The organism is Pedobacter sp. AC163 (genome assembly GCF_979258665.1).
Genome location: NZ_OZ409872.1, coordinates 288356 through 346026, shown reverse-complemented (window position 1 = coordinate 346026; position 57671 = coordinate 288356). Strand labels below are relative to the sequence as shown.

Sequence of the window (57671 nt, the reverse complement as noted above, 5' to 3'; positions counted from 1 at the left end):
AGGGATTGGTCGAAGATAGTGTTTTCCATCTATCGGCTTCGCTTCTGCATTAAATGCTGCAGTTCGGGCAAGAAGAGTTTTGGTCCTAGCTAAGTCTTCCCATCTTTGCAACTCGCCCATCAACTCGCGGGAACGCTCATTTAAAATGAATGCTGTAAACTTATCAGCCTGCGAAGCAGCACCAATCTTATCATAAAAGTCTTTATTGGAGTTAAAGATATCACCATCACTATTGAGGTGCATTGATGCTAAGGTGTTAGCAGTTGTTACTGCCAAGTTATTCGATTCGAAATAGGTGTTTTTATCAGAGTATGAAGAAAGGGCAGTGGCATTTGTAACCGGATTTGTTTTGTAAGAAATTCCTCCGTCCACATAACTTTCTCTGTTTTCTCCATCTTTGTAAGCGGCACGATCTCTAACTCTGTTTAAGTAAGGAATGGCTTGAGCGTACTGACCTGATCTGCCATATGCCTCGGCTGCTATGAGGTAGGTTTCTGCTAAACGGGCTAAAATTCCATCTCTCTGGCCAAATTGCGAGGCCACTAAGTTGCGAGAGCCATCCATAAATTTAGATAACGCAACAAACTGGCTAACGCCATAATTTCCGTGTGCTGCAAGATAGCTTTGCGGTTGACCGGAAAAATATCTCACAAACATACTTGGTTTTCTACGACCAATATCTGTTGGAAGAGGATTTGCAGCATTCGCATCTAAAGCAGTGTAACGGGTATCTCCAGCATTATTTACAATGTACAACACCGCTTCTTCACCACCTACAAATTTCGCCTGACCAACTTGCGCTGGAGTAGGGGCATTAGCCGCAGTCCATTTAGGCGCACTTGCCGGATTATTTGAAACATACCGGGTTTTGAAACTTTTCCAGAACCTGGAGTCGTTTACACGGTCGAATACATCTAAAGCATAATCTGTCGATCTTAAACGCTGAAATTCACGACCACCTGCAAGATCACGCACCATACCGGGAAGGGTTTGATAAACCGATGGATAATATAAATGAATTTGATTGCCGTAACGACCTTGAGTTGTGGTGTTATTGGAAAATTGAGCTGCTAAAATAATTTCTTTATTTGATTCATTTGCACCATCAACTGTTGTAAAGTTCCAAAGATCGCTGAAGTTAGTGGCTAAGGTGTAGCCCCCGCTATTAATTACCAAATCAGCATATTTAACTGCGTTTTGTAAATCGGCAGTTTTAGTTTCGCCATTCCACTCATTGTTAATTTCGCTAGCACGAAACAGGTAGGCCTTTGCAAGGAAATGCGCTGCTGCCCATTTGGTAATTCTTCCAGGCTCTGCTGCTGTTGTAGGGAGTAAATCGTAAGCTTGAATAAAATCTTGAATTACTTGCGCATAAATTTCTTTTGCTGTACTTCTTGAAAACTCCTCCTGTATAGTTTCTGAAGGTTCGAGTTTTAAAGGAACGCCGCCAAACTGTTTAACTAACTTAAAGTAATCAAAAGCACGCATGAAGTAACCTTCACCTAAGCGCACATTTTTATTTGCACCATCATAATATACCGGTACATTTTTAATGATAATGTTTGCCGAATTGATGTTGCCATACATATTGTCCCAAACGGAGGCAATATCACCCGATAGAGAGTTGAAGTTTCCATCATAAGAATTAAACATTTGTTCGGTACGATCGCCGCCAACGGTAAACTCATCAACGCCGTAATTTGTGGTAGTGTAAGCCCACGTGTAATTAAAGTGGAACTTTAAACTTTGATACATACCAATTACCAAACCATCCAAACCTAAGGTGGTTTGAAAATCGGAAGTGTTATGTGAATTAATTACTTCTTCATCTAAGAAGCTTTTTTTACAGGAGGTTGGAAGGATCATCAATGTTCCCAACAACACCATTCCTGATAGTATATTTATAAACTTTTTCATTTTCATTTTTCTTTGGCTAGAAGCTAGCGTTAATTCCAAATACAAAACCTCTGTTAAAAGTAGATCCACCTAAATCGGGATCGATCCAGCTAACATTTGAATAAATCAATCCTGGATTAATCACTTGTGCATAGACTCTCAAGCGAGACAATGTTAGTTTCTTTGCGATGTCTGCAGCGAAATTGTAACCCAATGAGATGTTTCTGATTTTGATAAATGAAGCATCTTGGTAGTTCAAAGCACTTATGTATTGATCGCCACTTGCGCTAGCATAATTCGGAGCAGGATAAGCATTTGTAGGGTTAGTCGGTGTCCAATAATCAACCACACGTTGTGCAAAACGCCCTTGTAAAGGTTCTGCGCCTGTTTGGATTAAGAAATTATAGCGAGCCACCATAAAAATTGATAAATCGAAACCTTTGTAAGCAAAAGTATTTGTTAAACCACCTGTCCAGCTCGGATTGTAGTGGCCTAATACCTGGCGATCATTGTTTGCATCTATTTTATAATCGCCGTTTATATCCTTTACTTTAACGCTACCGGGAGCAAACCAACTGGTTTTTGCAGCAATATTTGCATTGAACTTGGCCATCTCTGCCATGTCTTCTGGTGTATTTTGCCAAATCCCTTCCTTCACATAATCGTAAGCCACACCATTTCTTTGACCAATGAAGAAACGGTCGTTAACCATATCACCGTTGTCCAGTTTTACAATTTCATCCTTGCTCATAGAGAAGTTTAAAGTCGATTCCCATGTGAAATCATCGCTTTTGATGTTTATACTGTTAATAGTAAGGTCAAGTCCTTTGTTTTTTGTCGAACCCACGTTATCAAATGATGTGGTATAGCCGTTTACTGAAGCAATCTTTTTCAACAAAATTAAATCCGTTGTTTTCGATTTGTATAAATCCAATGAACCAGAGATTCTGCCTTTAATTAAATCGAAATCAAGACCTAAGTTATATTGTAATGTTTTTTCCCAGCTTAATAATTTGTTAGGGAGCGGGATAGGATTTGCTAGAGAGGCATCTGAAGATACATAACCAGTTTGCGGTGAAGTTCCGAAAGTGTAAGTTAGCGGTTGAAGCAAACCAAGTGTACTACCAATATCTACTGATGAGTTACCTGTGCTACCCACACCAAGTCTCAATTTTAACTGGTTAACCCATTTAATATCTTTCATGAAATCTTCTTGCTCTAACCTCCATGCCAACGCTGCAGAAGGGAAAAAATCCCATTTGTTACCAGCAGCTAACTGTGAGGCTCCATCCCAACGGGCAGAAGCCGTTAACAAATATTTACTGTTCCAGCTATAGTTAGCCCTGGCCATATAAGAAACTAATGTCGACTTCCTTAAATTGGCATCAAACGCATCTAAATTTGTAATGTTACCTGTATTTAAACCATACCAAAGTGAGTTTGGTAATGAAATTTTGCTTCCTGTTAATGATGATGATTCTTCACGGTAAGATGATGAACTTTGCAATAAAGTTACACCAAAATTGTGTTTATTAATGGTCTTATCATAGTATAGTAAATGATCAAGCGTATAAGCAAATCGGCTATTTTGATTTAATTGCGCATAATTATTAATTGATCCTGGTACCCCAGCATCGCGATTAACCGATTTCGCATCTTGATATCTTCCATTATAATAGTTTGAGAAATCAGGACCGAAGTTGACACGGTATTTTAAATCTTTTAGAATATTTACTTCAGCAAATACAGAACCTAATGTGCGCAAGGTTTTGCGCAAGTTGATATTGTAGTCTGCTTCTAAAACCGGGTTTTGAATGTTTATATCGCCCCCAGGTAAGTTAATGCGGTTACCGTTAGCATCAAAGGGAATAGCTAAAGGAAGCATGCCACGTGCTGCAAAATAAATACTACTAGCTCCTGAAGCACTCGCCGCCTGGAAACCATAGTTTTGCAATCCATAGGTTGCCGTTAAGTTAGCACCCATTTTAAACCATTTTACCGGATTAATTTCTATGCTCAGCTTTCCGCTGTAACGTTCAAAATCCTGACCCAATTGAGTTCCTTCTTGGTTTAAATAACCGAATGAACCGTATGCCTTAATTTTATCAGTACCACCGCTCACACTCAACACATGATCTTGTGTTACGCCAGTTCTGGTTACCAAATCTCCCCAATTCGTTGTGGGTACTAAACTACCATCAAATACCCCATTAACCCAACCTTGATCGAGGTTGGCCAGCATGTTTGGATCTTGTTTAAAAATCTCGCGATCGGCAGCTTGTGTAGCCACTACAGGATAATTATAAATAGGAGCAGTGTTGGTTCCGTTTATCGAATTGATATAGGCTGTTCTGCGGTAAGCATCGCGGCGAAACTCAATATACTGACCTGAGTTCATCATTTCTGCTCTGTCGTTTAATTTTTCGATCGTTGCTGTTCCAACGTAGTCCAAAGTCAATCGTCCTGCCTTACCTTTCTTAGTAGATACCAAAACGACACCATTAGCGCCTCGTGAGCCATAAATAGCTGTAGCAGACGCATCCTTCAGAATGTCGATTGTTTCAATGTCATTTGGATTTATTGCCTCAATGCCACCAGCCTGCAATGGAATTCCATCAACTACGTATAGCGGCGCATTACTTGCCGTAAGTGATCTTACACCACGAATCAATATACTTCCCAATTGCCCTGGGCGTTCATTCGATGTAATATCAACGCCGGCTGCTTTACCCTGAATAGCCTGCAAAGCATTGGTTACCGGTCTTGATCTAATTTCTTCGGCACCCACACTCACTACAGCTCCCGTTAAATCGCTTTTCTTAACGGTATTATACCCCACAATCACTACCTCATCAAGATCATTAATTGAACTTTTCAACTGGACAGTGATAGTTGTTCTTCCATTTACCGGAACATCCTGGCTTGCATACCCAATATAACTTACCTCTAAAACAGGATTTGTAACCGTCGAAGGGATGTTGATTGAAAATGCACCGTTGGCATCTGTTGTGGTTGCCAGAGCTGTGCCCTTAATTTTAATACTAACGCCTACCAGGGTTTCGCCTTTGTCGTCAGTAATTTTTCCCTTTACAGTAACATCGAGTTTTTTACTGTTTTTTGCATGAACAATGCGCACAATTTCAGCGCCTGATGCCGCATTAACGGTGTTACTCATGAGCATAAACGACAATGCAGAAACACCTACAATCAGGATTTTTTTTCTGCTTGATACATTTAGCCGATGATTTGATTTTGATTGGAAATTCAAATTCATGGTAATGATTTTAATTAATATTTGGTTAATAAGCGATCAATGATTTGCGAAACGTCTTCCAGTAGTTTACCTTTCGGTAACACAGCGATCATAGTGGAAAAATAATAAGATTGCGGATTTACGGGCTGTAAGTTAGTCGTTGATACGGATATATATTTGGTTAAACTTATGCGATGTTAGCGGTTTTAAACAATTATTCCATCCTGTTCTATCCTGTAAGGAATGTTAATTTTTTTGGAAAATCAAGGGAATAGGAGTTGCTGAAAAACTTTCACGGATGGATTAGAAGTTTTTTCGAAGAACACTTTTAACCACTGGAGATTTATCTGCAAGATTTTGCCTGAGATGCCTATGCTCACAACCAAGCGAAAATTTTTTCGGCCTGATCAGTTTGAATGTGATTAAACAAAAAAACCTCACATTTCTGTGAGGTTTTTCGTGATCCCGATAAGACTTTAACCTAGTTTAAAAATGAAAGTTTAAATCGTTTTATGGGTGGATTTCAAATTCGACTAACCAAATAGCTAAGCATTTGATTTCAATATTTTCTAAAATCTATAATTAGTAAGCTTGAATTAGAACATTTGCCGGGATGTGGAGTACATCAGTTAATTTTCGGATCATAGACAGGCTTAGTTTTCTTTTTCCCGATAGAACCTCTGATTTCCTTGAACGCGTACCTAATAAATTGCTGAGTTCGTTTTCAGACAAGTTCATTTGTTCCATCCTAAACTTTATAGCTTCAATTGGATTAGGATAAGAAACAGGATAATGTACTAATTCATATTCCTTGATTAATAGGCTCAAAATTTCTAATTCATCAGAAATTAAAGAACCTTCGATGATATCAGTTTGCATCAACTCATACACATGAGCTAGAGCATTATCGTATTCTTCCTCAGTTTTAATTGGTTTTAACATAACTAATTGTTTTAGCATTTATTTTATCATACTGTTGATGCGAACCAAACCACACAACAAACACAATTTTTAATCTGTACTCTATATCTACTATTAAGCGATAACTATTGCCGTGAATATTAAAAACAACTCTTTTTTCATTGAGAACAGAAGCATTTTTATATTGTGCTTTTAGCTCATTCGGATTATTCCATAATGCAGAAACCGCCTCTTCATGCCAGCTCAATAATGCCTGTTCTGCCTGATGGAATTCATCAATATAGTCCTTAAGGGCTTTTACGGCTATCACTCGCATATTTAACAAATATACTAATTTGTTCCCAAAAAGGGAACATAGGGTTGATTGATTTTTTTTCAGATTTAAGTAGGTAAGCAAATAGCAATCTTAGAAATTAGATTGTAAAGATTCTAATATGATTGTGAACGTTAGATTGAGGTAATTTTTATTCTCCTAAATATCTTTTAATGCAAAATGCCCCAATTTTCATTGAGGCATTTCGTGATCCCGCTGGGATTCGAACCCAGGACCACTACATTAAAAGTGTAATGCTCTACCAGCTGAGCTACGGAATCTTCTTTATTAAAAACGTTGTCCGTTTCCTTTAAAGTGATGCAAATATAGGGTTACCATATATCTCATGCAAATAAAAATATTGAAAAAGTGCTACTGTATTGATTTATAAGGCAATTAATTATTCGTGCTCACAATTTTGAACGAAAACCTCAATTTAAAATAGTAATAAATTAACCGTGATGGTCATTTTTTATAGTTTGGTTGTCAACCATCGGAATTTATTGGTTTAATTGACATAAAGGGTTATCTAACAGTTAGAACAGAGACACCCAACGGAATTGATGCTGAAAATCACGCAAACGTTTGAGTTGAAAAGTTATAGTTAAATTGCTTAGTTTGGTCCTATTAACTAAACAAACCAACTTTAACAACTATAAAAAATGATCAACCCCTCTAAACCGCAAAAGAAAACGGCACTATTACCCATGATAATTTGTTGTGCCCTGTTTTTTATTTTTGGCTTTGTAACCTGGGCTAATGGAACTTTAATCCCTTTTTTGAAATTAGCACTCAACCTAAAAACTGATTTACAGGCATTCTTTGTCACATTTGCATCCTACATCGCTTACTTCTTCTTAGCATTACCAAGTTCATGGATTTTAAAAAAGATAGGCTTTAAAAATGGATTGGTATTGGGTATGGTAATTTTGGGAGTTGGTTCTTTAATATTTATCCCGGCTGCCGATAATAGAAGTTTTAGTCTGTTTTTAGCAGGAATATTTGTTCAGGGGTCTGCTATGGCACTCTTACAAACTGCTGTAAACCCTTATTTAAGTATTATTGGCCCCATCGATAGTGCGGCAGCTCGTATATCAATTGCAGGTTTATGTAACAAGGGCGCTGGTGTTATGGTACCCATTATTTTCGGTATTTTATTTCTAGACAATGCAAAGGAGGTTACCGCAAAATTAGAAACAACTATAGATATAAATGCCAAGAATGCAATTTTAGATGAACTTCTACATCGGGTTCATACCCCTTACATTGTATTGGCGGTGGTATTTGTGCTCTTTGCAATTCTTATTAAATTTGTGCATTTGCCTGAAATTAATGCTGAAGACGATGAGGAGGTTTTAGTAAATGATGAGTCGCTAACTCCGGTTGTTGCTAAAACAAGTATTTTCCAATATCCACATTTATTTTTAGGCGCTTTGGCCATATTCAGTTGCGTAGCAGTAGAAGTTATGGCCGGCGATATAATAAATACCTACGGTCGTGAATTACATATCGACGCCGATTTGCTGCGTTTCTCAACTTCTTTTACTTTAATATGTATGCTTGTGGGTTACGTACTAGGAATTGCTACTATTCCTCGGTTTGTATCACAGCAAATGGCATTGAGAATTTGTGCGCTTTCGGGTGTGCTATTAACTATTATTTCGGTTTTTACAACTGGATATGTTTCTTATTATTCCGTTGCTTTATTAGGATTGGCAAATTCTCTAATGTGGCCAGCTATTTTTCCGTTGGGAATTAAGGGGTTAGGTAAGTTTACCAAGACGGGATCGGCCATTATGATTATGGGAATTGCTGGTGGTGCAATTTGGCCTTTAGTTTATGGCTTTTTAAAAGACAAGTTGCATATCGACTTTCAACACGCATTTTTATTTGCTATGCTTCCGGCATATCTGTACATTATATACTTTGCGATTAAAGGTCACAAGGTGGGGTTTAAATATAAGTAAGACTTACCTGGCCAAGCATCTGTTGGCCAGGTAAGTCTTCGTAAACTTTAATGTTTTGCGTTTTTCTCAAACGATGTAAATGTTTGAAGTTTCAAGACACTTACACCATCGTTTTCTTCCATTTACCTTTCTTGAATAGGATGAAAGCCGCTACAGCGATTCCTGCTTCAGCCGTTGGAATGGCAATGAAAACGCCAGTTGGACCCATTTCTAAATACTTAGCCAGAAAGTAAGCCAAAGGGATCTGGAACAGCCAGAAAGCGAATATGTTGATTTTGGTTGGCGTCCAGGTATCGCCTGCGCCATTAAAAGCACTGCTAAATACCATCGCAGCTCCATAAATAACAAAACCAATACTTAATATTTTCAAAGCACGACTTGCAATTTCAATCACTTTTACATCGGATGTAAAGAAGGAAGCAAATAAATGGCCACAGGTTAAAAATATAACACTTACCACAGCCATGAAAATGATGATGTATTTTAACGTTTGGAAAACAGATTTTTCCGCTCTATCAATATGTCCGGCACCCAAATTCTGTCCAACCAAAGTTGCAGCAGCGTTACTTAATCCCCAGGCTGGAAGCATGAAAAACATCATTAATCGTAATGCTGTCTGATAGCCTGCTGAACCTTCATCGCCACCAGTGGTTGCTACCAATTCTGCTAGAAATACCCAGCTGCAACTCGCTATTACAAATTGAAAGATGGCTGGAGCAGCAATTTTGACAATGGCTTTGATCTGCTCTAAGTCGGGAAGAAATTGACTGATCCGGATCTTTAAAGCATTTTTTCCGTTGAATAAATTGTAAATCTGGTAACAAACGCCCAATCCACGTCCGATTGTTGTTGCAATTGCTGCTCCTGTTAACCCAAATGCAGGAACTGGTCCGAATCCATTGATAAAAATAGGGCAGAGGATGATATTTGCAATGTTTGCAATCCATAAACTTCGCATCGCAATTGCTGCGTTTCCAGCACCACGAAAAATTCCGTTGATTAAAAATAATAAAACAATGATAACACTTCCGCCCATCATAATGCGTACGAAAGTGGTTCCGTGGTTTGCAGTTTCTATTGAAGCGCCCATTAATAGAAGGATATCTCGGGCATAAATTAATCCAGCAATGCTGATTAAAATATTAATTGCTACTGCTATCACAATAGTTTGCATACCAGCTTTCGCCGCTGCTTCTGGGTTTTTCTCGCCAATTCTTCTGGCTACAACGGCGGTTGCAGCCATACTTAAACCAATGGCTAATGAATAAATAATGGTTAAAACCGACTCGGTTAAGCCTACAGTTTGTATGGCGTGACTGCTGTTTTCTAAGTGACCTACGAAATATAAATCGACTAAAGCAAAAACTGATTCCATGGCCATTTCCAGCATCATTGGAATGGCTAATAGAATTATTGCTCGTTTTATACTGATTGAAGTTAAATCAACTTCGTGGCCTTTTAATGATTGTACAAGTACATCAAAAAAAGATGATAGTTTGCCCTGTGTCTTTACTGACTGTGACATATATATAAAGTAAATTATGATGAATAAACCAAAAGATAGGCAGCTAGCTGCACAAATCTTAAATTGAAATGGGAGGGAATCCTCGGTTATTTAAAACCTAAAACGGATTGCAGATACTATCATGGTTCTGTTCTTTTTGATAGCTCAAATATAAATAAATTTTTGAATTGTCAATTTTTGATGACTGATTTTTAGGGTATTGATTAATCTATTTGCCACGGAAACACAGAAATCACGGAATTTTATTTCAACATTTATTCATATGCTGTATAAATGCAACATGACTATAGGTTTGTCATTCTGAACGCAGTGAAGAATCTCCAAGCGATGAAATACAACCGCCAATTTACCTACGAAAAATGTGAGTGCAATATTTTAAGACAGAACAACTAGGTTGCGGATTCTTCGTGCCTCAAAATGACAGCAATTTTAAAGTTGCCGTTCCCATTTCGTGATGACACGAACCGAGGTGGCTAAAATCTATGGAATTACATAAAAACTGAAAATCACTTTATATACTATAGGCCTTTATCATTTCCTCAGTAACTTTTGTTCCGCGGCTGGTGTTTAAATCAATTAACACATAATCAAAGATCCCGTCAGAAGCAACTTTGCCCGTTTTTTTGTTGATGATTTCAAACTGAACAGAACAACCTTTATCATGCATGGTTAAAATGCCTGTTCGTATTAACATCAGGTCGTTCATCAAAAGCGGACGTTTGAAATTAATATCCACATGGCTCACCACCCAACCTAAACCTTGCTTGGTGAAATGTTCCCAAGGCATATTATAGAATTTTTCCATTTGCTCATAACGGGCGGCCAATACATAATCCAGGTATTTGCTGTTGTGCACATGATTAAACATGTCTATATCATCGGGACGTACACGTAGCTCGCTTTCGAAAATGCTAAATTGATTCTTTTCCAAGGGTAATTGTTTTGTGCAAAAATAGGGTTTTTAATATTAGATGCATTTTAAGTTTTTGTGTAATTTTAAATTATGGGTCGATTGAAGATATATCATTTGGATGTTGCTAGGGAAGAAATCGAAAAAAAATCGTGAAGTTAAATTTTTATCTCTTTCGTCAGAAGACAGATTTCTTGAATTGGTTAAACTTAATAAGTTAGCTGGAGATTCAGTATTTTAATTCCAGATTCACTACTTAATGATTCTCTTACTTTTTCCAGCATTGGATTTAAAGATAAGAGTTATCTTATTAGTTCACTTAAGAATAAAACTAGTGTAGATATTATTCTTGAAGAAAAAATTATTTCACTTTCTGAAGTTAAAATAACTAATAAAAAGTTAAAGCAATATAAGCTTGGAATAACTGGCAGAACACCGATGCTTTCTATACCTACAAAGAGTTATCAAAAAACTGATATAATGGAGCAGGCGAGATTAATACATCTCAAAAAACCTGCGAGAATACTTAATGCTAATATATATGTTATCTCAGAATCTTCAAAGGAGGTAAATATTCGCTTAAATTTCTATGCTTTCGAAAATGGCTTACCTGGAAATAGGCTGATTGAAAAAAGTATTATAAGAAATGCTAAGGTTAGTAAAGGTTGGTTTAGTCTAGATTTAAAAGATGAGTCTATTTATATTGATGAAGATTTTGTAGTAGCTTTTGAGTATTTGCCTAGTGCACAAAATTTTGTTGTATTTGGTGCAAAGTTGGGTGCTTCAGATAGTTTTTTAAGAAGTAGCAGTCAGGGTATTTGGAGAAGAAACGTCCTTGGTGGTTCCAGCATTTACGTCACAACTGAAATGTAAAACTATAGTTTAAAATTAAGTTCATTGCACAGCCTTAAGTTCCCTAAACCCGACTTAGCGAAAATACTTTTTGCAACACTTGCTGAATGAGATTGCTTCGACGTTCCTCCTCACAAAGACGACAAAAGGGGTACTGTAGGCAAAAAGATTGCAGCGAGGGCGGGAGTGCAGCAACCGATTAAAACTACAATGTGCTTTCCGAATTCTAAACCCAGTAAACGAGCCGTTTAACTATCTGCTGATTACTCTTGCTAATAATCAAAAATAGCTTTATCTTTGCCACATTCCAAAGAAATGCTTTTTGGAACAATTAATTAATTTTTATTGCTTTAATATTATTCAAGAAATGTATTTAAGTCCAGAAAAGAAAGCCGAAATCTTTAAACAACACGGCGAAGTAGAAACCAACACTGGTTCTGCAGAAGGTCAAGTAGCGTTATTTACATACCGTATTGCGCACTTAACAGAACACTTAAAGAAAAATCGTAAAGATTTCTCTACTCAGTTGTCACTTCAAAAATTGGTAGGTAAACGCCGCGGTATTTTGGCTTACCTATACAAAAAAGATATTGAGCGCTACCGTGCTATCATTAAAGCTTTATCGCTTCGTGATATCATCAAACAAAAATAAGCGAATTTTATCAACGAAAGCCATTCTTTAGAGAATGGCTTTTTACGTTTCCTGTTAAATATTTAACGGGATTTATTATAGATAAGTGTTTTAATCTTATCTTCGTTTGCAAAAACAAAAACATATATAAACAACGGTGTGTAGAAAGAGGAAAACACACCATAATTCTATTTAAATGAATGTAATAAAAAAATCGTTCGATTTGGGCGATGGCAGAATTGTAGAAATCGAAACAGGGAAATTGGCTAAGCAAGCTGATGGTTCGGTGGTAGTTAAAATGGGCGATACAATGTTGTTAGCAACTGTTGTATCTACTGTTGGTGCTAAACCAGGTACTGATTTTTTACCTTTATCGGTTGATTATCAAGAGAAATATGCGGCTACTGGTCGTATTCCTGGAGGTTTTTTACGCCGCGAGGCAAGGTTATCTGACTACGAGGTTTTAATTTCTCGTTTGGTTGACAGAGCTTTGCGCCCAATGTTCCCTTCTGATTATCACTCTGATACTCAGGTGATGATCTCATTAATTTCTGCTGATAAAAATATAATGCCAGATTGTTTAGCTGGTTTAGCAGCATCTGCAGCTTTATCAGTTTCTGATATTCCTTTCAACGGTCCTATTTCTGAAGTACGTGTGGCAAAAATTGATGGCAAATTGGTAATCAATCCATATGCTAGCGATTTAGAGCGTGCAACTTTAGAATTTATGGTTGCTGGTTCGGCTAACGATATCGGAATGGTTGAAGGCGAATGTGATGAAATTCAGGAAGATGAAATGGTTGAGGCTTTAAAATTTGCACATGATGCAATTAAAGTTCAATGTGCGATTCAGGTTGAATTAACTGAGGCTACTGGTAAAACGGTAAAACGCGAATATAGCCATGAAGACCATGATGCTGATTTGAAAGCTAAAGTTTATGCTGATACTTACGATAAAGTTTACGCAGTTGCGAAATCTGGTTCGAACAAAGATGAGCGTAAAGTTGGTTTCACTGCAATCATTAATGAATTTTTCGAGGCAATGCCAGAAGATACAGCAGATTTAACTAAAGCAATGGCTAAACATTATTACCATGATGTTCAGTATGATGCAATTAGAAATCTTTTGTTAGATGAGGGTATTCGTTTAGACGGCCGTAAGACTACTGAAATTCGTCCAATTTGGAGTGAAGTTGGTTATTTACCTGCTGCTCACGGTTCAGCTGTATTTACACGTGGCGAAACTCAATCGTTAACATCAGTTACTTTAGGTAGCAAAGATGATGAGCAAATGATTGATGGTGCTTTCTTTAACGGTTACCAAAAATTCTTGTTGCACTATAATTTCCCTGGTTTCTCAACTGGAGAGGTTAGACCAAACAGAGGTGCTGGTCGCCGCGAAATTGGTCACGGTGCTTTAGCACAACGTTCTTTGAAAAAAGTTTTACCTCAAGGTGAAGCTAATCCATATACTATCCGTATTGTTTCTGATATTTTAGAATCTAACGGTTCATCATCAATGGCAACTGTCTGTGCTGGTACATTGGCACTTATGGATGCAGGTATTAAAATCAAATCGCCGGTTTCTGGTATCGCAATGGGTTTGATTACTGATGAGAAGACTGGTAAATATGCAATCCTTTCTGATATTTTAGGTGATGAAGATCACTTAGGCGATATGGATTTTAAAGTAACGGGTACTGAAAATGGTATCGTTGCTTGTCAGATGGATTTAAAAATCAATGGTTTATCATACGAAGTATTAACTAAAGCTTTATTACAAGCTAAAGAAGGTCGTTTACATATCTTAAACGAGATGAAGAAAACGATTGCTCAGCCTAATGAAGACATGAAGCCACATGCTCCACGTATCGTTTCTATCACTATCGAGAAAGAATTTATTGGTGCAATTATCGGCCCTGGAGGTAAAATTATTCAAGAAATGCAACGCGAAACCGGTGCTTCAATTTCTATCGAAGAAGTTGAAGGTAAAGGTATCGTAGAAATTTTTGCTGATAATAAAGCTGCAATTGATGCTGCTGTAACCCGTATCCGTAACATCGTAGCTAAGCCAGAAATTGGTGAAGTTTACCAAGGTAAAGTAAAATCAATTATGCCATTCGGTGCATTTGTTGAGGTTATGCCAGGTAAAGATGGTTTATTACACATCTCTGAAATTTCATGGGAACGTTTAGAAACTATGGACGGTGTATTAAAAGAAGGCGATAAAATCGAAGTTAAATTGCTAGACATCGATAAACAAGGTAAAATGAAACTTTCTCGTAAAGTTTTATTACCTAGACCAGAAAAACCAGCTGCGCCACAAGCTTAGCCATACTATCATGCTGAATTTATTCAGCATCTGTAAAAACAGGCTTTGAAATAAATTCAGAGTGACTACAACTAATTAGCCCTTTCAGCGTAAAACTGAAAGGGCTTTTTTGCGAATGAAAAGCATGATTTACTTGAAGTTATAACTTCACCTTCATGCTGTTTGTTTCAGCATTTTTTCTTGCTATTAGGATTATGAGATAAAATTAACGTAACGACCATCTTGGGGAGAAAATAATTCAAAAAATATAACGTAGGTGAGTATGTGATGAAATCTGAGCTGCGATCAACTATTTTATTTTAACTCCATTTTTGTAAATCTCTTCACTTACAACTTTTCCCTTCTCATCTTTACAAATTCTCGCCCCCTCTTTGTTTCCGTTTACATAAGTAGATTCGCACTTAGGCTTACCGCTTTCAAAAAAGCTTTTCCAGTCCCCAACTTGTTTATCTTTGCTGTAAGCACCTTGTTGCGATACACCTCCATTGCTGAAATAAGAGGTAAAGTTTCCTTCTAATTTATCATCTACGTAAGCACAGGTTTCGCTTACTTTACCATCCTTAAAAAACTTTTTAAAAGTACCTTCTTTTAATTCTGCAAAATCTCTAAAAACGTAAAATTCATCTGCTTCCAAAATTCCATTTTCATAAAAGTACTTCCACTCGCCATTCCGCTTGTCTTTAGTAAAATTTCCAGTTGATTTTACTTGACCATTTTCATAGAAATAACTAGCAGTTCCTTCTCTTTTCCCTTTTTTCCAGTTAAGTATAGAACTCACTTTTCCATTGCCGAAAAACTCTTTACAAGTTCCTTCTTGTAATCCGTCTTTCATTCCACAAGGCTTTTCTTTTTGGGCAAAGACAAGGTTAGAAGTGAAAATTAACAAGATTGTGTACAAGTATTTATTCATCATTATTGATTTTTATTTCAAAAAAGTTTAATTATGTAATAATATAAATACATTTTCAAAAAACAAATTCTATATTTCGCTTATGAAAAAACTAAAAATTTTTATTCTATCCCTAGTTTTCAGTACTACTTTCATACAATCGAATGCACAGAAGACTGCGTATTATCCGCAGGTTCCTTTTGATTCATTGCAAGCTAAAAGTATGTTGGCCTTAGGAACATCGAGTATTGAAGGAGTTGCCATTACCGGGCCAAAGACTTCGCTCGGTTATAGAGGACCACTAGCGCCGAAAATTCAAGCTGCAAATGTTCAGGTCACGTTATTTCCGGTAACACCGTATTTCGAAGAATGGTATCGGTTAAGAAAGAAAGAAGAAAATAAGAAAACGAGTGTTTATATGTCTGAAGATGCTTTTCGTTGGCGAATTACCATTCAAACAGATGAATATGGAAGATTTAAATTTGATAAAATGAAGCCTGGTAAATATTTTCTTCAATGTATCGCAGGTTACTCTAAGTCGGGCTCAACGCCAGTTTATCGTGGCAGTGGCTATAATAATTATGGTGGACGAACAGATTATTACGAATATCAGAGTTATACCAATAATTATACTGATAGAATTGAAAAGTTTTTGGAAATTACCAGGGATGGGCAATCGCTTGAAATTAAATTAAAATAGTAATTAAACCCTTTCAGTAGAAAGGGTTTTTTGTTGACATATAATTAAGTTTAAAATGATTTTGTAACTTGCATTGTTGCTAATATTTTTTAACTAATTCGTCATTGCGAGGTACGAAGCGATCCTTTTTACTCTTTATAGGTGGAATTGAGATTGCTTCGTACCTTGCAATGGCAACAAAATAAAATAAATGAAATACATCATTGCTCCATCCATACTTTCTGCCGATTTTGGTAATTTACAACGAGATATTGAAATGATTAACCAAAGTGAAGCCGATTGGTTTCATGTTGATGTAATGGATGGTGTTTTTGTGCCCAATATTTCTTTTGGCTTCCCCGTGATGGCAGCTGTTAAAAAACATGCAACAAAATCTCTGGATGTGCATTTAATGATTGTGGAGCCTGACAAATTTATTCCTGAATTTGCGAAAGCTGGTGCAGATAGAATTACCGTTCATTACGAGGCCTGCACCCATTTGCATAGAACCATTCAGCTCATAAAATCATCAGGATGTAAAGCTGGCGTTGCTTTAAATCCACATACACCAGTTACTTTATTGCAAGATGTAATTGAAGACCTGGATTTGGTTTTGATCATGTCGGTAAACCCAGGTTTTGGCGGACAGGCATTTATCCACAATACTTATAAGAAAATTCAAGATTTAAAGCGTTTAATTCAAGGCGTAAATGACGAATTGATTATAGAAGTTGATGGTGGTGTAGGATTATCCAATCTGGCATCATTAGTAGTGGCTGGTGCTAATGCTTTTGTTGCTGGAAACGCCATTTTTGCGGATGAAAACCCAGCTGAAATGATTTCTAAAATGAAAAGTTTAACAACCACTGGTATCAGTATTTAAATTTTAACCACATATAAAAAGGATGAACGCAGATAAAGATGTAAAAACAAATAATCCAGCACAGAAACACCGAAATCACTGAAAGTTTAATTCCGTGTCAATCTGTGTTTCGTGGCAACAAAATTCTGTCTGCATCTGTGGTAAAAATTAACCAAATCTCTACGCTAACCAATGCTCAAATTTCGGCTGCTCTTATTCCTTTTTATTGCTGGTTGCAGTTTAGCTATTGCTCAGCCGCAGGTTAGGATTTCGGGGATAGTTTACAACGAAGAAAAGTTGCCACTGTCGCAAGTTACCGTTATCGTTTTAGGGCAGGGGCAATCAACTGTAACCGATGAATTTGGTGTTTATACCATCTATTCAAAATCACGAAGCTTTAGTATCAAATATTCCTTGCTTGGATACCGGCCACAAACTTTAAAGTTTAACGAACGTTCGGGCGCTAGAATTACTCAACAGGTAAAGCTAATTGCCAATATTAATGAGTTAGAACAAGTAAACATCACGAATAAACAAAATCAGCTCAGTAATACCACCACAATTAATATTGCAGATATTGCCTCCATGCCTTTGGTTTCCGGAAACTTCGAAACCATGCTTAAAACCCTACCTGGTGTTTCAACAAACAATGAATTAAGTGCGCAATACAGTGTTAGAGGTGGAAATTTCGATGAAAATCTCATTTATATTAATGATGTTGAAATAAACCGACCCGTTTTAATTCGCAACGGTCAACAGGAGGGACTTAGTTTTATAAATTCCGAACTGGTTAGCAAAGCAAAATTTTCAGCAGGTGGTTTTGAGGCAAAATATGGCGATAAACTTTCGTCTGTTTTGGATATTAGATACGATAAGCCTGATAGTAACCAAACCATTTTAAGTACAAGTCTTTTGAACACTTCTTTAACAGCAAAGCGGATTTTTAAGCGTAGTTTTTTGCTGGCAGGTTTACGGTATAAAAACAATTCAAGTGTGCTTATTAAACAAGATGAAAAGGGGAGTTATAATCCTAATTTTGCAGATGCACAGTTGATGTACCAGTACGATTTCTCCTCAAAATTTAACATAAATGTTTTGGGGAATTTGAATTTGGGGCAGTTTAAACTGGAGCCTACCAATCGCGAAACACAATTCGGAACGTTAAATACCACACTTCGCCTGGATGTTGATTATACCGGGCAAGAAATTGATGACTACCAGACTTTAGGATCAGCAGTTACGGCAAGTTATTCTCCCAAACCCAATTTGGTAATTAAGTTTATAAATAGCTACTTCAATACCATAGAAAGGGAACGATTTGATATAGATGGGAGTTATATTTTTGATGAGGTAGACAATACTTTTCCTGTAGAAAATTTCGGTCCAGTTACTAAAAACAAAGGAATAGGAAGTTATTACAATTATGGCCGAAATAGTTTGAATACCCAGGTTTTTGCATCAGAAATTAAAGTGGATCAAAATTTCGACAATCACGTTTTCTCCTGGGGATTGAAGTTTGACAAATCTAAATATGATGATCGCTTGAATGAATATAACTACACTGATTCTGCTGGATATATTTTGCCTAATCATTCAAAAAACATCGAATTACAAAATGTCATCAACGTAGAAAATAACATCGATATTAAAAATTATAGTGCTTATATTCAAGATAGTTACTCGCTTTCAAATTATGCAGAACTGCAGCTTGGTGCCCGTGCAACCTATAATTCATTAAGTAAACAACTGTTAATTAGTCCGAGGTTGTTGATTGCTTATCGCCCCAACTCAAATAATAAAATTTTAAGGTTTACTGCTGGAGTTTATAAGCAGCCGCCGTCGTACCGAACCATTCGTGATTTTACAGGGAAGCTGAATATCAACCAAAAGGCACAAAGTTCTTATAACACATCTGTAGGTTATGATTATGCCTTTGATGCTTTTGGAACGCGTTTAAAGTTCACTTCTGAAGCATATTTCAAATATTCTGATAGATTAATTCCATACAAAATTGATAATCTTCGGATTAAATACTTGGCAAACGAAGTTTCACGAGGTTATGCATATGGCGCCGATTTTAGTATTGGGGGCGAGTTTGTAAAAGATTTGGTTTCTTATTTCCGTATGTCGGTTATGCATGCCAATGAAGATCTTATCGGCGATAGCTATATTCAAAATGGCGAAACCATTTATCCAGGTTATTTAAAACGCCCAACCGACCAAAGATTGAATTTTTCTATCTTCTTTCAGGATAAGTTGTTAAATAGTCCAACTTACAAGGTACACTTAAATGCCTTATATGGTTCTCGTTTGCCAATTGGTCCATCACAAACGCCACGATATTTGGATAAGTTTTATGTTCCATCTTACAAGCGGGTTGATATTGGTTTCTCCAAAGATTTTCTTGATGATGCGGCGCTTCATAAGCCAAAGTTTCTGGATAAAAACTTTAGCTCTGTAATGCTGTTTTTCGAGGTTTTTAATATGTTGAATATCGATAATACCGTATCGTACCTGTGGCTAAAAGATGTGGATAACGTGCAGTATGCAATTCCAAATTATTTAACCGGCAGACAGTTTAATCTGAAGTTGATCGTGAAATTGAAAAACAATCCATAGTTTGGAAAGCGCTAATGCGCAACAACTGCTGCATTTTCCGAGGCCTCGATTTCAGTTTTAATAAATCGTTTTCCGATCAATAGGCATACTAAAGCGATAAATGCTGCAGCGGTCATCACTAAAGGCATAGGAATAACCGAGTGCTCACTAAATAAACTCACCATTACAGAAGCTAGTGCACCAAGACCCATTTGCAAAGCACCCATAAGTGCAGATGCACTCCCAGCATTTTTGCTGAATGGAGCTAATGATAAAGCTGCTGCATTTGGATTGATAAAGCCCAAGCAACATAGGAATAAAGCGATAAAACCAATGGTTGAATATAAATTTAACCAATCGTTTAAAGCAAAAATCAAAAATATTAAACTGAATACGCATTGAGCTAAAAGCGCTATCGTAACAATTTTTTTGCTCGTTAACCATCGTAAACATAAACTGTTTAGTTGGCTCGAACCAATGAAGGCTACAGAAAGCAGTGCAAAGATCCACCCATAACCAGTTTTGCTAACGGCGTAAATCTTCATGAAAACCTGTGGCGATGATGATACATAAGCAAATAGGCCTGAAAATGTAATTGAGCTGATAAGTGCATAAGTGGAAAATTGCGGCTCTTTTAAAACCGTTAAGAAACTTTTTAAAATGGGTTTCGGCTTTAAGGAATAATTGGGGTCAGGTTTATAGCTTTCGGGAAGTTTGAAAATGGAGGCCAGCAATATTATTATAGCCATAAAGCCTAAAAATACGAAAACATATTTCCAACCTAATGCGGATATCAAATAGCCGCCAGCAGTTGGGGCAAGCATCGGTGAAACGGCGATCACTAGCATCAGCGATGCAAACACTTTCGGACTTTCTTCAACAGAAAATAAATCGCGAACCATTGCTACTGAAGCTACTGCCGTAGCGCAACTGCCAATAGCTTGTACAAAACGCAAAACAATTAATTGATTTACATCTGTAACGGCTAAGCATAAAAATGAGGACACGATATACAAAGCCAATCCAAAAAACAGCGGTTTTTTTCTTCCGTATTTATCTAACAACGGGCCATACAGTAGCTGGCCTGCAGAAATTCCGATAAAGAAACTAGATAGCGATAATGCAACTGTAGATTCGGTGCTTTTTAAATCTTTAGCAATATCAACAAAACCTGGCAAGTACATGTCAATTGAGAAAGGGCCAAGCGCCGCCAAGGAGCCCAAAATTAATATAAGATAAAAGTGCTGTTTCTTATCCATGAATATTCCGATTTTTTTGAAGTCGCAAAGATTGGTAGATTATTTTTGCAAACCTATTTTTAAGGTCGAATGAGTGTAAAAGTCTTGGAAAAAATTACAGCTTAAAAACTAAATCTCATTCGATTTATCTTTAGATTTATACGCTATGACTTTTAAAACTAAAGAAAGCCGCTTACTTCTCGTTCTGGGGAGTTTTTTTGTGGCGAATGCAATATTATCAGAATTTATCGGTGTAAAATTATTTAGTGTTGAAGAAACATTGGGTTTCAAGAAGTTTGATATTAACTTATTTGGTGTGCCTAATCTTTCGTTTGTAATGTCGGCGGGAGTGCTTACCTGGCCAATCATTTTTATCATGACCGATATCATAAACGAATATTTTGGGGTAAAACAAGTGCGGTTTCTATCTATTTTAACTTCCATTTTGATAGCTTTTGCGTTTTTAGTGGTTTGGGGCTCTATGCATTTAAGCGCAGCCGATTTTTGGGTTCATCAAAATATAAACGGTGAAGATTTGAATATGAATAACGCCTTCGCTGGTATTTTTGGCCAAGGCATGTGGATTATCGTGGGTTCTATCATTGCTTTTATTGTGGGGCAGCTCGCCGATGTTTTAATATTCCATCGGATAAAAAAGATAACCGGAGAGAAGTCGTTATGGTTACGAGCTACTGGTTCAACTTTGGTTTCTCAACTGATTGATAGTTTCGTAGTAATTTTCATCGCATTTTATTTAAACCCTCAATATCATTATAGCTGGCAAATGGTTGCTGCCATTGGTTTAGTAAATTATACTTACAAATTCCTTGTTGCTATTTTAATGACACCTATTCTCTATATCGTTCATGCTATAATTGATGGTTATTTAGGGAAAGATTTAGCAAAAAAACTAACTGAAATGGCAGGAAGGGGATAGCTTCATTTAATAAAATATGAAAAAGATATTTATAATAGTAGCTGCCTTAACATTTTTATATGCCTGTAAGGAAAAACCAGGTGGAGCGGAAGCTAAACCAAATGATATTAGAGGCACTTGGAAATTGATATCAGGAAAAATTATTGATAAACACACTGGAAAAACCAGCGACTATCCAATGAATTTTGAAATGATTAAGGTTATAAATGATACACATTTTGCCTTTTTAAAGCATTCTACAAATCCTAAAGATAGTTTAGGTTTTGATGCTGGTGGGGGAAGTTATACGCTAAATGGAAACGCTTACACCGAGCATCTTCAATACTATAAAAACAAAAATTGGGAAGGCCAAAAATTTGCTTTCAAAATTACTGTAGTAAATGATACGCTTACTCAAACAGGAGTGGAGAAAGTTGAAAAAGAAGGTGTTGATCGGGTAATTATCGAAAAATATATCAAAGAAAATAAATAACGCAAAAGGTCGGAATCGCTCCGACCTTTGTACTTAACAACAAAACAAATAAAAAAATTAACCTTAAAAAATTCTTATATCGACGCTAGTTCTTCCGCGAAGACATTTGCAGCAACCTGCTCCTGTTTGTAAATCTGCCTACCCGTATAGGCGACAAAAACATTCTTATCTAGTAGAAGATCACGATTACTAATCAAATTTCCCAATTTCACCGTACCGATTACGTATTTGTACTCACTGGCTGAATAACGCTCGCTAATGTTATCGAACTCCAGTAAACTGATTAAATCTTCATCAGCATAACGCAAATAGATCTCCAATAAAATATCTTCAGTGTGTTTTACACCATTTTCTGAGTGATATTTTTTGTACTCATAACGATAATCATAACGTAAGGCAGCAATATCAGAAAGTACAGCAGCGCCTGTTGGGTGGCCACCTGCACCTTTGCCAAAGAAAAATTGCTTATCAGCAAAAGCCGCCTGAACCGTTACCGCATTGTATTCATTCTCTACATTGTATAAGAAATCATCTTTTGCTACCAATTTTGGCAATACATAGGTTACAATATCCTTTGTGTTTACTTTTCTAGCTGTTGGAACCAGTTTAATTTTGAAGTTTTTTTCACGAGCATATTTAATGTCGTAATGAGACAGGTTTTGAATACCAATGTTCAATATCGCATCAGGGTTTACGAACAAGCCATAAGCATGCGCCGTTGCGATAGCTAATTTGTATTTTGGGTCGTATCCACCAACGTCCAAAATTGGGTCAGTTTCTGCAAAACCTAAGTCTTGCGCTTCTTTTAGTGCCGAATCATAACTCTGATTTTCGTTAAAAATTTTCGATAAAATATAATTCGACGAACCATTAAAAATTCCGCTCAGGGCATGGAAAAGTTCATTATCATAATATTCTTCCAGGTTTCTGATGATTGGAATACTTCCGCAAACTGCACCTTCGTAAAGTAGCGATGTGCCATGTTGCTGTTGTAGATCTACTAACTCTTTCAAGTGCGTAGCAATCATCTTTTTATTTGCTGAAACTACGTTTTTACCATTCTTCAATGCCGTAGTTACAATTTCGTAAGCCGCATCAGCATCATTTATCAACTCTACAATCGTATTGATTTCGGAATTATTCAGAATCTCGTTTTTATCCGTTGTAAATAGATCTTTATTAAGGGTACGTTTCTTTCTTGGGTCTTTAATCGCTATTTTAATGATTTCAAGGTTAAGGTTCTGGCTTTGGATGATGTCCAATAAACCTTGTCCTACAACTCCGAAACCAAATAATCCGATTTTTAAATTTTTGCTCATGTTGTTTTATAGTATCGAGTAGCGGAAAAAGTATCAAGAGTAGATGCTCAAAAAGGCTTTCGCTACCATTTGTTTTTGCTATTTTTTATTTGCCACGGAAACACGGATTTACACTGAATTAGGTACCCTAGTTTTCCGTGACTGATTAATTATTTCTATGTTTTTAACCTTGGGTTTTTATTTTAAACCTTCCACCGTTCATGCTTCTGCCTGATTAGGCAGTATGCTGCAACTTGATAATTTTTTTGTTTCTGCTTTCCTTAATGAAATTTCCGATGATGTTTGTTAATGCATTAGTTTCGATCAAGAAACCATCATGACCATATTCAGAATGAATGGAGGCAAATTCCGCATCGTTAATATGATCAGCTAAAAATTTCTGCTCCGAAATTGGAAACAGGAAGTCATTTTCAATTCCTATAACTAGCGTATTTGCTTTAATTAGCTTCAAAGCCTCGGCAATTGATTTACGGTTGCGACCAACGTTGTGGCTATCCATTGCTTTAGTTAAATAATAGTAACTATAAGCATTGAAGCGGTTTATCAATTTCTCTCCCTGATAATTTTGGTATGATGAAGCCCTGAAATTATCCGTTTTATCGTTTACGCTTTCTACCTGCGTATTGCCATAAGCATGGTAAGTTCTGTAGCTCAAAAGCGCTATACTACGAGCGGTTTTAAGTCCCTTACTACCGCCATCTGGCTGGTTAGCGTAAAAAGTTCTATCGGTGGTAATCGCCAAACGCTGGCTTTCATTAAAAGCAATTCCCCACGGAGAATGAACAGCATTTGTAGCAACCAAAATAAGATTCTCAATTCTGTTCGGCTCAATTATTCCCCATTCTACTGCCTGCTGACCTCCTAATGAACCGCCAATTAATAATTTGATGTTTCCAATGCCTAAATGATCGGCCAATAGTTGGTGAGCAGATACAAAATCGCGGATAGTAAATTGTGGGAATGATAGATAATAAGGTAAACCGTTTACAGGATTGGTACTTAAAGGATTGGTTGTTCCGTAGTTCGAACCCAAAACATTCGCACAAATGATATAATGTTCTTCCGGATTAAACAAAGCATTTTGCCCAAACAGACCTTCCCACCACTCAAAAACATCGTCATTTGCGGTTAAAGCATGGCAAACCCAAATTACGTTATCTTTTTTGGCATTTAATTTTCCATAAGTTTGAAAAGCGATTTGCAAGTTTCGAATTTTCTTGCCACTTTCTAACTTAAACTGTTTGGGATAATTATACACCCCAACCTCTGAAGAGGTCTTTGAACTTCTATCGGTCATATTATTGACTGTAAATTTTTAAACATGTTTTGTTGCAACCCTTTCGAGGGATGGATAGTATTAGGCTTGTAAACTTTCAGCAGTTGCGTGAGCGCTGATAGTAGCAAAAGCCTGCTCAAAATCTGCTTTAATGTCATCGATATGCTCAATACCAACTGAAACCCTTAACGCATTTGGTTTTACACCTGCAGCTAATTGTTCCGTTTCACTTAATTGTTGATGTGTGGTTGCCGAAGGCTGAATAATCAGCGTTTTAGCATCGCCGACATTTGCTAAATGAGAAACCAGTTTTAACTGATCTATAACTTGGGTTGCATTTTCCTTGGTGCCATTTAATTCGAAAGATAAAACACCACCGAAACCATTGCTCAAATATTTTTTTGCCAGATTATTGTATTTGCTGCTTGCTAAACCTGGATAATGAACTTCTTTAACAAGCGGATGATTTTCTAACCAGGTGGCCAACTCCAAAGCATTATCTACATGGCGTTGTACGCGAAGAGATAACGTTTCTAAACCTTGCAATAAAAGGAATGAATTGAAAGGCGAAAGGGCAGGACCCAAATCTCTTAAACCCTCAACTCGAGCACGAATGATGAATTGAATGTTACCAAATGGGCCGCCGATGCCGAAAACATCATTAAAAACCAATCCATGATAACCTTCTGATGGCTCGGTGAACTGCGGAAATTTTCCATTGCCCCAATTATAATTTCCACCATCAACAATTACGCCTCCAATGCTGGTTCCATGTCCGCCAATCCATTTTGTTGCAGATTCTACTACGATGTTAGCGCCATGTTCCAAAGGTTTAAATAAATAACCTCCAGCACCAAAAGTATTATCCACGATGAAAGGAAGATCGTATTTCTTCGCAATTGCTGCGATCTTCTCAAAATCAGGAATGCTGAAAGCCGGATTTCCAATGGTTTCTAAGTAGATCGCTTTTGTTTTCTCTGTTATCTTTTGCTCAAATTCTTCAGGCACATCTGGATTTGCAAAATCTACATGGATGCCCAGGCGTTTGAAAGCCACCTTAAATTGATTGTAAGTTCCTCCGTAAATATGTGTTGAGGAAACAATGCTATCTCCCGCTTCTAAAATATTATGTAATGCAATAAACTGTGCCGCCTGACCAGATGCTGTTGCTAACGCTGCAACTCCACCTTCCAACGCCGCAATTCTTTTTTCAAAAACATCAGTCGTTGGGTTCATTAAACGAGTATAGATATTGCCAAATTCTTTTAAAGCGAAAAGATTAGCGCCATGTTCGGCATTTTTAAATCCATAAGAGGTAGTTTGATAAATTGGAACTGCTCTTGATCCTGTGGTTGGGTCTATTTCCTGGCCAGCGTGTAACTGTAGTGTTTCAAATTTATATGAAGTTGACATAATTCTAAATGATTGATTAAATGAATGTTGAAGATTGATTTCAAGCTTATGGTTATAAAATTTATCACCATAAATCAAGATAATTTTGTAGGGCGTATCCCGATCTATCGGGACCTTCCAATTTGAAAAAGAAACAAAGGAGGAAGATTTTTAAATTACTGTATGCAACAGCACATACAAGTAATCGCCCGCATATCACAACAAATCAATGAAATAGAAGAGTTCTCTACCTGATTGAGGTTTAGCTGAGGTTCGCTTTGCGATTGAAGATTTAGTATTTTCATCAGTTATAATTTATATCTCCAAATAACACCATGTTACTTGGTCAGGAATTGGCACCTTCTCTTTCTGAGGGTTGCCAGTGGGTCACGGAGCCAGTCTCTCGCCACTTCTTTATAAATCAATCCGATTAAAGATTGACTTTTATTCAGTTGTTCACCAAATAATATTTCAAATATCTAATTTAATTTCGAAACAACAAAATTAAATTCTGATAATTTGTTAAGTGCTTGTGAATCAAATTCGTAATTTTAATTTGAAATCATAAAATAAACTTAACCTTAAAAATTTTATGTTTGTCATACCTATCTAATCATGATGAAAAAAATAAAATCTACTTCCTTAGTACTGCTAATTGCAATATCAGGATTAACAGCTCAGGCACAATTCGGGGGATTAAAAGACAAACTATTAAAAGTTGGAACGGCACAAGGTGCTAAAGCTCTTGGTGTTGATAAATTTTTAAAGCAACCCGCTGCCATTACTACAGCATTTGAAGATGTAAACCGCGAGGGTGAAAAAATGCCTGATTTTAATGCTAAGGCAAAATTTCAGCCGCTATATTTACTGCCTAAAAACCCTGATGGAGGTTTCGTTTTGTGCGAGGGATTTTATGAAATGACAAATAAGAGCTACTGTTTAAAAGCCGGAACTTTTGCACCTTCGAAAGGGGATGGCTACATGTTTGCTCCTGTTTTAGGTCCGAAAGAAGAGATTGTGGTTGCCATTTTAAAGAGCGCAGAAAAACATCCAGAGGTGGAACAGCATGATATTCAAATTTTGCTTTGGACGATTATTGCCAGAACAAAATTTGCTGATTATGCAGGTACAGTAAAGCTAACAGCATTGAAACTTTTAACACCGAAACAGTTAACCCAACTGGAAGGCGGTGCCTTAGGTATTTTACCTTTCGATGTAATGGAAAAAGCTAAAGATCAGCTTCCCTCAGGGATTAAAGCTGTTTTCGAGGCTGAAAACAATATCCGTCAACTGGTTTCTTCTGGCAACTATACCTATGCCGATATGGAAAAATACGCCATTATTGCAGGTATGGCGCCACCAAGGGCCGATGTGCCAAGTGGTATTTGGACAAAACACCCTGACGGTTATTACGTTCGCTATTTTCCGTCTGGTTATTCGGTTACTAAAGTTCAGGTTTATGTACCGAAGGAGTTGTTGGCGAATGGAAATAAGATTGTTTATGATGCTGCCGGCGATATTGCTTGTCCTGCAAATACTGGTTCTCAGCGGTTGGCGCAAACAAACGAGCCATTAGAACCAAATTATTCTACGAAATTGGTAACGGTTTGTAATCCTAAATAGATTTTGAATATGAGCGGGATTGTAATTCTTATGGATTTGCAATCCCGCTTTTTGCTGTAGGCCCTATGGGAAAAATGAAGGGGTAAAGTTAAATAGTTTGCCACCCATAGGCTGCGATTTAAAAACAGAGTTTTGCCAGCAAGTGACTACTAGGTTGCTATTTGAAACACCGTTAGCAATCTTATTTCATTTGTTAAAACTCATAGTTTTAAGATTGCTTCGTGCCTCGCAATGACGGGCTAAGTTACCCAAGTGCTTGTTCTAAATCAGCAATAATATCATCCACGTGCTCCAAGCCCACGGAAATTCTTAAAAGATTTTTTGGGGTTTTACTGTCTGGCCCCTCAACTGAATAACGGTGTTCAATTAAACTTTCCACGCCTCCTAAGCTGGTTGCTTGCGCAAACAGCTTTACATTATTAACCACTCTGCTCGTTTCTTCTACATCACCTTTAACTAAGAACGACATCATTCCACCAAAATCCTTCATCTGTTTTTTAGCAATCTCATATTGAGGATGCGTTTCTAATCCGGGGAAGAATACAGCCTCTACTTTTGGATGGTTAACCAGATATTGCGCAACTAATTTGCCGTTTTCGCAATGGCCCTTCATGCGGTAAGCCAGGGTTTTTATACTTCTACAGAGTAGATAACAATCAAACGGAGAAGGAACCGCTCCACCGGTTTGTTGTATATTTTTTATTTTTTCCCAAAGCTCATCTTTTTTGGCAGTGACCAAGATTCCACCTAAAACATCGCTGTGGCCACCCAAATATTTAGTACTGCTATGCATTACAATGTCAGCGCCTAACAAAATTGGATTCTGTAGAATAGGAGAGGCGAAGGTACTGTCGCAAGCAAAGGTAATGTTGTTCTGCTTTGCAATTTTCCCGATTTCTTCAATATCCGTAATTTTTAGTAATGGGTTTGATGGGGTTTCTATCCAAATTAATTTGGTATTTGGTTTTATACTCGATTTAATTAATTCCAAATCAGTTTGATCAACAAAATCGAATTCTAAAACTTCGTTAAATATGGTGAGAAGCTGCTTTTTTATCCCCCAATACATATCATCAGGAGCGATAATATGGCTACCAGGTTTTAATGCCTGGAACAAACTCATTCCACAATTATTTCCTGAAGCGAAAGCTGCTGCATCTGCCCCATATTCTAATTTAGCTACAGTGTTTTCTAAAGCAGACCTGTTTGGGTTGCTCACGCGGCTATACATGTGCCCTCCGGGGTAGCCTCCATTCTCATCGCGAAAAAAAGTTGTCGATAAGTTTATTGGCGGGGTAACATCTCCGGTAGTGTTTTTAACAAGATTAGATGCGTGAATAGCAAGGGTTTCGGGTTTCATAATGATTTGATTGTGCTGCAATATAATCGCATTGCAAATTAATAATTTGCTGCTAATTTAAGGTTCGAAATTGTTTTGGCAAGATTTATGTAAACAGTTTCCCGAAATTAAATTAAACTAAAATGAAAAGATTATTTATAGCTATCGCAATAGCATGTTCTACTTTAGTAATGTTACAAAGTTGTTCATCAACTAAAAACGCTGCAACAGGTATTAGTGGCGGTAGAGGTACAGTTACCGGAACTTGGGTGTTAAACAACGTGGCCTTAGAGGGCTTGCCAGATCAAGCTGTTCAAGGTTTATTTGGAGAAAAATCTTACAAATGCTTCCAGGGAAGTACTTGGAAATTAACCAATAGCGGAAACGGATCATACACTTTACCAGCATCAAGCACTTGTGGCGAGGTAATGCAAACTATTTTTTGGTCGGCTACCCCATCAGAAGAAACTTTTCAATTTAAGAAAATCTATGAAGGTGATAAAGCTAAAAACGTTACAGAAGGATATCGCCTGGTATTAACACAACTTTCAAAAGGCAATATGGTAATGAAATCTCCGATTGAATTTGGGGGCAAAACGGCAAATATCGTGTTGACTTTCTCGCCGGCAGTAAATTAAAAAGAACATAAGGATTAATAATGAAAGCACTTCTGAAGAGATGTGCTTTTTTTGTTTAGCCACAGATTTAGGTTTAGGTTTTTTTGCTGCAGATGCACAGATTTGTTTTTAACCACAGGTAAAAAAGGATAGGCAAAGATTTGGGTTATTATTTACTTCAGTCAAGATTTTTTGCCACGGAAACACGGAGTGTCACGGAATTTGATGTACAAGTTTCTGTGGTCTCTGTGTTTCCGTGGCAACTGTAAAAGTAAGAATCTGTGTTTATCCGTGTCCATCTGTGGCTAATTCATTTTTTAGAAATTTAAAATCTGTAAATCTGTAGTAACCTAATCGTTTGTTACAACAAAATGATTTTCAAATCGCCCCAATATTGTACTTTTGTGCAAAATAAAATCAGGAATGAATACAACTGAGCAAGTTGAAAAAATATTAGCTGATACTTCATTATCAACTGAACTACAGAACATAGCACATAAAGTTCTCCATAAAGAACGGATTACTTTTGAGGAAGGCGTTTATCTTTATGAGCATGCAGAATTAGGTTATCTGGGAGTTTTGGCAAACTTCATCCGTGAGGAAAAACATGGTGATAAGACTTATTTCAATCGCAATTTCCATTTAGAGCCTACAAATCTTTGTGTTTATGATTGTAAGTTTTGTTCTTATTCCCGTTTAATAAAGCAAAAAGAAGAAGGCTGGGCCTTGACGATGGAACAAATGCTCGATATTGTTAAAAAATACGATGATGAGGCTGTTACCGAAGTACATATTGTCGGCGGTGTTTTGCCTCAATATGATGTGGCTTTCTATTCTGCATTATTTACTGCAATCAGGGCGCATCGTCCTGATTTACACGTTAAAGCATTAACACCCGTTGAATACCATTACATTTTCAAGAAAGCTAAAATTGATTATGCTACAGGTATGAAGTTGATGAAAGATGCTGGTTTACAATCTATGCCAGGGGGTGGTGCTGAGATTTTTCATCCTGAAATACGTGAGCAAATTGCTAAAGATAAGTGTACTGGCGAACAATGGCTTGCGATACACGAAGAATGGCATAAGTTAGGGATGAGAAGTAACGCAACGATGCTTTACGGCCATATAGAGGAGTTTAAACACCGTGTTGATCACATGGAAAAACTTCGTGATTTGCAGGATAGAACTGGCGGATTTCAAACCTTTATTCCTTTAAAATTCAGAAACCAACACAATCAAATGAGTAATGTGGCGGAATCTTCAGTAATCGAAGATTTGAGGAATTATGCCATCGCCCGTATTTACATGGATAACTTTGATCATATTAAAGCTTATTGGGCAATGATTAGTCGCGAAACTGCTCAGCTTTCACTAAATTATGGTGTTGACGATATTGATGGAACTCTCGATGATACGACAAAAATTTACTCCATGGCTGGTGCTGAAGAGCAAACCCCTGCAATGAGTACCCGCGAATTGGTTGAACTGATTAAACAGGTTGGGCGAAAAGCGATAGAACGTGATACCTTATATAACGTAGTTACCGACTTCGAAAATGTTGTTTTTGAGGAAGAAAAGAAACCAGCTTATTATAAGTTGCCAGTCGTAAATTAATGATAGAATGAGTGAATGAAAAATGAGTGAATTATTGTGATATACTTATAACATTCACTCATTCAAAAATCAATCATTCAATAATTTTAAAAAATGAAGCAAATTTATATTATCCGCCACGGCGAAACAGAACTTAACAGACAGGGAATAGTACAAGGCAGAGGTATAAATTCAGACTTAAACGATATGGGAAGAGCCCAGGCGGAGGCTTTTTACCAAAAATATAAGGATGTTCCTTTCGATAAAATTTATACTTCTGAATTAAAACGTACCTGGCAAACCGTTCAAAAGTTTATTGATTCAGGATTACCGTGGGAAAAACTTTCTGGTTTGGATGAACTAGCTTGGGGAGTTTGGGAAGGTAAGCCGAATACGGAAGACTCCAGAGATGCTTTTCGAGAAATGTTGCAAGCTTGGGAGGACGGTAATTACGCAGCCCATTTTGAAGGTGGTGAAAGTGTTCAAGATGTTTACGAACGCTTGAAACAGCCAATGGAATTGCTTTCCACAAGGCCTGAAGAAGAAACCGTTTTACTTTGCATGCATGGTAGGGCAATGCGTGTTTTCCTTTGCCTTCTTCTTGATAAACCACTAAGCGAAATGACAGAATTTCCACATCAAAATACGGTTTTGTATAAAATGGGATTTGAAGATGGAAAGTTTACCGTTCTTGAATTTAATAGTGCCATTCATTTGGATGGTTTAGTGATTGAGTAGTAATTAATCGTTCTTGCAAGGTACGAAGCAATCTTACTCTTATAGTTTTAGCAAACGCTTTAAGATTGCTAGGTGCCTCGCAATGGCGGAAACATTTAAAACAGTAAAATACCATTGAATAAGATTAAAATATCAGCTGTTGCTTATACCAACACCAAAGCTTTTATATACGGATTAGAACATTCTGATATCATTGATAAGATAGAATTAAGTTTAGATATTCCTTCAGATTGCGCTGCTAAAGTAATTAGTGGTGAGGTAGATATGGGTTTAATGCCTGTTGCTGCAATTCCCTTGGTTCCAAATGCGAACATTGTTGCAGATTATTGTATTGGCAGCGATGGTGCAGTTAATTCAGTATTTATTTTTAGTGATGTTCCTGTTAAAGAAATCAAAACTTTAAGACTAGATTCTCATTCCAGAACTTCAAATAATCTGGCTAAAGTGCTGTTGAAGTTTTACTGGAAACAAAAAGTAGCATTTACGACAGACCCCGCTGCAAAGACTGATGCCGTTGTTTTGATAGGTGATAGAACCTTTGGGAAAAAAGACGATTATGCTTTTGCCTATGATATGGGTGAGGAGTGGAAAAACTTTACGGGTTTACCCTTTATGTATGCTGCATGGGTAGCAAACAAAGAAATTTCTGCAGAATTTAAAGCAGAATTTAATGCTGCTTTGCAACTTGGTTTGGCAAATAGAAATGAAGTTTTAAAAACCTTACCACTTGTCAATAATTTCGATTTGGAGGATTACTTGTATCATAAACTTCAGTTTGAAGTTACAGAAGGCAGGACTAAAGCCTTAAAAATGTTCTTAGGTTATATTGAGGAGTTGGAGAAGGAAAGAGTATAAACCAAATTTTTTATATCGCTAATTCTTTAGCCAGTTCCAAAAATTCATAGTTTATCTGAAGGTTTTAGAAATGTTCAGAGTAGAAAAACCAATGTAAAAAGGCAATCCCTATTTTTGGAATTGCCTTTTCAATTTTAATGTGCTTTCATCTTTCCAGCAATGGTTTCGAGTTTACTTTTTAACTTTGAAAGTGCCCCATTAAGTGCCAAATCGTAGTTGTTTCCAAGATTAGTAACCGCGATAGGTTCTTTGCCGGCAATTTTTGCCTCGATTAAACAACGTTTGTCATCCAGGCCTTCTTTACTGCCGTTTTCGTCAGATAGATGTACCTCTAAGCGGGTAATTAGATCATCAAACCTTCCTAATGCATCGTTGATGGCGCCTTTAATTTTATCTTCGTATTCCTGGTGAATGGTTAAATTTTTGTCGGTATTCAGTTGAATCGTCATAATGAAAAGTTTAAGTTAAATATAACAGCTTAACAGTTCAGATGAAGAAACGTTTTTAAAATACGATAAATAAATGCCCCTTTCTGTAGATACGCTCCGAACTTATTTAGGACGAACATAGATTTTCTAAGGCTTTTGCTGAACAAACTTTGTTTTTAAACCTGATAGAAACGAACACGGAGTGCAACGAAGTAAAGTGGATAGCAGGGCTGCAGCTTCCGAGAGGTACAGAACTATTCATTTTCAAATAAAAGATGATCATTTAAGCTAGTAATTGTAAAACGTTATACGCCGATCCGCAACAGGATTATCGTATATAGTTACTTTTAAAACTTCTTTAACAATCTTTCAACTTTTCAACAAAACCGCCGTAGAACGATGAATGATGTTATCTTTATAGCTTTTGCAAATTAATATCAGTTTTGGCTAAAGACACGAATAAAGAAACCCCGTTAATGCAACAATACAACGCTATTAAGGCGAAGTATCCAGGTGCACTTTTACTTTTTAGGGTTGGAGATTTTTACGAAACCTTTGGCGAAGATGCCATAAAAACTGCTCAGATTTTAGGAATCGTACTGACCAGAAGAGGTACAGGACCTAACGGTGGGGCACTCGAATTAGCGGGTTTCCCTCACCATTCCTTAGATAATTACCTATCAAAACTGGTTAGGGCTGGGCAAAGGGTTGCTATTTGCGATCAGTTGGAGGATCCGAAGGCGACTAAAACAATCGTAAAACGTGGTGTTACTGAATTGGTTACTCCTGGTGTTGCTTACGGCGATAATATCGTTAACCAGAAATCAAACAATTATTTGGCTTCTGTTTATTTCGATAAAACACAAATCGGAATATCATTTTTAGATATCTCGACGGGTGAATTTATGATTGCCCAAGGCAATAGCGATTATATTGATAAGCTTTTACAAGGCTTTAAACCTACAGAAGTAATCTTTCAAAAATCTAAACGCCAAACTTTTATAGAGCAGTTTGGCGATCGGTTTTATACGTTTGGATTGGATGAATGGCCATACACCTCAGATTATGCTGAAGAAACTTTATTGAAGCATTTTGATGTCGCCTCGCTGAAAGGTTTCGGTATTGAGCGATTACAAAGCGGAATTATTGCGGCAGGGGTTGTTTTACACTATCTGGGCGAAACGGAACATCGAAATTTAAAGCACATCACTTCAATTAGTAGAATTGAAGAAGATCGATACATGTGGTTGGATAGGTTTACGATCCGGAATCTGGAATTGGTAAACTCCGCAAACGACAATGCCGTTACTTTGTTCGATATATTGGATCACACCTGTACGCCAATGGGCGCCAGATTGCTGCAGAAATGGATTATCATGCCTTTGAAGGAGCTAAAGCCAATTGAAGAGCGCTTGGGTATGGTTGACTTTTTCGTTAAAAACGAAGAAATTCAACAGGAATTTCTAACTCATATCAAACAAATCGGTGATATAGAAAGGTTGATCTCAAAGGTCGGCTTACAACGTGTTGGACCACGTGAATTGGTCGCGTTGAAGCGGGCTTTGATTCATATTGAGGCAGTTAAGAACCTCGCCGCCAAGTCGAAAAACCCGTTCCTAATCAAAATCGCCGACCAACTAAATCCTTGTTTGGCAATTCGCGAGCGGATTGAAAGAGAACTTCAGCCAGAACCGCCAGCATTATTGATTAAGGGAAATGTAATTAATGATGGTATTGATGAAGACTTAGATCGCTTGCGCAAAATCGCTTTTGGCGGTAAAGATTATTTGGTGCAAATACAGAAGCGTGAAGCTGAAGCAACAGGAATTCCCTCACTAAAAATTTCTTTTAATAACGTTTTTGGTTATTATTTAGAGGTTACGCATACCCATAAAGATAAAGTTCCAGAAGGTTGGATTAGAAAACAAACCTTAGTTAACGCCGAGCGATACATTACGCCAGAACTTAAGGAATACGAAGAACAAATTTTAGGTGCTGAAGAGAAAATTCAAGCCATTGAAATTCGTTTATACAATGAATTGATGTATGAAACGGCAAGTTATATTAAACCGATTCAACTCAATTCGTTTTTGATTGCGCAATTGGATTGCTTGTTGTGTTTTGCACAATTAGCAGAGAAAAACCATTACACTAAGCCCACTGTAAATAAAGAAAAGGTTCTTGATATTAAGGGTGGCAGACACCCGGTGATTGAAAAACAGTTGCCGGTTGGTCAGGAATACATCACCAACGATGTCTATTTAGATACTGATTCGCAACAAATTATTATGATTACCGGACCAAATATGGCGGGTAAATCAGCCATTTTGAGACAGACTGCTTTGATTGTTTTAATGGCGCAGATGGGAAGTTTTGTGCCTGCCAAGGCTGCTGATGTAGGATTGGTCGATAAAATTTTTACCCGTGTCGGCGCATCTGATAATATTTCTTCTGGCGAGAGTACTTTCATGGTGGAGATGAACGAAACGGCCAGCATCTTAAATAACATTTCGGATAATAGTTTGATTTTGTTGGATGAAATCGGTCGCGGAACCAGTACTTACGATGGAATTTCGATTGCCTGGGCCATTGCAGAGTTTTTGCATCAACATCCAACTTCCCGCCCGAAAACTCTTTTTGCTACGCACTACCACGAGTTAAACGAATTGGCGAACACAATGCCTCGTATTAAAAATTTCAATGTTTCGGTTAAGGAGATGACGAATAAAGTAATTTTCCTAAGAAAATTGGTTCCGGGTGGAAGCGAGCATAGTTTCGGTATCCATGTGGCCAAAATGGCCGGAATGCCACCTAAGCTAATTGGTAGGGCGAATGAGATTTTAAAGAAACTCGAAATCGATAGGACAGAGGGACAAAGCATTAAAGACAGCATCAAAAAGGTTCAGAATCAAGCTTACCAATTGCAAATGTTCGCTATCGATGATCCTGTTTTAGTTAAGATTCGCGACACACTGAACAATTTAGACGTGAATGCATTGACACCAGTTGAGGCCTTGTTGAAGCTCGATGAAATACAACGGTTAATAAAAAATTAGGAAAATTAACCACAGCTAATAAGGATAACCACAGATTTATATAAAAAACTATCTGTGTAAATCTGTGGTTAAAGAATAGTAAAGCATGATAAAGACAAAAAACTCATTTTGGTTAATCTTAATACTCTCACTTGTTTTAACCGCCTGTGGTTCTAGAAAATATACTGTTAAAAGCGATACAAAAGCGGCAAAGGCAGCTGATGCAACGTCGAACTTAAAAAGCAAGCAGCTCTATAAATTCATTACCGATTGGACAGGTGTAAAATATCGTTTCGGTGGATTAGATAAAAATGGAATTGACTGTTCGGGCTTTGCTTTTTTATTGGAGAAAGAAATTTATGGCGTAACCTTACCCCGAATTTCCCGCGATCAGGCCAAAGCCGTAAATAAAAAAAGCATCGATCGTTTACAAGAGGGCGATTTAGTCTTCTTTTCCTTCGGAGGAAATGATGTTGACCATGTTGGCGTTTACCTGAATAATGGCTTTTTTGTACATGCCAGTACGAATAGAGGCGTAATTGTTGATGATTTGAATTTGCCAGCTTATCAAAGGGTTTTAGTGAAATCTGGTTCGGTTAATTAACAATCCTAATATCCGTTGGTTGAAACCAACGGCAATGACACCGTACAGGTTTATGTTGCATCCATTTCATTGCAGTCTGCTTTAGCTGACTGTAAAAGATAATTTTCAAACTAAAACTTTTCAATCTTCGTTATAAAATTATGCGAATATTTTTTATAGTCTGCTTATCTTTAATTACTTACAATGTTAATGCGCAAGTGAAACTGGTCACTCTTGATGATTTGGATAAACGCATCGCTCAAGGGAAAGATACCACTTATGTAATTAATTTCTGGGCAACATGGTGTTCACCATGTGTGGCTGAGTTGCCTAATTTTGAGAAGCTACGGTTAGCCAACCTCAAAAAGCCCGTGAAAGTGCTATTGGTGAGTTTAGATTTTAAATCAAAATTACAGAAAAGCGTTATTCCTTTTATAGAGACCAACAATATTAAAGCGGAGGTTTTCCTTTTAAATGAGCCAGACCAGCAACAATACATCGGGAGAATTGACAAAAATTGGTCGGGAGCAATACCGGCAACATTATTTGTGAAGAAGAAGGTAAGGCGATTTTACGAGAAAGAATTTACTGAGCAGGAACTTAAAAAAACTTTATTAAACCTAAAATAGAAATACAACGTTATTTTTATCAAAATGAAATTAGGGATAATTGCTTATCCCTTAATAACGTTGTCATTCTGAATGCAATGAAGAATCTCAGAGCTATGGAAAACTAACGCAAATAGCCATCGAACTCAAAACAGATGGGGTAAGTTTGAACAGTGCAAATCGGTTATAGATTCTTCACTGCATTCAGAATGACAAAAAATCTAAACTTCATCAAAATTGGTTGATGTTGCCAAAACTTTCCAGTTTTCCATATCTTTCTGTACATCAGCTATCTTTGTATTTGCAACTTGATAAGCATCAGGACCTAAAAATAAATGCAAGGGTGAATTTTCGCTTTCTGCTGCTGCAATCATTACGTCTGCTGCCTTGGCAGGATCACCAGGTTGATTATTGTTGATCTGTTCCTGATGGGCGATTTGAGATTCACGCACTTCTTTATAAGCATCAATCGGATTTTTAGGAATAGCAAAGGATCCGGAACTTAAAAACTCCGTTCTGAAATAGCCAGGTTCAACAACTGTAGCCTTAATGCCAAGCGATTTTACTTCCGCGGCCAAAGATTCTGTGAAACCCGCTACCGCAAATTTAGTGGCGCAGTAAATTCCGAAGCCTGGAAAATTTCCAGAAAAACCACCAATTGATGATATGTTGAAAATATGACCAGATTGTTGTCTCCTCATTTGAGGTAAGGCTTTTCTAATTACATTTAAAGAACCGAAAACATTTACATCAAAGTTTTCACGAGATTCCTGATCACTCAATTCTTCCAAAGCACCAACCATTCCATAACCAGCATTGTTTACTACCACATCCAGGCTCCCAAACTTGCTAATGGTTTGGCTTATTGCCGATTCAACACTTGATTCGTTCATCAAGTCAACGGAGATTGGTAGGAAATTTTCGAATTCTCCAACGGCGTTCGATAAGCCGTTTACGCTTCTCGAAGTTGCCGCAACATGATATCCACGACTTAATAATTTCTTTACCAATGTTAGTCCGAGGCCTTTTGAAGCGCCTGTTACGAACCATACTTTTTTATTTTCCATGATTTTTGTTTTTAAATATTTATGCCATATAAGACATATAAGAGCATTTAAGCATGTTTTATTTTAAATTTTTTATTTGGTGATAATAGCTGATTAATCGAAATCAGTTGAAATAGTAATTGCTTTCCAATCTTGATATTCTTTTGTCAGTGCATCAGTTTTTGCGATTGCCCTTTGCAAGGCATCTTTCCCTAAAAGCAAATGAATAGGAGGGTTTGGCATACTTGCCAGAGAAATCATTGCTGCAGCAGCTTTTTCTGGATCGCCAGCTTGTGTGCCATCCATTTTTAAGTATCGTTCGTGTATCGCCCTTACTTCCTGGTAGGCATCAATTGGATTTTTTGCCAGCATTAAAGATTCTTCTTTAAGAAAACTTGTTCGAAATGCTCCAGGTGCTACAACCGTGACTTTAACGCCAAATTCTTTGAGGTCTTCCGCTAGCACTTCAGATAAGGCTATTACTGCTGCTTTTGCAGCTGAATAAACAGCCCAACCCGTGGCGCCAACGATACCAGCGATTGATGCAATGTTGATGATATGGCCGGAGCGTTGTGTTCTTAAATGCAGACTTGCTTTCCTAATCACATTTAAAGTTCCAAATACATTTACATCGAAAGCATCTCTGGTTTCTCTATCCGTAAGCTCTTCAATGCTGCCGCCAATACCATAACCTGCGTTGTTTATTATCACATTGATTCTGCCAAATTGAGCAACAGTAGCATTAATTGCCTTTTCTACGCTTAATTCGTCAGCAAGGTTTACGGCTAGAGGAAGGAATTTTTCTGAATTTGTATTGACTGCAGAAATCAAATCGTTTACATTTCTGGATGTTGCTGCAACAGATTGACCTGCTTTTAATAACTGGTTTACTAAACTTAGCCCTAATCCCTTAGAAGCACCAGTTACAAACCAAACTTTTTTAAGTCCCATAATTTTATCCTTTTTGTTAAGACAAAATTACGGCAGGAACTAAAATTCGCTATTACGTTAATCAAACTGATGATTACGAAAATCAAACAATCCGGTATGAACTTGGCGTATGGTTGGTGAGTTTCTTGAAAAAGTTATTAAAGTGTGTTGGTTCTTCAAAACCTAAACAATAACCAATTTCAGAGATGTTCCAGTCGGTATGTTTCAGTAGAGCCATAGCCTCACTCAATAACCTTTCGGTAATATAATGGGTAGTCGTTTTTCCTGTTGTTTCTTTTATTGCCCTGTTTAAATGGTTTACATGTACAGAAAGCTGAGCTGCAAAATCTTTTGCCGAACGCATGGTAAATCTTTGTCCAGGGTTTTCAATGGGAAACTGTCTTTCTAAAAGTTCTGTAAATACCGAGGTAATTCGCGAGTTTGCATCTGGGTGTTTATATAACACTTCAGATGGCTCTGTTTTTAGTGCGAAGTGCGTTATTTCAGTAGTGTAATTTCTGAGCAGATCATATTTATACATATAATCGCTATTAATTTCTTCCAGCATCTTTTCGAAAAGCGAGGAGATGAGTTCATCTTGTTTTTGATCCAGAATATAGGCTGGCTTACCTCCAACGGCAAACATGGGCAAATCTCCAATATTTCCTCGAATTTTCTCATTGAAAAATGCTTCGGTAAATATGCAGAAATAACCTTTCACCTCATTCAAGTTGCCACTTGCCAATTCCCATTTGTAGGGTACCAAAGGATTGAAAAACATCAGCGCCGTTCCATTAATTTCAACGCTTTTATCAGCATAATGATAGATATTGTGACCTCTGTTCAAAGCGATTTTATAAAAGTCTCTTCTGCTGTATTTAACAGGTGCTTTATCATCGCCGACACAGTCTTCCATTCTAAACACGTTAAAATGGCCAATATCTTTTTGAAGACTATCTGGCAAGAAATCAAATTTATTTTTATAAAAATCTTCTATAGATTCTGACTTACTCATGAAACAAAGTTACAAAATTCAAACCAGGAAAGAAGTCGTCATTTTACCGTAGCGGAGAAATATTTGTGAAAAGTGTATTGTCCAAATATTTTTCTGTACGCTACACTTCAACTGAAATGACGAAGTGTTAAATAGGAGATTACCATGATAAATAAATTTGCATTTAATATACCAATCGGTATATATTTGCTTCGTCAATTCAAATCAACATGACTAAGGCAGAAAAAACAAGAAATTTCATTATAGAGAAAACAGCACCTATTTTTAATATGAAAGGATATGCTGGTACCTCATTAAATGATATCATTGCTGCAACAGGGCTAACAAAGGGTAGTATCTATGGCAATTTCGCCAATAAAGATGAAGTTGCGCTTGCTGCTTTCGATTATAATTTTAGTACGAATGTTTCAAAAATCGAGGCAGAAATAAGCCGGCAAAATACCACTGAAGGAAAATTGCTTGCTTACATAAATATTTACCAAAGCCTTTTAATTAATGGGATTTCTCTGGGTGGTTGCCCAATTTTGAATACGGCTATCGACGCCGATGATACCCATCCCGCTCTTCGGGATAAAGTTTTAAAAGCCGTCTTGTCCTGGAAGAATAGAATTATAAGTCTGGTAGAGGAGGGGATTTTAAAGAAAGAACTTAATGGTGATAATAATCCCGAACAAATTGCGCTGACAATTATTGCAATGATAGAGGGCGGAGTGATGGTTTCTCGCCTCACCAACAACATGGACGATTGGAAATTAATCATGAATTCTTTAAAAAAATATATTAAAAGCTTAGGCTAAAAAATTTTAAACAAAAATATACCGATTGGTATATAAATAAAAATAGCAAATATGAAAACTTCACAAAACACAGTATTAATTATCGGCGGAACAGCTGGTATCGGATTAAAAATCGTAAAACAGCTAACAGCATTAAACAATCATGTGATTGTAACGGGTAGAAACAAAGAGCGCCTGGATTCCGCATTATCTGGAGTAAGCAATGTTACGTCCATCCAATTTGATGTAAGCAAGGCAGAAGAAGTTGATCAATTAGTTGAACAGATAGGAAAGAATTTTCCCCATCTAAATATGGTGATCAATAATGCCGGGAGAGCAATTGTTTACAATTTAGCTGATAACAATCAGGATGCTTTTGCAAATGCTGAAGATGAAATGTTAACTAATTATTTATCAATTATCAGAATTAATCAAAAACTTTTACCGATTTTAAAAGCGCAGTCAGAATCGGCAATTGTAAATGTTTCTTCGGTTGTAGCTTATGTTCCTGGTATCACGTTGCCGACTTATGCAGCTAGTAAAGCAGCTTTACACTCTTATACAACTTCGTTAAGGTTAAGTCTCGAAGATAGTTCAGTTAAAGTTTTCGAATTGATGCCGCCTTTGGTTGATACCGAATTTTCAAAAGAAATTGGAGGGCACAATGGTATTAAGCCATCAGTTGTTGCTGATGAATTTATTGCTGCTTTATCAAAAGATGAGTTCGAAATCAGGGTCGGTGATACCGCTAAAATTTATGAATTGTTCCGTCAATCTCCTGTAGATGCTTTAAATGTGATGAATGCGAACAGAAAAGCTTGGGTAGAATCGATAAACTAATTAATCGAAAACAGCAGGAATGAAAAAGAAATTAACTTTCGCCTTTATTATGGCAATTTTTACAACAGGAATTGTAACCTTTGCTGCGATAAGCGTAAATCTGGGTTTTAGCGAGAAATTTATTAAAGTCTGGCTCAAATCGTGGGCAATTTCTTATGTAGTGGCCATTCCGGCTATACTAATCATTGCTCCTAAAGTTCAGGCTTTCGTAGATTACCTGTACGCAGGAGAAAATAAAAATTAATAAAATGAAACGAGTAGTTGTAACTGGATTAGGCGCTATAACGCCACTTGGAAACACTGTAGAAGACTTCTGGAAAAATATTCTGGATGGTAAAAGTGGTGTCGGACCGATTACCAAATTCGATACCAGTAAGTTTAAGACACATTTTGCTGCTGAGGTAAAAGATTTCAATGCGGAGGAGTTTCTGGACAAAAAAGAAGCTAGAAAGTACGATACCTTTACCCAATATGCTATCGCATCCAGCGACCAGGCAATAAAAGACGCAGGTTTGGATTTTACTGCCATGAATGATGCCCAATTGGCTGAAATTGGCGTAATTTGGGCTACTGGCAATGGAGGAATAACAACCTTTGAACAGCAATTGGCCGAATTTCACCAAGGTGATGGAACGCCAAGATTCAGTCCGTTTTTTATTCCGAAAATGATTGTAGATATTGCCGCCGGTGCCATTAGCATCCGCCACAAACTCCGCGGACCCAATTATTGTACGGTTTCGGCTTGTGCTTCTTCCAATACGGCTATTATAAATGCTTTCGATACGATTCGTTTGGGCAAGGCAAGTGTCATGGTCGCCGGAGGTTCTGAAGCTGCAATTACCGAAGCTTCTGTTGGCGGTTTCAACGCTGCGCAAGCTTTATCTAAGAGAAATGACAGTCCTGACACAGCTTCAAGACCATTTGATGAAACCCGTGATGGTTTTGTGATGGGCGAGGGCGCAGGTGCTTTAATTTTAGAAGAATTAGAACATGCTTTAAGCCGTGGCGCTCATATTTATGCAGAAATTGTTGGAGGCGGAATGGCTGCTGATGCTTACCACTTAACAGGAACTCCACCAGATGGAATCGGAGCAACTTTAGGGATGCAAAAAGCTTTAAGCGATGCTAATATTTCTGCAGACAAAATCGATTATATCAACGCTCACGCTACCTCGACAGGCTTAGGCGATTTGAGCGAATTAAATGCAATCAAAAATGTTTTCGATGGCTTGCCTGTGGTAATTGGGGCATCAAAATCCATGACAGGCCATTTGCTTGGTGCCGCCGGCGCTGTAGAAAGCCTGATTAGTATTTTATCCATAAGAGATGGTATCATTCCACCAACAATCAACACTGAAAAGCTTGATGAAAAAATCCCGGAAGGATTAAATATTGTTTTAGGGCAGCCAATTAAAAAGGAAATCAACTACGTTTTAAACAATACATTCGGCTTCGGCGGACATGTAGCCAGTACCATTTTTAAGAAATTTGAGAGATAAAGTTACTTGTCCATTAGCAGGTTAACAAGTTCTTTTAACTCTTCGAGTTCCTGTTCCAATTTCGCAATACGATTTTCCAGCGCTTCATTGGGTTGGAAAATTGTAGTTTGCGCTCCTTGCGGTTCTTCGTCTTGATTATCTGCCTGTTCACCTAATAGGTGTACATATCTTGCCTCTTTCTGTCCTGGTCTTTTGGGCAACAGTTTTACGAACGCAGGATCTCCCTCCGCAAGCTTTTGTAATTGTTCTGAAATTTCTTCTATACTATCAAATTCGAAGAGTCTTCCAGAATTACTATTGATTTCGCCTGGTGTTAGTGGTCCTCTCAAAAGCAGTAGACAAAGAATAGAAAGCTCTGAAGGGATTAACGGATAGGCAATGGCTAAGTTATGTTTATATTTAATTACACGGCTCGAACCACCTGTTGCTGTTGAAATTAAACCTTTTATTTTTAGTGAATTTAATGTTAGTGTTACGGTTTCCTCACTATAATTAACCACTGGATTTCTTGAGCTTTTTTGATTACAAGCTGCTGTTAAACTGTTTAGCGTCATCGGGTAATAATCTGGCGTGGTTCGGCTTTTTTCTATTAATGAACCTAAAACGCGTTGTTCTTCTGCAGATAAATCGGGTAGCAATTTAATTTCTTCCATTTGCTAAAAATAGAAATTGAGTTGACATTATCGAAATTATTTTGTTGGTATCGGTTATTTCTTTCAGCTAATGCCCGATACCGCCGTCATTCCTACGCGGGTGGGAATCTTTTAACTTTTGGAGACCTCTAATATCGAAAATCTCCATCTCTTAAAGCCTCAATCTTATCGCTTATTAGAATTATTCTAAATTTCTAAATCGAGCTAATTTCAGCTTAAGATTAGCGAACTTAGGAGACATCTCAAAACATACTTTATGCAATCATCTGATAAGGAATCAAATCAGGGCGATAGCAGGAGAGACTTTTTAAAGAAAAGTTCACTCATTACTGCAATCGCTTTAACACCATCTGTTGCTGTTAAAGCAGCCGAAAACCAGGCTGATGAACGTTTCGCTGAACTTTTCGAAAAAATACCACTCAATATAACGGTAAATAATAAAGCATATAAAGCTTCTATCGAGCCACGTGTTACGCTGTTAGATTACCTGCGTGAAGAGCTTCATTTAACAGGAACTAAAAAAGGTTGTGACCATGGCCAATGCGGTGCATGTACCGTTCATGTAAATGGCGAACGCGTAAATTCTTGCTTAAGCTTGGCAGTGATGAACGAAGGGAAGAAGATAACGACTATAGAGGGACTTGCAAATGGAGAAGAATTACATCCGATGCAGGCTGCATTTATCAAACATGATGGTTTTCAGTGTGGTTATTGTACACCTGGACAAATCATGTCGGCAGTGGCCTGTGTAAACGAAGGGCATATAAATTCGAGGGCGGAAATTAGTGAATATATGAGCGGAAACATCTGTCGTTGTGGTGCTTACCCTAATATAGTTGACGCAATAGTTGAAGTTTCGAAGGGAGGAATGAAAGCATGATTAATTTCCAATACTTAAGAACGACCTCAACAAAATCAGCCTTGTCGTTATTGACAAAAGACAAGAACTCCAAATTTCTTGCTGGGGGTACAAACCTGATCGATTTAATGAAAAGAGGCGTAACAGCTCCTGAAAAATTGATCGACATTAACCATGTTCCTTTAAAGCAAATTGAACTTGTTGGTGATAAAATTATCATTGGCGCATTGGCTTCGAATACTGCTGTTGCAGAAAATGCTTTGGTTAAAGAAAAATTGCCTTTGCTGGCGATGGCTTTAAATGCCGGTGCATCGGCACAATTGAGAAATGTGGCTACAGTTGGTGGCAACATGATGCAAAGAACACGTTGCGGCTATTTTTATGATACTGAAATGCCTTGCAACAAGCGCCAGCCTGGATCTGGTTGTGGCGCTATTGGTGGCTTCAACAGAATGCACGCCATTTTCGGAACATCAGATAAATGCATTGCTGTTCATCCAAGTGATATGTGTGTCGCTTTAGTCGCTTTAGATGCAGTTGCTGTGCTGGCAAGTACCAAAGGTGAACGCAAGGTTTTATTTAAAGATTTTCATCGCCTTGCGGGAGATACTCCGCAGTTAGACAATAACTTAAAATCAGATGAGATGATCGTCCGCCTGGAAATTCCGGTAAATAATTTAGCCAAAAATTCTAACTACTTAAAGGTTAGAGATCGGGCATCTTACGCTTTTGCCTTGGTATCTGTAGCGGCCGCCTTAGAAATCTCTAACAATAAAATCAGCGATGTTCGCCTTGCAATGGGCGGCGTTGCACACAAACCATGGAGATTAACAGCGTCGGAAAATTTCTTAAAAGGCAAAGAGCCAAGCCTTGAAAACTTTGAGCAAGCCGCTAAATTGGCAATGACGGATGCGAAAGGCTTTGGAGAGAATGATTTCAAACTTCAGATGGCTCCCAACACAATTATTGAAGCGTTAACTGTTGCAAAATCTAAGGCATAATCATGGAAAATCGAATAATTAAAGATGAAAATGACCGCGTAGATGGCGTTTACAAGGTAACAGGTAAAGCTAAATACTTTGCCGAATACGAATTGCCTGGCTTAACCTATGGCGTTTTAGTTACCAGCTCCATTACTAAAGGTAAAATTACTACGCTTGATACAAAAGCTGCTGAAAAAGCGCCGGGCGTAATTGCGGTGATATCTCATTTAAATAAACCTTCAGCTCCGGCATACGAACAAGAGGGCGGCTCACCTTTTAAAATTTTTTATACTGATAAGATATTTTTTAACGGACAGCCAATTGCTATTGTGGTTGCAAATACTTTTGAGCGGGCAACATATGCCGCATCATTAGTAAAGGCAACTTATGTAAAAGAAGATTTCAATACAGATTTTGAGAAAGCAATTGCCGATTCAAAAGCTAAAAAAATTCAAGGTCAGCCTGATTATAAACGAGGCGTTGAAAATGCCTATAAAACTGCTGAGGTGAAAATTGAGGCTAAATATCATTTGCCTATTGAAACACATAATCCGATGGAATTACATGGGATTATTGCTGATTGGCGACCGAATAATCAGGTTACCGTTTATGCAAAAACCCAGGGCGTAAAGGCAACGCAGGGAACAATAGCTAATGTATTCAAAATTCCAATTGAAAACATCCAGGTAAATTCTGAGTTCGTGGGCGGTGGTTTTGGGATGGCCTTACGTACATGGCCCTTGGAAATTGCAACGGTAATGGCTTCCAAACATCTTGGTAAACCTGTTAAACTCGTAATTACCAGAATGCAGATGTTTACCATGGTGGGTAATCGTCCGGCAGCCGTTCAAACCATAGGTTTGGGCGCCAGTAAAGACGGAAAGTTAACTGGAATTACGCATCGTGCTTTTGGAGAAACCTCTGCCTACGAAAACTTTACTGAAGGGGTGGTGAACATGGCAAAATTCATGTATAAATGCGATAATGTGAATACGCAATACACAGTTGTTCCTGTAGATTTGGGTGTGCCTATCTGGATGCGTGGACCTGGGGAAGCGACCGGTGCCTTTGCGCTGGAAAGTGCAATTGATGAAATGGCTCATGCTTTAGATATGGACCCACTTGATTTCAGAATCAAAAATGACCCAGAACGAGATCAACAGCGTGATAAGCCATTTTCGGATAAAAATATTAAAGAGGCTTATAAAATTGGCGCTCAGAAAATAGGATGGAGTGAACGCAAAAACAAGCCTGGAAGTTTAGTTGAAGGCCAATGGAAGACTGGTTTTGGCGTAAGTATTGGGGTTTTTAATGCCAACCGGGGGAGAGCCAGTGTTAAGGGTATTTTGAAAGCCGATGGATCTTTGGTTTTGCAAAGTGCAACCAGTGATATCGGTCCGGGAACTGGAACAGGAATGACTTTGATTGCAAGCAAGATAACCGGAATTCCCGTAAGTAAAATTACTTTCGAGTTGGGAGATTCTTCATTGCCACCAGCGCCAAGCCAGGGTGGTTCTGCAACGCTTTCTACTGTGGGTTCTGCGGTGAACGATGTTTGCGTGAGCTTAAAATCGACCATAGCAGAATTAGCAGCCAATTCGAATATGGATGCGACATCCAATTTTGTCGATGTTTTAAAGAAAAATAACCTTCCATCTATCGAGGTCACTAAGCAAAGTTCTGCTGGTAAAGAACGGGAAGAATATTCCATGTATTCTTTTTCCATCCACTTTGTGAAAGTAAAAGTGCATAGCTTAACTGGTGTGGTTAAAGTAGATAAAATTGTATCAGTTGGTGATTCAGGAACGATTGTTAGTCCTAAAACTGCTCGAAGCCAGATGGTTGGCGGTGCAGTGGGTGGCGTAGGTATGGCACTGACGGAAGAGTCTGTTATCGATCACCGTTACGGGCGGTATATCAATAATAATTTTGCTGATTATCATGTGCCGGTCAATGCAGATATACCTGAAATAGAAGTACATTTTATCAATAAGCCAGATCCATACATTAACCCAATGGGTGCAAAAGGAATGGGTGAAATTGCTTTAATCGGTTTTTCTGCAGCGGTTGCAAATGCGGTTTTTAACGCCACTGGTAAAAGGATCAGAACTTTACCGATCACGCCGGATAAGATTTTAGCGAGTGCCTGATAAAAGATAGTTGAGGAAAAACGAAGATTAAATATCAATTTAAGATAGTATAAGAAAATTTATATGATAGCTGCAAAAGGATATGCTGTTCACAGTAAAACAGATCAACTAACGCCCTGGAATTTTGAGAGAAGGAATGTTGGCCCAAAGGACGTTTTGATAGAGATTTTGTTTAGTGGTATTTGCCATTCGGATATTCATCAGGTGCGCAGTGAATGGGGTCCTGCTCGTTATCCAATGGTTCCCGGACACGAGATTGTTGGTAGAATCACTGAAGTGGGATCGGAAGTAGCCAAGTTTCGGGTTGGTGATTTGGCAGGAATAGGTTGTATGGTAGATAGTTGTAAGGAATGTACAACCTGTAAAGGCGGCCAGGAGCAGTTTTGCGAAAGAGGTGAAACGGTGTGGACCTACAATAGTGTAGAACGTGATAAGAAAACGCCAACTTACGGTGGATATGCGAATAAAATTGTTTGCACAGAAGAATTTGTAGTAAGCATTTCTGATCGTTTGCCTTTAGCAGGAGTAGCACCATTACTTTGTGCGGGAATTACCACTTATTCGCCGATTAAACGATGGGGCATAGGCAAAGGACACAAGGTGGCCGTTTTAGGCTTGGGTGGTCTTGGGCACATGGCGGTAAAATTTGCCGTTGCATTTGGTGCAGATGTTACGGTTTTAAGTACTTCGCCTTCTAAAGAGCAGGATGCAAAAAGTTTAGGAGCACATCATTTTGTAATTACCAAGGATCCTGAAGAGCTGAAAAAATATGCAAAGCATTTTGATTTTATCATTGATTCTGTTTCTGCTCCGCATGACTATGAAATGTACCTAAAACTTCTTAATGTAAACGGTGTTCATATTTGCGTTGGATTACCACCAGAACCTTTAAAATTTCCTGGCTCTGCTTTAATGCATGGAAACCGATCTTTAACGGCTTCGAGTATTGGCGGTATTGCAGAAACGCAAGAAATGCTAGATTTCTGTGCAAAACATGATATTGTTTCCGAAGTGGAAGTTATTAATATCAATTACGTAAATGAAGCTTATGAACGTGTTTTAAACAGCGATGTAAAGTATCGTTTTGTTATTGACATGGATACTATTTAATTGTAGTTAGATTAGATCTGACTTTTATATTCAATAGGTAAACTTTACGAAGTTAAGATCATAAAAAAAGGCGAACGTTAGTTCGCCTTTTTTATCTAAGCATTTACCGTATTATTTAGCAGTTGCTTTTCCATTATAGGTAGCAGCCAATTTTAAAGCTTCGTATGCATTAACAATACCACCGCTGATGCATAAATCAGAGAAAGGTACTGATACCGATTCTGCATTTTCCTCTTCTCCTTTTTTGTAAGAGACGTTATGATTTACTTTGGTAACTGATTTCACAATGATCTCTTTCACTTGTGCGGCAGTCAGTTTAGGATAATAAGAACGGATTAATCCTGCCAAACCGGCAACAACAGGTGAAGCCATACTTGTTCCGTTCAAATTTTTGTATTTCGATCCCGGGACAGTAGAATAGATTTGCACACCAGGAGCAAAAACATCTACCTGAGTTTTACCGAAGTTCGAGAAACTTGCTTTTAAAGTTTCATCATCTTTAGGTCCAGATGCGCCAACTGTGATCCACGATGCGATTGTTTGCGCATCTAAATCTTTATGATTAGGGAAATTATTTTCCGTATCGATATCCTTATTTTCATTACCTGCAGCCTGCACAATTAAAACATCTTTAGAAGCTGCGTATTTCATAGCTTCATTCACTACAGCTTTGTCCCAGCTGTAAGCTTTGCCAAAGCTCATATTAATTACTTTTGCGCCGTTATCAACAGCATAACGAATGCCGTTCGCCACATCTTTATCACGCTCATCGCCATTCGGTGTAACCCTAACGCCCATAATTACCACATTGTCGGCCACACCTTTAATCCCTAAATTGTTTATTCGGTCGGCTGCAATAATTCCAGCAACATGAGAACCATGCATGGCATCCGGACCAGCAACGTCATTATTGCCATAAAATTTTTCTTTAAGATCGTTAGGATTATCACCTACAATGCTACGGGGATCATAATCAACATTTAAGTTATATTCTGCCTGACGGGTGTAATAATCGAAACCTTCTTTAATTTGATCTTCGTAAAAATCTTTAAAACTTACATTCGCCAATTGCTCAACTAAAATGCTTTGAATACGGCCATCCATTTCTGCTGTTGGTTTGTAGGCTTTAATTTCGGCTAGAGTAGGATTCTCTTTTCCCAATTTCTTAATAAAGGCGTCTAACGCGTTTTTAAAACCAGAAATATTAGCTAAGCCAGCCTTAGCCTCGCCTAACTGTTTTTCCAAATCTGCTCTTCTGGCTTTAAATGCCTCAAAATCTGACTTATCTTTTGCCGAAACCGTTGCATCTGTAGTATTTGCAAATCGTGTTTGATCGCGGCGTACTAAACGCGTTAATTCTAAAGTTTCGAAGTTAACAGACTCTTTTGGTCCACCGATAAAGTTCCAACCGTGAATATCATCCGTGTAACCATTCTTGTCGTCATCTTTTCCATTGGCAGCGATTTCTTTAGCGTTAACCCACATAATTCTTTTTAAATCTTCATGTGTATTTTCAACGCCTCCATCGTTTACGGCTACAATAACCTTTGTCGATTTTTTTCCTTTCAAAAGTTCTTTGTATGCTTTTTCTGTGCTGATTCCAAATGTTGAATCAGTTTTAAGATCAAGATTTTGCCAATTTGCTTTTTGTGCATTGGCTATAAATGGTACTGTACTAATTACAGCAGCGCTCATCAACGCTCTAAAAATTCTACTCTTATTCATTTATGTATTTTTGTATTTAACGCGGAAAGATAATTTTAATTTTTCGTATTTATGAAAATGTAATTAAAATGATGAATCTATATAAACAAAAGATCCCATTCAAGTTAATGAACAGGATCTTAAATAATTTATGTTTTCTTATTTTAGGTTGGTTACAATTTCTTTAGCTGCTTGATCATGACCTTCTATAACAGTAAGGGTTTTACCTGCCCACTCTTTTAGTTTTGCATCTTTGTTTTCCATACCATCTTTAAACAAAGGAATTGTTTTTTGATGATCGCTCACCATCATATCCATATAATGTTTATCAAAGCTTGCGCCAGTCATTTTTTTCATTTCATCCAGATGGATCTGATCTTCTGCTGGAAGCGCATCCGGAGTTATAATTTTTTTATCTGTCGCCAACGCTTTTAGTTCTTTGTTGGCCTGAGTATGATCTGTCAGCATTTTAGCTGCGAAATCTTTCACTTTTTGATTGGAAGCGTTCTTCATCGCAATTCTTGCTGCCTCAACTTCCATAATACCACCTACAGCTGCTTTTCTCAAAAACGTTGCGCCAGCTTCATCCAAACCTGTTTCTATCACTTCACTTCCTGCAACATGATTACCGTTTACCATATTGGTATCGCCAGCTACGCTATCTTTTGTAGTCGATGATTTTTTATCTGCTGTTTGGCAAGCGGTGAAACTTACTGCTAATGCAATTGCGGTTACATATAAAAATTTATTGCTCATTTTATTTTCGTTTTGTACGTAAACAAAACACCAATTAGCAGAAAAGGTTTTTTTGATGTTAGTCTTTATTGTAAGGATTTGAAATGGAAATTGCCATCTGGTTTTCGGGATTTTTTATCTGCGAAAATCCGAATTGTTCGTAGAGTCCATGTGCATCATGGGTAGCCAGCTGGTATCGTCTGAGATTTTGTAAATCAGGGTGGAAAATCATAAATGATATTAGTTTTTTAGCCAGTCCCTTACCACGATAATCCTCTTCTACGTAAACATCGCACAGCCAGCCGAAAGTCGCTTTATCGGTTATCCACCGGGCAAAGCCTATTTGAATGCCACTTTTGTAGATGCCGAAACAAAGCGAATTTTGAATTGAAGCAGCAACAGTTTCTGCAGGGATATCCTTAGCCCAATATGATTCTTTACTTAAATACCTATGAATCCGATCTATCTGCAATAGTTCCTTTTGATCTGAAAAAAGAAATCCATCTTCAATTACCTGCATTTTTTAATCCTTTATTTTGATAAGCAATAATAGATTAAATTGACTAATTTCTCATATTAATGAACTGCAATGGCTGGTCGAAATCTTCACCACGGCATAAAGAAATCACGGCTTGGAGGTCATCAATTTTTTTGGCGGTTACCCGAACCTGGTCGTCCATGATTGATGGTTGTACTTTTAAACCACTCGCTTTAATTTTAGCAACAACCTTTTTGGCGGCTTCTTTATCCAGTCCTTCTTTAATGGTAATTTCCTTGCGAATCATATTGCCGGAAGCGATGATTTCTTTGCCAAAGTCAAGGCTTTTTGGATCCAGATTTTGTTTCATCATCCTCGATATAATCGAACCTTCAATGGCTTTTAATCGCATGTCATCTTCCGTAACAATGGTTACAACGTTGGTTTTTTTATCCAAATCTACAGTACTTTTCGATCCATTGAAATCAAATCTATTGAGGATTTCTTTCTTGGCATTATTAATCGCATTATCAAGGGTTTGCGCATCAACTTTACTTACAATATCAAAAGAAGGCATGGTTTTAGCTTTTAAATTAAAAAATTAAGTAGATTTATTAGAAAATAATCGATCTCACAAAAAAACGAAAAATAATATGAAAACCACTAAAGCTAAGTCTCAAAAAAAAGCAACAAAAAAAGAAGCTGCAAAACAGTTAGAGCAATCAATTACTTCGCAGTTTTTAGATGTAATTAAAAGCTTGGGCCATGATGCATCAGAAATTAGTTCAGAAGTTGCAAAAGCAAGCAAACGCGTAGCTAAAAAATTGACTAAAAAGTTTACGGTGATCAAATCAGATGTGGGTCATAAAATTGATGATTTATTAAAGTCGTCAAAATCAAAGGCCAATAAAAAGCCGGTTACAAAGGTGGTTAATAAAGCGGAAAAATCTGCAGCGAAAGTGGTTAAAAAAGCAGTTTCTAAAGCTAAACCGATTGTTCAAAGTGTTAAAGTTGCAGCAATTGCATCTGAGGAAAAAGTAGAAAAAGCGTTAGCTAAGCCAGTAGAAGCCATTAAAAAAACTGCAAGTAAAGCGACTGAAACGAAAGAGAATGTCCCTGCTAAAAGAGAAATAAGCAAAGTTGCTGCAACTGGAGTACCAAAATCAACAGAAAAAGCTGTTAGCAAAACAATATCAGCGGCTAAGCAAAAAGTAGCAACAGCAAAGAAAGACGCTACCGATACTAAAAAAGCAGTTCAAAATAAGGCAAAACCGTTAGCAAAAGACGTTGCGAAAGCAGCTGAAGAAGCAGCAAAGCCAAAAAGTGTTAAAACGGCCGCTAAAAAATTGCTTTAGTTTCGGTTTTTTGTATTAACGATTAAACAATTCGTTAACGTTAACACTTTGATTTATTAACATCAATTTAACAAATTATTTTGCAGCTTTGAGCATCCCTGTACCCACGGGGATTTTTTATTTTTTTAGATGAGCAAGAAGAAAATACCATTTTTAAACCGCGAAATAAGCTGGTTGTATTTCAACGATCGTGTGTTACAAGAAGCGGCCGATGAAACCGTTCCACTCATCGAAAGGATTAAGTTTCTATCTATATTTTCTTCCAATCTGGAAGAGTTTTATCGAGTGCGGGTCGCAACAATGTCGCGGCTAACCAATTTAAACGATAAAGCAAAAGCGCTTTTGGGTTTCAATCCGAAGAAAATCCTCAATGAGATTAAAAATATCGTAGTGAAACAAGAGCGAAAGTTTGATCAGTTGTTTCAGGCTACGCTTATCAATGAGCTTGCACAAAATAGAATCTTTATTTTGAATGATACCCAGCTCAATGTGAGTAGAGGAGAGTTTGTGAAGAACCACTTTCGTGATAAAATTTTATCAAATCTGGTTCCAATCATGTTGGATATGGATAAACCTTTTCCAGAACTAAAAGATCGGTTTTTGTATTTCTTTGTGAAATTATCCAAAAAGGATACGAAAGTTAGAGAGAAGTATGCGCTAATCGAAATTCCGCCGAGTTTGCCACGTTTCCTGGTCTTGCCAGAAACCAACGACTTAAAGTTTATTATTCTTGCCGAAGATATTATCCGCTACTGCCTTGATGATATTTTCTATGTTTTTACTTACGATCATTTAGAAGCCTACTCTATTCAGCTAACAAGAGATGCTGAGTTGGATATAGATAAAAATATCGATGATAAGTTTATCGAAGACTTAAAAAGTAGTTTAGAGAAACGGAAAAAGGGTAAGCCAATGCGTTTATTGTACGATTCGGCAATGCCTTTGAACATGCTTACTGTTTTAGTAAACAAACTCAAACTCGATGCTGACAGTTTGATACCGGGCAATAGTTATCATAAATTTGGAGACTTTATCTCTTTTCCTAACGTTGGGAAGAAAGAATTAGAGTATGCGCCAAACGTACCCTTAAAGGTGCATGATTTGCCACGTACGCAGAGTGTTTTTAGTAGAATTGCTCGTCGTGATTACCTGGTAAATCTACCATATCAATCTTATGATTACATCATATTGTTTCTAAGGGAAGCGGCAATTGATCCTAAGGTTACTGAAATTCAAATCACGCTATATCGCCTTGCTGAAAACTCGAAGGTAATTAACGCCTTGATTAATGCGGCAAAGAACGGCAAATCAGTTTCTGTAGTATTGGAACTAAAGGCCCGGTTTGATGAACAAGCCAATATATTCTGGACATCAAGGTTGATGGAAGAAGGTGTAAAAGTTAATTATGGCTTAACAGATTATAAGGTTCATTCTAAAATTTGCCTGGTTAAAAGAATAGAAAAAGATAAGCCTGTTTATTATGCAAATTTAGCTACAGGAAATTTCAATGAGAAAACCGCTGGGTTATATTGCGATCACAGTATTTTCACAGCTAAAAAGGAAATTACAAATGATCTGGTAAAATTATTTGATGCGTTAAACAAAAGAACAGTAACCAAAGGATTTAAACATTTAATCGTTTCTCCGCTGGAAAGCCGCTCAAAGCTGATCAATTTTATCAATAGAGAAATAAGAAATGCCAAAGCGGGAAAACTGGCTTATATCATGCTAAAAGTGAATAGTTTGGCTGATGAAGGCATCATTTCAAAGCTATACGATGCCAGTAATGCTGGTGTTAAAATTCAACTCATTGTTCGGGGAATTTGTTGTTTAGTTCCTGGCGTTAAAGGCTTTAGTGAAAACATAACCGCTATCAGTATTATTGATAAGTTTTTAGAACATGCTAGAATTTACATTTTCAGTAATAATGGCAAAAATGATATGTACTTATCTTCTGCAGATTTAATGAGCAGAAACTTTGAGCATAGGGTAGAAGTAGGCTTTCCGGTTCTTGATCCCGAAGTAAAACAAGAAATTCAAGACATCATTGATCTTCAGTTGCAAGACAATACAAAATCACGACAAATTAACGCATCCAATAATAATAGATATCATAAAAATAGATTGAGCAAAAAGATTAGAGCTCAGGTTGATATTTATAACTACTTAAAAACCAAGCACCAATAATGTTAAGATATGCAGCTATAGATGTTGGCTCGAACGCAGTAAGATTGCTCATTGCCGACATCAGCAAAAGCGACGGGAAATATAAATATAAAAAGAACACTTTAATTAGAGTGCCCTTACGCTTGGGCGATGATGCTTTCTTGGATCATCATATTTCTGAAAGAAAAGCGGGAGATTTGGTAAAAACGATGTCAGCCTTTAAAAGTCTGATGGATGTTTATCACGTTTCCGAATATTTGGCCTGTGCTACATCAGCCATGCGTGAGGCTAGCAATGGACAGGATATCGTGAAAATGATTAAGGCACAAACGGACTTAAATCTCGAAATCATTGAAGGTCAGAGAGAAGCTAACATCATTTATGCCAACCATATAGAGGCCGATTTAGATGAAAATAAAACATATTTATACATTGACGTTGGTGGTGGAAGTACCGAATTATCGGTATTTGTAAAAGGCGTACCAGAAGCTTCACGTTCGTTTAATATTGGTACGATAAGAATGTTAGATAATCAGGATAAAGAAGAAACCTGGGACGAAATGAAAGAATGGGTGAAGGAGCATACCAAGAATTACAAACAGTTGGCAGCAATTGGTACTGGAGGTAATATTAATAAATTATTCAGAATGAGTGATGAAAAGGATGGTGCCCCGCTATCAATTCAAAAACTAAATGCACTTTACAATAAGTTAACAAGCTATTCTCTAAAAGAGCGTATACATGAATTGGGTTTAAATCCTGATCGTGCTGACGTAATTATTCCTGCAAGTGAAATTTATTTGACTTTAATGAAATGGACAGGTATTAAACAAATTTTTGTTCCAAAAGTGGGCATGGCCGATGGAATGATTAAACTGTTAATTGAGGAAAAACTTGATTAAGAGCGGAAACTTCCAGCGAAAGCAAGTTTAAAAAAATGCATCACTTCTTCATTAAAATCTTCTTTGGCGTAAATTCTTAAATGGTGATTATATTGTGAGGCTCCTGGTATTTTAGCGATTTTAACGAAACACAAATTATCATCGAAAGGCTTATTAAAAGGTAAAACGATATGAATAAAGTTTTTTCCAAATTGAGTGATGTAGGCAAAATCGAGTGTAGAATGTAAAGCAACCATCGATTTTTTTGCATGTAGCTGAACGATGCCAATCTCATTTATCTGCGCTATAAAAAAACGGAATAAACCTAAGGTATATTCCGTTTTTCCATTTAAAAAATCAGCTGGTTGACCAGACACTATTCTTCTAATAGTTTAGTGGCAGCCTCATCAGTAAAGAAAGTAAGCTTACCATCAATAGGATCAATGAGTTGAGATGGATATAAATCAAAATCCTTTTGTTCATCGCCAATTACATGTTTAATGGCTTCGGCTTTGTTTTCTCCAAAGACAAGGAAAGCTATGTTTTCGGCTTTATTAATTAAAGGGGCTGTAAAACTAACGCGATAAGTGTTTAGCTTTTCTACGAATACAGAAGCTATGTTTACTTCTTCATCCTTAACCAATGAAGTATGGGGGAAAATTGAGGCGGTATGCGCATCATCACCCATTCCCAATAAAATTAGATCAAAAACTAAATCTTCGCCTTTGAAATGATTATCGATTGCTTTTTTATATTCAATTGCAGCTTTCTCTGGAGCCAGTGTTGTATCAACATAAAAAATATGAT

The 57671-nt window shown here is 37.4% G+C and carries 51 protein-coding genes, 1 tRNA gene and 1 riboswitch (2 of these 53 running past the window's edge); of the genes, 28 read left to right on the top strand and 24 right to left on the bottom strand.

All coding sequences use genetic code 11. The features are described from left to right. From ACZZZK_RS01575 to ACZZZK_RS01555, 5 genes are all read right to left on the bottom strand, one after another. On the bottom strand, positions 1-1917 hold the 5' portion of the coding sequence (locus ACZZZK_RS01575; RefSeq protein WP_463482533.1) for a RagB/SusD family nutrient uptake outer membrane protein. The gene continues 84 nt to the left of window position 1, outside the view; the window shows 1917 of its 2001 coding nt (coding positions 1-1917); it begins with the start codon at positions 1915-1917; its stop codon lies off the left edge, out of view. 16 nt (positions 1918-1933) lie between these two features. Beyond that, the gene (locus ACZZZK_RS01570; RefSeq protein WP_463482532.1) at positions 1934-5170 is read right to left on the bottom strand and encodes a SusC/RagA family TonB-linked outer membrane protein; all 3237 of its coding nucleotides are present in this window, start codon (positions 5168-5170) and stop codon (positions 1934-1936) included. 561 nt (positions 5171-5731) lie between these two features. Then, entirely contained in the window at positions 5732-6091 is a 360-nt protein-coding gene (locus tag ACZZZK_RS01565; protein ID WP_463482531.1) for a helix-turn-helix domain-containing protein, read from the bottom strand. Next, positions 6075-6386 (bottom strand): type II toxin-antitoxin system HigB family toxin, encoded by a 312-nt coding sequence (locus ACZZZK_RS01560; protein ID WP_463482530.1) that lies wholly within the window; start codon positions 6384-6386, stop codon positions 6075-6077. Before ACZZZK_RS01560 ends, ACZZZK_RS01565 begins: the two co-directional genes overlap by 17 nt. 205 nt (positions 6387-6591) lie before the next feature. After that, a tRNA-Lys gene (locus ACZZZK_RS01555) sits at positions 6592-6664 on the bottom strand. Between the two features lie 381 nt (positions 6665-7045). Between ACZZZK_RS01555 and ACZZZK_RS01550 the strand changes: the two genes are divergently transcribed. Beyond that, positions 7046-8350, top strand: a complete 1305-nt coding sequence (locus ACZZZK_RS01550) for a sugar MFS transporter (protein WP_463482529.1) — start codon at positions 7046-7048, stop codon at positions 8348-8350. A 100-nt stretch (positions 8351-8450) separates the two neighbouring features. Here the strand turns inward: ACZZZK_RS01550 and ACZZZK_RS01545 are convergent, their stop codons facing one another. Beyond that, positions 8451-9875, bottom strand: coding sequence for an MATE family efflux transporter (locus tag ACZZZK_RS01545; protein ID WP_463482528.1), 1425 nt, complete (start codon positions 9873-9875; stop codon positions 8451-8453). A 511-nt stretch (positions 9876-10386) separates the two neighbouring features. Then, a complete protein-coding gene (locus ACZZZK_RS01540; protein WP_463482527.1) occupies positions 10387-10806 on the bottom strand; it encodes an acyl-CoA thioesterase in 420 nt (139 codons plus the stop codon). A 459-nt stretch (positions 10807-11265) separates the two neighbouring features. Here ACZZZK_RS01540 and ACZZZK_RS01535 point away from each other — a divergent pair, with 459 nt between their 5' ends. From ACZZZK_RS01535 to pnp, 3 genes are all read left to right on the top strand, one after another. Next, positions 11266-11658 carry a hypothetical protein gene (locus ACZZZK_RS01535; protein WP_463482526.1) on the top strand — a complete coding sequence of 131 codons (393 nt, stop codon included), beginning with the start codon at positions 11266-11268 and terminating at the stop codon, positions 11656-11658. Positions 11659-12004: 346 nt separating this feature from the next. Continuing rightward, positions 12005-12289: a 30S ribosomal protein S15 gene (gene rpsO / locus ACZZZK_RS01530; RefSeq protein WP_025146265.1), complete on the top strand. Its 285-nt coding sequence runs from the start codon at positions 12005-12007 to the stop codon at positions 12287-12289. 175 nt (positions 12290-12464) lie between these two features. Then, on the top strand, positions 12465-14600 hold the full coding sequence (gene pnp, locus ACZZZK_RS01525; protein ID WP_463482525.1) for a polyribonucleotide nucleotidyltransferase: 2136 nt from the start codon (positions 12465-12467) through the stop codon (positions 14598-14600). Between the two features lie 289 nt (positions 14601-14889). Here the strand turns inward: pnp and ACZZZK_RS01520 are convergent, their stop codons facing one another. After that, entirely contained in the window at positions 14890-15513 is a 624-nt protein-coding gene (locus tag ACZZZK_RS01520; protein ID WP_463482524.1) for a toxin-antitoxin system YwqK family antitoxin, read from the bottom strand. Between the two features lie 79 nt (positions 15514-15592). On the opposite strand from ACZZZK_RS01520, the gene ACZZZK_RS01515 reads away from it, so the two are divergent. The 3 genes from ACZZZK_RS01515 (at position 15593) to ACZZZK_RS01505 (ending at position 19649) form a co-directional block, all read left to right on the top strand. Then, a complete protein-coding gene (locus ACZZZK_RS01515; RefSeq protein WP_463482523.1) occupies positions 15593-16189 on the top strand; it encodes a hypothetical protein in 597 nt (198 codons plus the stop codon). A 190-nt stretch (positions 16190-16379) separates the two neighbouring features. Further along, entirely contained in the window at positions 16380-17051 is a 672-nt protein-coding gene (gene rpe / locus ACZZZK_RS01510) for a ribulose-phosphate 3-epimerase (RefSeq protein ID WP_463482522.1), read from the top strand. A 171-nt stretch (positions 17052-17222) separates the two neighbouring features. Beyond that, positions 17223-19649, top strand: a complete 2427-nt coding sequence (locus tag ACZZZK_RS01505) for a TonB-dependent receptor (RefSeq protein WP_463482521.1) — start codon at positions 17223-17225, stop codon at positions 19647-19649. Between the two features lie 11 nt (positions 19650-19660). On the opposite strand, the gene ACZZZK_RS01500 is transcribed toward ACZZZK_RS01505, so the two are convergent. Continuing rightward, complete coding sequence (locus ACZZZK_RS01500; RefSeq protein WP_463482520.1) at positions 19661-20887, bottom strand: multidrug effflux MFS transporter; 1227 nt, start codon at positions 20885-20887, stop codon at positions 19661-19663. A gap of 145 nt (positions 20888-21032) precedes the next feature. On the opposite strand from ACZZZK_RS01500, the gene ACZZZK_RS01495 reads away from it, so the two are divergent. Continuing rightward, entirely contained in the window at positions 21033-21803 is a 771-nt protein-coding gene (locus ACZZZK_RS01495) for a queuosine precursor transporter (protein WP_463482519.1), read from the top strand. Positions 21804-21819: 16 nt separating this feature from the next. Beyond that, positions 21820-22275 carry a hypothetical protein gene (locus tag ACZZZK_RS01490; RefSeq protein WP_463482518.1) on the top strand — a complete coding sequence of 152 codons (456 nt, stop codon included), beginning with the start codon at positions 21820-21822 and terminating at the stop codon, positions 22273-22275. Positions 22276-22349: 74 nt separating this feature from the next. Here the strand turns inward: ACZZZK_RS01490 and ACZZZK_RS01485 are convergent, their stop codons facing one another. The 3 genes from ACZZZK_RS01485 to ACZZZK_RS01475 form a co-directional block, all read right to left on the bottom strand. Next, a complete protein-coding gene (locus tag ACZZZK_RS01485) occupies positions 22350-23594 on the bottom strand; it encodes a homoserine dehydrogenase (RefSeq protein ID WP_463482517.1) in 1245 nt (414 codons plus the stop codon). Positions 23595-23808: 214 nt separating this feature from the next. Beyond that, positions 23809-24891 (bottom strand): homoserine O-acetyltransferase family protein, encoded by a 1083-nt coding sequence (locus tag ACZZZK_RS01480; RefSeq protein WP_463482516.1) that lies wholly within the window; start codon positions 24889-24891, stop codon positions 23809-23811. A gap of 60 nt (positions 24892-24951) precedes the next feature. Next, on the bottom strand, positions 24952-26283 hold the full coding sequence (locus tag ACZZZK_RS01475; RefSeq protein ID WP_463482515.1) for an O-acetylhomoserine aminocarboxypropyltransferase/cysteine synthase family protein: 1332 nt from the start codon (positions 26281-26283) through the stop codon (positions 24952-24954). A gap of 291 nt (positions 26284-26574) precedes the next feature. Beyond that, positions 26575-26685, bottom strand: a riboswitch (SAM riboswitch). A gap of 192 nt (positions 26686-26877) precedes the next feature. On the opposite strand from ACZZZK_RS01475, the gene ACZZZK_RS01470 reads away from it, so the two are divergent. Then, positions 26878-27885: a hypothetical protein gene (locus ACZZZK_RS01470; RefSeq protein WP_463482514.1), complete on the top strand. Its 1008-nt coding sequence runs from the start codon at positions 26878-26880 to the stop codon at positions 27883-27885. 244 nt (positions 27886-28129) lie between these two features. On the opposite strand, the gene ACZZZK_RS01465 is transcribed toward ACZZZK_RS01470, so the two are convergent. After that, positions 28130-29245 (bottom strand): trans-sulfuration enzyme family protein, encoded by a 1116-nt coding sequence (locus ACZZZK_RS01465; protein WP_463482513.1) that lies wholly within the window; start codon positions 29243-29245, stop codon positions 28130-28132. Between the two features lie 122 nt (positions 29246-29367). Between ACZZZK_RS01465 and ACZZZK_RS01460 the strand changes: the two genes are divergently transcribed. The 4 genes from ACZZZK_RS01460 (at position 29368) to ACZZZK_RS01445 (ending at position 33030) form a co-directional block, all read left to right on the top strand. After that, complete coding sequence (locus tag ACZZZK_RS01460; RefSeq protein WP_056849072.1) at positions 29368-29862, top strand: lipocalin family protein; 495 nt, start codon at positions 29368-29370, stop codon at positions 29860-29862. A 402-nt stretch (positions 29863-30264) separates the two neighbouring features. Further along, positions 30265-31458: an aminofutalosine synthase MqnE gene (mqnE, locus tag ACZZZK_RS01455; RefSeq protein WP_463482512.1), complete on the top strand. Its 1194-nt coding sequence runs from the start codon at positions 30265-30267 to the stop codon at positions 31456-31458. A 93-nt stretch (positions 31459-31551) separates the two neighbouring features. Next, positions 31552-32175 (top strand): histidine phosphatase family protein, encoded by a 624-nt coding sequence (locus tag ACZZZK_RS01450; protein ID WP_463482511.1) that lies wholly within the window; start codon positions 31552-31554, stop codon positions 32173-32175. Positions 32176-32289: 114 nt separating this feature from the next. Further along, a complete protein-coding gene (locus tag ACZZZK_RS01445) occupies positions 32290-33030 on the top strand; it encodes a menaquinone biosynthetic enzyme MqnA/MqnD family protein (RefSeq protein WP_463482510.1) in 741 nt (246 codons plus the stop codon). Between the two features lie 134 nt (positions 33031-33164). Here the strand turns inward: ACZZZK_RS01445 and ACZZZK_RS01440 are convergent, their stop codons facing one another. Further along, positions 33165-33479: an HPF/RaiA family ribosome-associated protein gene (locus ACZZZK_RS01440; RefSeq protein ID WP_056849068.1), complete on the bottom strand. Its 315-nt coding sequence runs from the start codon at positions 33477-33479 to the stop codon at positions 33165-33167. Between the two features lie 455 nt (positions 33480-33934). Between ACZZZK_RS01440 and mutS the strand changes: the two genes are divergently transcribed. From mutS to ACZZZK_RS01425, 3 genes are all read left to right on the top strand, one after another. Further along, a complete protein-coding gene (mutS, locus tag ACZZZK_RS01435; RefSeq protein WP_463482509.1) occupies positions 33935-36514 on the top strand; it encodes a DNA mismatch repair protein MutS in 2580 nt (859 codons plus the stop codon). Positions 36515-36599: 85 nt separating this feature from the next. Further along, positions 36600-37097 carry a C40 family peptidase gene (locus tag ACZZZK_RS01430; protein ID WP_463482508.1) on the top strand — a complete coding sequence of 166 codons (498 nt, stop codon included), beginning with the start codon at positions 36600-36602 and terminating at the stop codon, positions 37095-37097. 140 nt (positions 37098-37237) lie between these two features. Then, positions 37238-37705, top strand: a complete 468-nt coding sequence (locus tag ACZZZK_RS01425; RefSeq protein WP_463482507.1) for a TlpA disulfide reductase family protein — start codon at positions 37238-37240, stop codon at positions 37703-37705. A 200-nt stretch (positions 37706-37905) separates the two neighbouring features. On the opposite strand, the gene ACZZZK_RS01420 is transcribed toward ACZZZK_RS01425, so the two are convergent. The 3 genes from ACZZZK_RS01420 to ACZZZK_RS01410 form a co-directional block, all read right to left on the bottom strand. Further along, a complete protein-coding gene (locus ACZZZK_RS01420; RefSeq protein WP_463482506.1) occupies positions 37906-38751 on the bottom strand; it encodes an SDR family NAD(P)-dependent oxidoreductase in 846 nt (281 codons plus the stop codon). A gap of 93 nt (positions 38752-38844) precedes the next feature. Next, entirely contained in the window at positions 38845-39681 is an 837-nt protein-coding gene (locus ACZZZK_RS01415) for an SDR family NAD(P)-dependent oxidoreductase (RefSeq protein WP_463482505.1), read from the bottom strand. Positions 39682-39763: 82 nt separating this feature from the next. Then, on the bottom strand, positions 39764-40675 hold the full coding sequence (locus tag ACZZZK_RS01410; RefSeq protein WP_463482504.1) for a helix-turn-helix domain-containing protein: 912 nt from the start codon (positions 40673-40675) through the stop codon (positions 39764-39766). A 209-nt stretch (positions 40676-40884) separates the two neighbouring features. On the opposite strand from ACZZZK_RS01410, the gene ACZZZK_RS01405 reads away from it, so the two are divergent. Genes ACZZZK_RS01405 through fabF form a run of 4 tightly spaced genes read left to right on the top strand, consistent with a single transcriptional unit; the run spans position 40885 to position 43790 of the window. Beyond that, positions 40885-41472, top strand: coding sequence for a TetR/AcrR family transcriptional regulator (locus tag ACZZZK_RS01405; RefSeq protein WP_463482503.1), 588 nt, complete (start codon positions 40885-40887; stop codon positions 41470-41472). A gap of 51 nt (positions 41473-41523) precedes the next feature. After that, positions 41524-42291 (top strand): SDR family oxidoreductase, encoded by a 768-nt coding sequence (locus ACZZZK_RS01400; RefSeq protein WP_463482502.1) that lies wholly within the window; start codon positions 41524-41526, stop codon positions 42289-42291. 19 nt (positions 42292-42310) lie between these two features. After that, on the top strand, positions 42311-42535 hold the full coding sequence (locus ACZZZK_RS01395; RefSeq protein ID WP_463482501.1) for a DUF2798 domain-containing protein: 225 nt from the start codon (positions 42311-42313) through the stop codon (positions 42533-42535). Between the two features lie 4 nt (positions 42536-42539). Next, positions 42540-43790 carry a beta-ketoacyl-ACP synthase II gene (gene fabF, locus ACZZZK_RS01390; protein WP_463482500.1) on the top strand — a complete coding sequence of 417 codons (1251 nt, stop codon included), beginning with the start codon at positions 42540-42542 and terminating at the stop codon, positions 43788-43790. A 2-nt stretch (positions 43791-43792) separates the two neighbouring features. Here fabF and ACZZZK_RS01385 read toward each other — a convergent pair whose 3' ends face one another. Further along, positions 43793-44443, bottom strand: a complete 651-nt coding sequence (locus tag ACZZZK_RS01385; protein ID WP_463482499.1) for a YceH family protein — start codon at positions 44441-44443, stop codon at positions 43793-43795. 256 nt (positions 44444-44699) lie between these two features. On the opposite strand from ACZZZK_RS01385, the gene ACZZZK_RS01380 reads away from it, so the two are divergent. The 4 genes from ACZZZK_RS01380 to ACZZZK_RS01365 all read left to right on the top strand — a co-directional run bounded on the left by ACZZZK_RS01380 (position 44700) and on the right by ACZZZK_RS01365 (position 49545). Continuing rightward, positions 44700-45323, top strand: coding sequence for a (2Fe-2S)-binding protein (locus tag ACZZZK_RS01380; protein WP_463482498.1), 624 nt, complete (start codon positions 44700-44702; stop codon positions 45321-45323). Continuing rightward, positions 45320-46303, top strand: coding sequence for an FAD binding domain-containing protein (locus tag ACZZZK_RS01375; protein ID WP_463482497.1), 984 nt, complete (start codon positions 45320-45322; stop codon positions 46301-46303). Before ACZZZK_RS01380 ends, ACZZZK_RS01375 begins: the two co-directional genes overlap by 4 nt. A gap of 2 nt (positions 46304-46305) precedes the next feature. Continuing rightward, complete coding sequence (locus tag ACZZZK_RS01370; RefSeq protein WP_463482496.1) at positions 46306-48435, top strand: xanthine dehydrogenase family protein molybdopterin-binding subunit; 2130 nt, start codon at positions 46306-46308, stop codon at positions 48433-48435. A gap of 63 nt (positions 48436-48498) precedes the next feature. Continuing rightward, positions 48499-49545 (top strand): NAD(P)-dependent alcohol dehydrogenase, encoded by a 1047-nt coding sequence (locus ACZZZK_RS01365; RefSeq protein WP_463482495.1) that lies wholly within the window; start codon positions 48499-48501, stop codon positions 49543-49545. 111 nt (positions 49546-49656) lie between these two features. On the opposite strand, the gene ACZZZK_RS01360 is transcribed toward ACZZZK_RS01365, so the two are convergent. The 4 genes from ACZZZK_RS01360 to ACZZZK_RS01345 all read right to left on the bottom strand — a co-directional run bounded on the left by ACZZZK_RS01360 (position 49657) and on the right by ACZZZK_RS01345 (position 53039). Beyond that, positions 49657-51270 (bottom strand): S8 family peptidase, encoded by a 1614-nt coding sequence (locus tag ACZZZK_RS01360; RefSeq protein ID WP_463482494.1) that lies wholly within the window; start codon positions 51268-51270, stop codon positions 49657-49659. Positions 51271-51408: 138 nt separating this feature from the next. Beyond that, complete coding sequence (locus ACZZZK_RS01355) at positions 51409-52005, bottom strand: DUF4142 domain-containing protein (RefSeq protein WP_463482493.1); 597 nt, start codon at positions 52003-52005, stop codon at positions 51409-51411. 58 nt (positions 52006-52063) lie between these two features. Continuing rightward, positions 52064-52504: a GNAT family N-acetyltransferase gene (locus ACZZZK_RS01350; protein ID WP_463482492.1), complete on the bottom strand. Its 441-nt coding sequence runs from the start codon at positions 52502-52504 to the stop codon at positions 52064-52066. Between the two features lie 43 nt (positions 52505-52547). Then, positions 52548-53039 (bottom strand): YajQ family cyclic di-GMP-binding protein, encoded by a 492-nt coding sequence (locus ACZZZK_RS01345; protein ID WP_463482491.1) that lies wholly within the window; start codon positions 53037-53039, stop codon positions 52548-52550. A gap of 76 nt (positions 53040-53115) precedes the next feature. Between ACZZZK_RS01345 and ACZZZK_RS01340 the strand changes: the two genes are divergently transcribed. From ACZZZK_RS01340 to ACZZZK_RS01330, 3 genes are all read left to right on the top strand, one after another. Continuing rightward, positions 53116-53817, top strand: a complete 702-nt coding sequence (locus ACZZZK_RS01340) for a hypothetical protein (protein ID WP_463482490.1) — start codon at positions 53116-53118, stop codon at positions 53815-53817. A 129-nt stretch (positions 53818-53946) separates the two neighbouring features. Beyond that, positions 53947-56004: a polyphosphate kinase 1 gene (gene ppk1 / locus ACZZZK_RS01335; RefSeq protein ID WP_463482489.1), complete on the top strand. Its 2058-nt coding sequence runs from the start codon at positions 53947-53949 to the stop codon at positions 56002-56004. Next, positions 56004-56885, top strand: a complete 882-nt coding sequence (locus ACZZZK_RS01330; RefSeq protein ID WP_463482488.1) for a Ppx/GppA phosphatase family protein — start codon at positions 56004-56006, stop codon at positions 56883-56885. Before ppk1 ends, ACZZZK_RS01330 begins: the two co-directional genes overlap by 1 nt. Here the strand turns inward: ACZZZK_RS01330 and ACZZZK_RS01325 are convergent. Together ACZZZK_RS01325 and pgl are read right to left on the bottom strand one after the other, a co-directional pair. Continuing rightward, the gene (locus tag ACZZZK_RS01325; protein ID WP_463482487.1) at positions 56882-57241 is read right to left on the bottom strand and encodes a DUF5655 domain-containing protein; all 360 of its coding nucleotides are present in this window, start codon (positions 57239-57241) and stop codon (positions 56882-56884) included. The genes ACZZZK_RS01330 and ACZZZK_RS01325 overlap by 4 nt on opposite strands. Then, positions 57241-57671: the 3' portion of a 6-phosphogluconolactonase gene (gene pgl / locus ACZZZK_RS01320; RefSeq protein ID WP_463482486.1), read on the bottom strand. It continues 295 nt past the right edge of the window; only the last 431 of its 726 coding nucleotides appear in the window; its start codon lies off the right edge, out of view — the gene reads right to left on this strand; it ends in the stop codon at positions 57241-57243. Before pgl ends, ACZZZK_RS01325 begins: the two co-directional genes overlap by 1 nt.

What these genes read in the sequence shown, in the direction of transcription:
- ACZZZK_RS01570 (WP_463482532.1), bottom strand. Translation starts at nt 5,170, where the DNA reads ATGAATTTGAATTTCCAATCAAAATCAAATCATCGGCTAAATGTATCA.
- ACZZZK_RS01565 (WP_463482531.1), bottom strand. Translation starts at nt 6,091, where the DNA reads ATGTTAAAACCAATTAAAACTGAGGAAGAATACGATAATGCTCTAGCT.
- ACZZZK_RS01560 (WP_463482530.1), bottom strand. Translation starts at nt 6,386, where the DNA reads ATGCGAGTGATAGCCGTAAAAGCCCTTAAGGACTATATTGATGAATTC.
- ACZZZK_RS01550 (WP_463482529.1), top strand. Translation starts at nt 7,046, where the DNA reads ATGATCAACCCCTCTAAACCGCAAAAGAAAACGGCACTATTACCCATG.
- ACZZZK_RS01545 (WP_463482528.1), bottom strand. Translation starts at nt 9,875, where the DNA reads ATGTCACAGTCAGTAAAGACACAGGGCAAACTATCATCTTTTTTTGAT.
- ACZZZK_RS01535 (WP_463482526.1), top strand. Translation starts at nt 11,266, where the DNA reads ATGGAGCAGGCGAGATTAATACATCTCAAAAAACCTGCGAGAATACTT.
- rpsO (WP_025146265.1), top strand. Translation starts at nt 12,005, where the DNA reads ATGTATTTAAGTCCAGAAAAGAAAGCCGAAATCTTTAAACAACACGGC.
- pnp (WP_463482525.1), top strand. Translation starts at nt 12,465, where the DNA reads ATGAATGTAATAAAAAAATCGTTCGATTTGGGCGATGGCAGAATTGTA.
- ACZZZK_RS01520 (WP_463482524.1), bottom strand. Translation starts at nt 15,513, where the DNA reads ATGATGAATAAATACTTGTACACAATCTTGTTAATTTTCACTTCTAAC.
- ACZZZK_RS01515 (WP_463482523.1), top strand. Translation starts at nt 15,593, where the DNA reads ATGAAAAAACTAAAAATTTTTATTCTATCCCTAGTTTTCAGTACTACT.
- rpe (WP_463482522.1), top strand. Translation starts at nt 16,380, where the DNA reads ATGAAATACATCATTGCTCCATCCATACTTTCTGCCGATTTTGGTAAT.
- ACZZZK_RS01505 (WP_463482521.1), top strand. Translation starts at nt 17,223, where the DNA reads ATGCTCAAATTTCGGCTGCTCTTATTCCTTTTTATTGCTGGTTGCAGT.
- ACZZZK_RS01500 (WP_463482520.1), bottom strand. Translation starts at nt 20,887, where the DNA reads ATGGATAAGAAACAGCACTTTTATCTTATATTAATTTTGGGCTCCTTG.
- ACZZZK_RS01495 (WP_463482519.1), top strand. Translation starts at nt 21,033, where the DNA reads ATGACTTTTAAAACTAAAGAAAGCCGCTTACTTCTCGTTCTGGGGAGT.
- ACZZZK_RS01490 (WP_463482518.1), top strand. Translation starts at nt 21,820, where the DNA reads ATGAAAAAGATATTTATAATAGTAGCTGCCTTAACATTTTTATATGCC.
- ACZZZK_RS01485 (WP_463482517.1), bottom strand. Translation starts at nt 23,594, where the DNA reads ATGAGCAAAAATTTAAAAATCGGATTATTTGGTTTCGGAGTTGTAGGA.
- ACZZZK_RS01480 (WP_463482516.1), bottom strand. Translation starts at nt 24,891, where the DNA reads ATGACCGATAGAAGTTCAAAGACCTCTTCAGAGGTTGGGGTGTATAAT.
- ACZZZK_RS01475 (WP_463482515.1), bottom strand. Translation starts at nt 26,283, where the DNA reads ATGTCAACTTCATATAAATTTGAAACACTACAGTTACACGCTGGCCAG.
- ACZZZK_RS01470 (WP_463482514.1), top strand. Translation starts at nt 26,878, where the DNA reads ATGATGAAAAAAATAAAATCTACTTCCTTAGTACTGCTAATTGCAATA.
- ACZZZK_RS01465 (WP_463482513.1), bottom strand. Translation starts at nt 29,245, where the DNA reads ATGAAACCCGAAACCCTTGCTATTCACGCATCTAATCTTGTTAAAAAC.
- ACZZZK_RS01460 (WP_056849072.1), top strand. Translation starts at nt 29,368, where the DNA reads ATGAAAAGATTATTTATAGCTATCGCAATAGCATGTTCTACTTTAGTA.
- mqnE (WP_463482512.1), top strand. Translation starts at nt 30,265, where the DNA reads ATGAATACAACTGAGCAAGTTGAAAAAATATTAGCTGATACTTCATTA.
- ACZZZK_RS01450 (WP_463482511.1), top strand. Translation starts at nt 31,552, where the DNA reads ATGAAGCAAATTTATATTATCCGCCACGGCGAAACAGAACTTAACAGA.
- ACZZZK_RS01440 (WP_056849068.1), bottom strand. Translation starts at nt 33,479, where the DNA reads ATGACGATTCAACTGAATACCGACAAAAATTTAACCATTCACCAGGAA.
- mutS (WP_463482509.1), top strand. Translation starts at nt 33,935, where the DNA reads ATGCAACAATACAACGCTATTAAGGCGAAGTATCCAGGTGCACTTTTA.
- ACZZZK_RS01430 (WP_463482508.1), top strand. Translation starts at nt 36,600, where the DNA reads ATGATAAAGACAAAAAACTCATTTTGGTTAATCTTAATACTCTCACTT.
- ACZZZK_RS01425 (WP_463482507.1), top strand. Translation starts at nt 37,238, where the DNA reads ATGCGAATATTTTTTATAGTCTGCTTATCTTTAATTACTTACAATGTT.
- ACZZZK_RS01420 (WP_463482506.1), bottom strand. Translation starts at nt 38,751, where the DNA reads ATGGAAAATAAAAAAGTATGGTTCGTAACAGGCGCTTCAAAAGGCCTC.
- ACZZZK_RS01415 (WP_463482505.1), bottom strand. Translation starts at nt 39,681, where the DNA reads ATGGGACTTAAAAAAGTTTGGTTTGTAACTGGTGCTTCTAAGGGATTA.
- ACZZZK_RS01410 (WP_463482504.1), bottom strand. Translation starts at nt 40,675, where the DNA reads ATGAGTAAGTCAGAATCTATAGAAGATTTTTATAAAAATAAATTTGAT.
- ACZZZK_RS01405 (WP_463482503.1), top strand. Translation starts at nt 40,885, where the DNA reads ATGACTAAGGCAGAAAAAACAAGAAATTTCATTATAGAGAAAACAGCA.
- ACZZZK_RS01400 (WP_463482502.1), top strand. Translation starts at nt 41,524, where the DNA reads ATGAAAACTTCACAAAACACAGTATTAATTATCGGCGGAACAGCTGGT.
- ACZZZK_RS01395 (WP_463482501.1), top strand. Translation starts at nt 42,311, where the DNA reads ATGAAAAAGAAATTAACTTTCGCCTTTATTATGGCAATTTTTACAACA.
- fabF (WP_463482500.1), top strand. Translation starts at nt 42,540, where the DNA reads ATGAAACGAGTAGTTGTAACTGGATTAGGCGCTATAACGCCACTTGGA.
- ACZZZK_RS01385 (WP_463482499.1), bottom strand. Translation starts at nt 44,443, where the DNA reads ATGGAAGAAATTAAATTGCTACCCGATTTATCTGCAGAAGAACAACGC.
- ACZZZK_RS01380 (WP_463482498.1), top strand. Translation starts at nt 44,700, where the DNA reads ATGCAATCATCTGATAAGGAATCAAATCAGGGCGATAGCAGGAGAGAC.
- ACZZZK_RS01375 (WP_463482497.1), top strand. Translation starts at nt 45,320, where the DNA reads ATGATTAATTTCCAATACTTAAGAACGACCTCAACAAAATCAGCCTTG.
- ACZZZK_RS01370 (WP_463482496.1), top strand. Translation starts at nt 46,306, where the DNA reads ATGGAAAATCGAATAATTAAAGATGAAAATGACCGCGTAGATGGCGTT.
- ACZZZK_RS01365 (WP_463482495.1), top strand. Translation starts at nt 48,499, where the DNA reads ATGATAGCTGCAAAAGGATATGCTGTTCACAGTAAAACAGATCAACTA.
- ACZZZK_RS01360 (WP_463482494.1), bottom strand. Translation starts at nt 51,270, where the DNA reads ATGAATAAGAGTAGAATTTTTAGAGCGTTGATGAGCGCTGCTGTAATT.
- ACZZZK_RS01355 (WP_463482493.1), bottom strand. Translation starts at nt 52,005, where the DNA reads ATGAGCAATAAATTTTTATATGTAACCGCAATTGCATTAGCAGTAAGT.
- ACZZZK_RS01350 (WP_463482492.1), bottom strand. Translation starts at nt 52,504, where the DNA reads ATGCAGGTAATTGAAGATGGATTTCTTTTTTCAGATCAAAAGGAACTA.
- ACZZZK_RS01345 (WP_463482491.1), bottom strand. Translation starts at nt 53,039, where the DNA reads ATGCCTTCTTTTGATATTGTAAGTAAAGTTGATGCGCAAACCCTTGAT.
- ACZZZK_RS01340 (WP_463482490.1), top strand. Translation starts at nt 53,116, where the DNA reads ATGAAAACCACTAAAGCTAAGTCTCAAAAAAAAGCAACAAAAAAAGAA.
- ppk1 (WP_463482489.1), top strand. Translation starts at nt 53,947, where the DNA reads ATGAGCAAGAAGAAAATACCATTTTTAAACCGCGAAATAAGCTGGTTG.
- ACZZZK_RS01330 (WP_463482488.1), top strand. Translation starts at nt 56,004, where the DNA reads ATGTTAAGATATGCAGCTATAGATGTTGGCTCGAACGCAGTAAGATTG.